General features: G+C 48.0%; 45 protein-coding genes and 1 riboswitch (2 of these 46 cut by a window edge). Of the genes, 20 read left to right on the forward strand and 25 right to left on the reverse strand.

Going from position 1 to position 57,671, the window contains the following annotated elements:
* The 8 genes from ACN4EK_RS00140 to ACN4EK_RS00175 form a co-directional block, all read right to left on the reverse strand.
* Positions 1–2,010: the 5' portion of a heavy metal translocating P-type ATPase gene (locus tag ACN4EK_RS00140; protein ID WP_431655286.1), read on the reverse strand. Its footprint begins 258 nt before the window's first position; the window shows 2,010 of its 2,268 coding nt (coding positions 1–2,010); it begins with the start codon at positions 2,008–2,010; the stop codon falls past the left edge of the window.
* A 24-nt stretch (positions 2,011–2,034) separates the two neighbouring features.
* Complete coding sequence (locus tag ACN4EK_RS00145; RefSeq protein WP_431655287.1) at positions 2,035–2,613, reverse strand: HMA2 domain-containing protein; 579 nt, start codon at positions 2,611–2,613, stop codon at positions 2,035–2,037.
* A gap of 88 nt (positions 2,614–2,701) precedes the next feature.
* Entirely contained in the window at positions 2,702–3,172 is a 471-nt protein-coding gene (locus ACN4EK_RS00150; RefSeq protein WP_431655288.1) for a ferritin-like domain-containing protein, read from the reverse strand.
* 78 nt (positions 3,173–3,250) lie between these two features.
* Positions 3,251–3,784: a non-heme ferritin gene (ftnA, locus tag ACN4EK_RS00155; protein ID WP_431655289.1), complete on the reverse strand. Its 534-nt coding sequence runs from the start codon at positions 3,782–3,784 to the stop codon at positions 3,251–3,253.
* Between the two features lie 156 nt (positions 3,785–3,940).
* Positions 3,941–4,183, reverse strand: coding sequence for a FeoC-like transcriptional regulator (locus ACN4EK_RS00160; protein WP_431655290.1), 243 nt, complete (start codon positions 4,181–4,183; stop codon positions 3,941–3,943).
* Positions 4,184–4,185: 2 nt separating this feature from the next.
* Positions 4,186–6,537 (reverse strand): Fe(2+) transporter permease subunit FeoB, encoded by a 2,352-nt coding sequence (gene feoB, locus ACN4EK_RS00165; RefSeq protein ID WP_431655291.1) that lies wholly within the window; start codon positions 6,535–6,537, stop codon positions 4,186–4,188.
* A gap of 47 nt (positions 6,538–6,584) precedes the next feature.
* A complete protein-coding gene (locus tag ACN4EK_RS00170; protein WP_431655292.1) occupies positions 6,585–7,268 on the reverse strand; it encodes a FeoA family protein in 684 nt (227 codons plus the stop codon).
* A gap of 455 nt (positions 7,269–7,723) precedes the next feature.
* A complete protein-coding gene (locus tag ACN4EK_RS00175; RefSeq protein ID WP_431655293.1) occupies positions 7,724–8,836 on the reverse strand; it encodes a spore photoproduct lyase family protein in 1,113 nt (370 codons plus the stop codon).
* 311 nt (positions 8,837–9,147) lie between these two features.
* Here ACN4EK_RS00175 and ACN4EK_RS00180 point away from each other — a divergent pair, with 311 nt between their 5' ends.
* The 3 genes from ACN4EK_RS00180 to ACN4EK_RS00190 all read left to right on the forward strand — a co-directional run bounded on the left by ACN4EK_RS00180 (position 9,148) and on the right by ACN4EK_RS00190 (position 12,081).
* Positions 9,148–10,203 (forward strand): CHAD domain-containing protein, encoded by a 1,056-nt coding sequence (locus tag ACN4EK_RS00180; RefSeq protein WP_431655294.1) that lies wholly within the window; start codon positions 9,148–9,150, stop codon positions 10,201–10,203.
* 36 nt (positions 10,204–10,239) lie between these two features.
* Positions 10,240–11,841: a pyruvate kinase gene (locus ACN4EK_RS00185; protein WP_431655295.1), complete on the forward strand. Its 1,602-nt coding sequence runs from the start codon at positions 10,240–10,242 to the stop codon at positions 11,839–11,841.
* Between the two features lie 66 nt (positions 11,842–11,907).
* Positions 11,908–12,081 carry a hypothetical protein gene (locus ACN4EK_RS00190; protein ID WP_431655296.1) on the forward strand — a complete coding sequence of 58 codons (174 nt, stop codon included), beginning with the start codon at positions 11,908–11,910 and terminating at the stop codon, positions 12,079–12,081.
* Positions 12,082–12,092: 11 nt separating this feature from the next.
* Here ACN4EK_RS00190 and ACN4EK_RS00195 read toward each other — a convergent pair whose 3' ends face one another.
* Positions 12,093–12,845 (reverse strand): phosphatase PAP2 family protein, encoded by a 753-nt coding sequence (locus tag ACN4EK_RS00195; protein ID WP_431655297.1) that lies wholly within the window; start codon positions 12,843–12,845, stop codon positions 12,093–12,095.
* Positions 12,846–12,991: 146 nt separating this feature from the next.
* A riboswitch (cobalamin riboswitch) is annotated at positions 12,992–13,139 on the forward strand.
* Between the two features lie 339 nt (positions 13,140–13,478).
* On the opposite strand from ACN4EK_RS00195, the gene ACN4EK_RS00200 reads away from it, so the two are divergent.
* Positions 13,479–13,919 carry a hypothetical protein gene (locus ACN4EK_RS00200; RefSeq protein WP_431655298.1) on the forward strand — a complete coding sequence of 147 codons (441 nt, stop codon included), beginning with the start codon at positions 13,479–13,481 and terminating at the stop codon, positions 13,917–13,919.
* 15 nt (positions 13,920–13,934) lie between these two features.
* Positions 13,935–14,315: a DUF1636 domain-containing protein gene (locus tag ACN4EK_RS00205; RefSeq protein WP_431655299.1), complete on the forward strand. Its 381-nt coding sequence runs from the start codon at positions 13,935–13,937 to the stop codon at positions 14,313–14,315.
* A 223-nt stretch (positions 14,316–14,538) separates the two neighbouring features.
* On the opposite strand, the gene ilvD is transcribed toward ACN4EK_RS00205, so the two are convergent.
* The 3 genes from ilvD to ACN4EK_RS00220 all read right to left on the reverse strand — a co-directional run bounded on the left by ilvD (position 14,539) and on the right by ACN4EK_RS00220 (position 21,716).
* Positions 14,539–16,383 (reverse strand): dihydroxy-acid dehydratase, encoded by a 1,845-nt coding sequence (ilvD, locus tag ACN4EK_RS00210; protein WP_431655300.1) that lies wholly within the window; start codon positions 16,381–16,383, stop codon positions 14,539–14,541.
* A 207-nt stretch (positions 16,384–16,590) separates the two neighbouring features.
* Positions 16,591–17,592: a hypothetical protein gene (locus ACN4EK_RS00215; RefSeq protein WP_431655301.1), complete on the reverse strand. Its 1,002-nt coding sequence runs from the start codon at positions 17,590–17,592 to the stop codon at positions 16,591–16,593.
* Positions 17,593–17,648: 56 nt separating this feature from the next.
* A complete protein-coding gene (locus ACN4EK_RS00220; protein ID WP_431655303.1) occupies positions 17,649–21,716 on the reverse strand; it encodes a UvrD-helicase domain-containing protein in 4,068 nt (1,355 codons plus the stop codon).
* 353 nt (positions 21,717–22,069) lie between these two features.
* Between ACN4EK_RS00220 and ACN4EK_RS00225 the strand changes: the two genes are divergently transcribed.
* The 3 genes from ACN4EK_RS00225 to ACN4EK_RS00235 all read left to right on the forward strand — a co-directional run bounded on the left by ACN4EK_RS00225 (position 22,070) and on the right by ACN4EK_RS00235 (position 25,509).
* Complete coding sequence (locus ACN4EK_RS00225; RefSeq protein ID WP_431655304.1) at positions 22,070–22,966, forward strand: isoaspartyl peptidase/L-asparaginase family protein; 897 nt, start codon at positions 22,070–22,072, stop codon at positions 22,964–22,966.
* Positions 22,967–23,093: 127 nt separating this feature from the next.
* Positions 23,094–24,131 (forward strand): IS5 family transposase, encoded by a 1,038-nt coding sequence (locus ACN4EK_RS00230; protein ID WP_431655305.1) that lies wholly within the window; start codon positions 23,094–23,096, stop codon positions 24,129–24,131.
* A 337-nt stretch (positions 24,132–24,468) separates the two neighbouring features.
* A complete protein-coding gene (locus tag ACN4EK_RS00235; RefSeq protein WP_431655306.1) occupies positions 24,469–25,509 on the forward strand; it encodes an ATP-grasp domain-containing protein in 1,041 nt (346 codons plus the stop codon).
* A 287-nt stretch (positions 25,510–25,796) separates the two neighbouring features.
* On the opposite strand, the gene ACN4EK_RS00240 is transcribed toward ACN4EK_RS00235, so the two are convergent.
* The 3 genes from ACN4EK_RS00240 to rppA form a co-directional block, all read right to left on the reverse strand.
* Complete coding sequence (locus ACN4EK_RS00240) at positions 25,797–26,501, reverse strand: cytochrome b/b6 domain-containing protein (RefSeq protein ID WP_431655307.1); 705 nt, start codon at positions 26,499–26,501, stop codon at positions 25,797–25,799.
* A 482-nt stretch (positions 26,502–26,983) separates the two neighbouring features.
* Positions 26,984–28,342: a two-component system sensor histidine kinase RppB gene (rppB, locus tag ACN4EK_RS00245; RefSeq protein ID WP_431655308.1), complete on the reverse strand. Its 1,359-nt coding sequence runs from the start codon at positions 28,340–28,342 to the stop codon at positions 26,984–26,986.
* On the reverse strand, positions 28,332–29,033 hold the full coding sequence (rppA, locus tag ACN4EK_RS00250; protein ID WP_431655309.1) for a two-component system response regulator RppA: 702 nt from the start codon (positions 29,031–29,033) through the stop codon (positions 28,332–28,334). The genes rppB and rppA overlap by 11 nt, the downstream gene beginning before the upstream one ends.
* A 255-nt stretch (positions 29,034–29,288) precedes the next feature.
* Here rppA and ACN4EK_RS00255 point away from each other — a divergent pair, with 255 nt between their 5' ends.
* The 5 genes from ACN4EK_RS00255 to ACN4EK_RS00275 all read left to right on the forward strand — a co-directional run bounded on the left by ACN4EK_RS00255 (position 29,289) and on the right by ACN4EK_RS00275 (position 35,204).
* Entirely contained in the window at positions 29,289–30,875 is a 1,587-nt protein-coding gene (locus tag ACN4EK_RS00255) for a DUF6798 domain-containing protein (RefSeq protein ID WP_431655310.1), read from the forward strand.
* Positions 30,876–31,567: 692 nt separating this feature from the next.
* Complete coding sequence (locus ACN4EK_RS00260) at positions 31,568–31,822, forward strand: hypothetical protein (RefSeq protein WP_431655311.1); 255 nt, start codon at positions 31,568–31,570, stop codon at positions 31,820–31,822.
* Between the two features lie 324 nt (positions 31,823–32,146).
* A complete protein-coding gene (locus ACN4EK_RS00265; RefSeq protein WP_431655312.1) occupies positions 32,147–33,046 on the forward strand; it encodes a transposase family protein in 900 nt (299 codons plus the stop codon).
* 102 nt (positions 33,047–33,148) lie between these two features.
* Positions 33,149–33,304 (forward strand): hypothetical protein, encoded by a 156-nt coding sequence (locus ACN4EK_RS00270; protein ID WP_431655313.1) that lies wholly within the window; start codon positions 33,149–33,151, stop codon positions 33,302–33,304.
* A gap of 52 nt (positions 33,305–33,356) precedes the next feature.
* On the forward strand, positions 33,357–35,204 hold the full coding sequence (locus ACN4EK_RS00275; protein WP_431655314.1) for a vWA domain-containing protein: 1,848 nt from the start codon (positions 33,357–33,359) through the stop codon (positions 35,202–35,204).
* 17 nt (positions 35,205–35,221) lie between these two features.
* On the opposite strand, the gene ACN4EK_RS00280 is transcribed toward ACN4EK_RS00275, so the two are convergent.
* The 3 genes from ACN4EK_RS00280 to ACN4EK_RS00290 form a co-directional block, all read right to left on the reverse strand.
* A complete protein-coding gene (locus ACN4EK_RS00280; RefSeq protein ID WP_431655315.1) occupies positions 35,222–35,923 on the reverse strand; it encodes a DUF6745 domain-containing protein in 702 nt (233 codons plus the stop codon).
* Positions 35,923–36,261, reverse strand: a complete 339-nt coding sequence (locus ACN4EK_RS00285) for a hypothetical protein (RefSeq protein ID WP_431655316.1) — start codon at positions 36,259–36,261, stop codon at positions 35,923–35,925. The genes ACN4EK_RS00280 and ACN4EK_RS00285 overlap by 1 nt, the downstream gene beginning before the upstream one ends.
* Positions 36,262–36,513: 252 nt before the next feature.
* Positions 36,514–37,983, reverse strand: a complete 1,470-nt coding sequence (locus ACN4EK_RS00290) for a CheR family methyltransferase (RefSeq protein WP_431655317.1) — start codon at positions 37,981–37,983, stop codon at positions 36,514–36,516.
* Between the two features lie 351 nt (positions 37,984–38,334).
* Here ACN4EK_RS00290 and ACN4EK_RS00295 point away from each other — a divergent pair, with 351 nt between their 5' ends.
* Positions 38,335–39,723, forward strand: a complete 1,389-nt coding sequence (locus ACN4EK_RS00295) for an aldehyde dehydrogenase (RefSeq protein ID WP_431655318.1) — start codon at positions 38,335–38,337, stop codon at positions 39,721–39,723.
* Positions 39,724–39,804: 81 nt separating this feature from the next.
* On the opposite strand, the gene ACN4EK_RS00300 is transcribed toward ACN4EK_RS00295, so the two are convergent.
* From ACN4EK_RS00300 to ACN4EK_RS00325, 6 genes are all read right to left on the reverse strand, one after another.
* Positions 39,805–42,270, reverse strand: a complete 2,466-nt coding sequence (locus ACN4EK_RS00300) for a hypothetical protein (RefSeq protein WP_431655319.1) — start codon at positions 42,268–42,270, stop codon at positions 39,805–39,807.
* A gap of 78 nt (positions 42,271–42,348) precedes the next feature.
* Complete coding sequence (locus ACN4EK_RS00305; protein WP_431655320.1) at positions 42,349–42,756, reverse strand: hypothetical protein; 408 nt, start codon at positions 42,754–42,756, stop codon at positions 42,349–42,351.
* A gap of 75 nt (positions 42,757–42,831) precedes the next feature.
* Positions 42,832–43,254, reverse strand: coding sequence for a hypothetical protein (locus tag ACN4EK_RS00310; RefSeq protein ID WP_431655321.1), 423 nt, complete (start codon positions 43,252–43,254; stop codon positions 42,832–42,834).
* 544 nt (positions 43,255–43,798) lie between these two features.
* A complete protein-coding gene (locus tag ACN4EK_RS00315; RefSeq protein ID WP_431655322.1) occupies positions 43,799–44,449 on the reverse strand; it encodes a response regulator in 651 nt (216 codons plus the stop codon).
* Positions 44,450–44,497: 48 nt separating this feature from the next.
* On the reverse strand, positions 44,498–46,123 hold the full coding sequence (locus tag ACN4EK_RS00320; protein ID WP_431655323.1) for a GAF domain-containing sensor histidine kinase: 1,626 nt from the start codon (positions 46,121–46,123) through the stop codon (positions 44,498–44,500).
* A 29-nt stretch (positions 46,124–46,152) separates the two neighbouring features.
* Positions 46,153–47,247: a hybrid sensor histidine kinase/response regulator gene (locus tag ACN4EK_RS00325; RefSeq protein WP_431655324.1), complete on the reverse strand. Its 1,095-nt coding sequence runs from the start codon at positions 47,245–47,247 to the stop codon at positions 46,153–46,155.
* 409 nt (positions 47,248–47,656) lie between these two features.
* On the opposite strand from ACN4EK_RS00325, the gene ACN4EK_RS00330 reads away from it, so the two are divergent.
* From ACN4EK_RS00330 to ACN4EK_RS00345, 4 genes are read left to right on the forward strand one after another with little or no spacing between them, the layout of a single operon-like run.
* Complete coding sequence (locus ACN4EK_RS00330) at positions 47,657–48,280, forward strand: DUF3859 domain-containing protein (protein ID WP_431655325.1); 624 nt, start codon at positions 47,657–47,659, stop codon at positions 48,278–48,280.
* Between the two features lie 5 nt (positions 48,281–48,285).
* A complete protein-coding gene (locus tag ACN4EK_RS00335; protein WP_431655326.1) occupies positions 48,286–50,031 on the forward strand; it encodes an asparagine synthetase B family protein in 1,746 nt (581 codons plus the stop codon).
* Positions 50,032–50,036: 5 nt separating this feature from the next.
* Positions 50,037–51,269 carry a diaminopimelate decarboxylase family protein gene (locus ACN4EK_RS00340; RefSeq protein ID WP_431655327.1) on the forward strand — a complete coding sequence of 411 codons (1,233 nt, stop codon included), beginning with the start codon at positions 50,037–50,039 and terminating at the stop codon, positions 51,267–51,269.
* A 48-nt stretch (positions 51,270–51,317) separates the two neighbouring features.
* Positions 51,318–52,409: a toprim domain-containing protein gene (locus tag ACN4EK_RS00345; protein WP_431655328.1), complete on the forward strand. Its 1,092-nt coding sequence runs from the start codon at positions 51,318–51,320 to the stop codon at positions 52,407–52,409.
* On the opposite strand, the gene ACN4EK_RS00350 is transcribed toward ACN4EK_RS00345, so the two are convergent.
* Positions 52,406–54,112, reverse strand: coding sequence for an asparagine synthetase B family protein (locus tag ACN4EK_RS00350; RefSeq protein ID WP_431655329.1), 1,707 nt, complete (start codon positions 54,110–54,112; stop codon positions 52,406–52,408). The two genes, ACN4EK_RS00345 and ACN4EK_RS00350, sit on opposite strands and share 4 nt — an antisense overlap.
* Positions 54,113–54,278: 166 nt before the next feature.
* On the opposite strand from ACN4EK_RS00350, the gene ACN4EK_RS00355 reads away from it, so the two are divergent.
* Positions 54,279–55,217, forward strand: a complete 939-nt coding sequence (locus ACN4EK_RS00355; protein ID WP_431655330.1) for a hypothetical protein — start codon at positions 54,279–54,281, stop codon at positions 55,215–55,217.
* Positions 55,218–55,455: 238 nt separating this feature from the next.
* Positions 55,456–57,671 carry the 5' portion of a GAF domain-containing protein gene (locus tag ACN4EK_RS00360; protein WP_431655331.1) on the forward strand. 526 nt of this gene lie beyond the right edge of the window, so 2,216 of the gene's 2,742 nt are visible here — the first part of the coding sequence; its start codon is at positions 55,456–55,458; its stop codon lies off the right edge, out of view.

Consider the following 57,671-nt stretch of genomic DNA (forward strand, 5'->3'; position numbering starts at 1 on the left):
AGCCGTTTCTCGGGCAATCTCTGACCCCTGGGCAAAGGACACCGAAACATCCGCGTAGGCTAATGCCACCGAATCATTTAAGCCATCCCCCACAAAAGCAACCGTCCGCCCGGAGCGATGCAAATCACGCACAATCCGAGCTTTCTGTTCAGGGAAGGCTTCGGCGTAAACCCGTTCCCTGGCAATGCCGAGTTCCTGTGCTACTTGGCTGGCTCGTTGGGCATTGTCTCCCGTCAGCAGATGCACCTCAATGCCGTAGGTTTGCTGAAGCAGGTGCAGTAACCGATCGCTCTCTGGACGCAGCGGATCGGCATAGGCAATCACCCCCTGTAGCTGCCCATCACAGGCAACATAAATCAGAGATTGACTCCTGTCTGGGGCATCAATCCCCGCTTCCCATACCACCCCGGCTTGCTGGAGGAAGCGCTCACTCCCTACCAAAACATCCCGGTTTTCGATCGATGCCTGTACTCCTAACCCGACCTCATAGTGCCATTCTCCCCGGATAGGAATCGGCAGATGTTGCTGTTGAGCATACTGCACGATCGCAGCTGCAACGGGATGATTCAAGCGTTGTTCGGCGGCAGCAGCAAGTTGTAACACGGTTTCCGCTGGCATGTCCGCGATCGGGTTCACTCCAGTTACCGCGATCGTGCCCTGGGTGAGGGTGCCCGTCTTATCAAACACGATCGTATCCACATCGGCCAATTGTTCCAGCGTCCGTCCACTGCGGACGAGAACACCATGCCGAGTGGTATGGTTCAATGCCCCTAGCAGGGCGGTAGGAATGGAAACACGAATGCCAGTGACAAAATCTAAGGTGAGAATGGCGGCGGCTCGGGCAGGATCACGGGTTGTCACCAGTACCAGGCTGGCGAGTAATAGGGAGGGCACAATCAGACGATCGGCCACCTTTTCAGCGTAATTTGCCATGCGAGTGTCATACACGGGCGCTTTTTGCAACAACTCAATGCTGGCGGCGGCGCGGGTTTGTCTGCCCACCCGATCGGCTCGCAAATAGAGTTGTCCCGATTGCACTAATGTAGAGGCAAATACCTGTTGTCCGATCTGCCGCACCACCGGCATCGATTCTCCCGTCAGACTTTGCTGGTCAATAATTGCCTCTCCCTGAATCACCGTACCATCAACGGGAATTTGTTCGCCGGGATAAACAACGACTGTGTCACCGATCTGAACCCGATCGCTCTCAATTTGGTGGGGAGGCTGATCACCAGATTTCACCCAGGCAAAATGGCCGATCGCGTCTAGCAAATTTGCCGTTCGGACTTCCGTTGATCGCGCTGTCTGTTCCCGAATCACATCTCCTAACTCGTGCAAGGTAATCACCATTGCCGGAGTGAATAATTTCCCCTGCCAGCCACTTAAACTTAATGCCAAGAGATCTAAACAATCAATATTCAAGCGGCGCTGTACGAACAGGCTATAGAGGGCGCGTTGGGCAACTGGGAGGGCGGCGGTCAGGACAGTAACGATCGCGAAGGGACGGAGACTCACCAAGGGTGGTAATCGGCAGAGAACAGCCAGTAAGGCGGCGGTTGCAGGGAGCCGTAAACTTGACCATTGCCCGTCATCTGTGGCAGATTTTGCCGCATCCCGAGTAGCCAAGGGGGATGGGTCTGAAGGAGTAGAGGGGTGAATGGGCAGCGACCCCGGAGTGGTAGGGATCGACCGCTCAGTTGGCGGTGCTAAAGGATACGGTTGACAACTATTTTGTAGATGATTGAGCAACTGTTGCGATAACCACGGTTCAATCGATGTCTCCATCCAGTGATCCGTTTGATACTGAATAATCAGCGATCGCGCAGCCAGGTTAATCCGCACAGATATAATTCCTGGAATGCCAGTCAGCCAGGAGTTTAATCGGGCTGCCATTGGGGGAGACTGGGCTAACAGTGATATCTGTAGCCGGATACGTCCAGGGATATGATGAACGACCTGACAGAGCAAAACCGTTGTCCGCTCCGGGCGATCAATTGGGTGATCAGTCATATACGAGGCGAAGGTTGCCATGATTTAAGATTCAGTGGCAGGGTAGGCAAAATCAGGTACATTATGCTTTTCTGCCTGATCTAAAATCTGCAACAGGCGCATGCCCAATTCCAATTCCGAAACACCAGTGCCATCGTACTGAATCACTAAGGAGGCGGCTGTCCGATTCAAGCGAACTTTAGTGACGCGATCGTCATCGGACAAAAGTTGCTCTAACCGTTTGGCATAGGCAGCATCCCGGAGCAACCGTGGAATTCGCAGGCGAATCCGTCCTAGGGTGGAATGCACGATCGTGTAGTCTTCTGCCATGGGCAAAGCACCCCCATCAGCAGACTGCCCATTGCCGGACGCGGCGCTCACGGGGGCTGGATGGGCTTGTTTTTTCAGTTGAATCACCGTTTGACGTGCAATTGCCGCGATCGTCAGGTTCACTAACAAGGCCTGCGCTCCCCGGAGTTGCAGACGACTGGTGACAAATAGCCCAGCCAGTACAGGCAGGATCGTGGCAATTTCGCCATACTCTTCCAAAAAATGTCCGACCCGAGGAGCCAAATCTAACGTTGCTGATGGTTGTACCTCTGGGATGGATGCGGCATTCATCATGATGCGATTATTCCTCCTGGTTATTCAATCAAATGGTGCGTCGCAGAATCTCCGTCTCCCAGCCACGATCGCTCGACAATTACGTCCCCTATCTGCAACCCTGTCCCCGCCGCCCACCTCTACCGTGATGCGGTTGATGCAGTTGATGCGGTTGCCCTGTTCCGCGATCGGCACAGCGTTGAAAAGCCGGTAAATGCCGAGTTTGCGAGGCATGTTGCAAATTCAGGAAAACGGATTGCACATCCGGATAGCCTCGCGTTAAATCCAGCAATCGCTCATACATTGCGGCATTCTCAATCTCTGCCTGCACCCCGGCTTGACAAGCCTCTTGCACCGATGCTGGCGCGTTTACCCGTCCCGCCCAGGAGTCTTCTGGAATTGGCAATCCGTATCTCCAGAATAGGGGAATTAATGCCTGGATATGGCGCTCCTCCGATGCCACAATATTTACAAACGGACGAATAGCGCCAAACTTACTCAGAATCAAGCGGTAGGTTGCCCGGGCTTTATATTCATCTTCCAGGGCTTCAGTAAGAGCATTCTTCAGTTGCTCAGACATGGTTCATCAATGATCGATGGAGGGTAGTGGTTGTCAGTAGCGGTGTTCCGGCAGAATGCAGAGACTGGAAGCAAAGGGTTAGGCGTTCGTTGGTGACATAGATGTGGCTTCTTTCCCCTTTGTCGCCGCAAGGGTGGCAATTTCCCGATCGATGAAGAACAGTCCCTGACCTTCGGTACCAATGAGTTTAATCTTGTCGAGAATTCCTTTAAAGAGAAATTCTTCCTGATGTTGTTCGGCAACATACCATTGAAGAAATTGCACCGTGGAGTAATCTGATTCAGTAGTAGCCAGATGCACCAAATCGTTGATTTTTCCGGTAATGAATTGCTCGTGAACGTAAATCTTTTCAAATAGATCCTGCAAAGAGTTAAACTCCCAGGGGGGTGCATCCATCCCACCAACTATGGCTAATGCTCCCGTTTCTTGCAGGTAACTGATCAGCCGCCGCATGTGCATCATTTCTTCATCAGCATGTTGACTCAGAAAAGTAGCACAGCCATCTAGCGCTTTATAGGCACACCAGGAACTCATTTGCAGATACAGGTGAGACGAAAACATCTCAAGGTTGATTTGTTCATTCAATCGATCGGTCATAGCTTGCGACAGCATTACCAAACTCCTTTGCGATAGGTCTAGATTGCCACACCGTTATCATACAAGGAATTCCCAATTCCAGTGATGACAAATCTAGTTGAGAAATTAAATCAACTGTATTAGCAGAATTAACTGAATTAGCGGAAGCAACCGGATCAACAGGCATAGCGTCTAATCGATTCGGCATGGTGGCGAACCGGAATTAACCCATTCGTAGATCTCCAGCGTTTCCGGAGCGCAACTATGACATTGGCTACATGGTTTACCCGCTACTCGACGGACTCGCCCTTTCCGAATTAGGGGGTTGAGCATGCCCCGCAGGGCATCGGCATCCGTTTGAAAGTGCCGGGTTAACTCTTCCAGGGAGGTGGGTGGATGGGTACGCAGGTAGGTCTGGAGTTGTTGCAAAATCATCTTTATCGACTCCAGGCTCTCTGGTCGATCGCCCGTTGGGGGCGCAGACGGCGACGATCGCTAAAGTGTTTCAGTCCCACGATCACCCCAGTCATCACCAGGAGTAATCCCCCGATCCAGGCGATCGCGCTGAGCGGATGCTGATCTAAGGTCATAAATTGGTAATAGAACGTGGCAACCCAATAGGCAAGCCCAGTCGTCCAAGCACCGACGAAGATCGTCCAGCCCAGGTTAGTTTCCCGGTAAACGACTGCCGTCGCCGAGACACAGGGGAAATAGAGGAGGACAAACAGCAGGAAGGCGATCGCGGCTGTGGTACTGCCAAATCGCAATGCCATTTGTCCAAAGGTCGTATAGCTAACCTCCTGAGCTTCTGCGGCGGCTTTTTGGTCGCTAGTATTACTTAAAATCCCCAGTCCGATCGGGTCAAGCACTTGATTCGTTAAATCCGCCAGATTCGCGGGGATGCTGGCAACAGCCGACCTCATACCGCCCCAGAAATCAAAGGGTTCCTCTGGTGTATCGCTGCTGCCAACCTGCTGCTGTGCCAGACTGGTGTAGAGCGAATCCATCGTACCAACCATGACTTCCTTGGCAAACACCCCGGTGAATAGTCCGACGGTGGCAGGCCAGTTGTCCGGTTGAATGCCCATGGGCGTGAAGACGGGAGTAATAGTGCGGCTAAAGGCACTCAAAATCGAATCCTGGCTGTTTTGTTTACCAAAGGAACCATCTACGCCGACGGAGTTGATTAAACCTAAAATTACCACCATAATCACAATCATTTTGCCAGCGCGACTGATGAAGGTTTTCAGCCGATCCCAGGCACGAATTAGGACACCTTTGAAGGTCGGAATATGATAGGGCGGGAGTTCCATGACAAAGGGAGCCGCTTCACCACGAAACAGCGTGTGTTTCATGACCAAGCCGGTAAAGATGGCAGCAAGAATCCCCAAAATATAGAGCAGAAAGACAATGTTTTGTCCGTTGGTGGGAAAGAAAGCCGCGACAAAGAGGGCATAGATTGGCAACCGCGCCCCACAGGACATGAATGGATTCATCAGAATTGTCATCAGGCGATCGCGGCGATTCTCCAACGTCCGGGTTGCCATAATGCCAGGAATATTGCAACCAAAACTCACCATCATCGGTACAAAGGATTTCCCTGGTAAGCCCATCAATCGCATTAAGCGATCCATGACAAAGGCGGCTCGGGCTAAATACCCGGAGTCTTCCAGCACTGCCAGGAAAATGAACAATAGTCCAATTTGAGGAATAAAGGTGGCTGTGGTTTGAATCCCGCCACCCACACCATCAGCTAATAGCCCAATTAACCAACCGGGAGCGCTGATCTGCTGTAACAGATGGGCAGTGCCTCCGACAAAAATTGTGCCAATGCCAATATCAAAGAAATCAATAAAGGCTCCACCCAGGTTAATTGCAACGAGGAACATTAGGTACATCACGACCAGAAAGATCGGAATTCCTAAAAATCGATTCAGCACTACGCGATCGATACGATCGGAGACCGTTTGTTTAACTAAATGAGTGCGTTCGGATACCCCCTGAATCAATTGATGAATCCAGGTATAGCGACTATCTGCAATCAATAAATCTGTATCTTCTCCCAGAGTTTGATGAATCCGATGACGATGTTTCGCGATCGATCGCAACACATCCTGTCCCAACGCTGGCAGGTGGCGATCGTCGTACTGCAACAGATTGAGGACAAACCAGCGCACATCGGCGGATTGATTGATCGACTGAGCTTCTAGCGCTGGAATTAAGTCTGCTAAAGCGGCCTCAATCACCGGGGGATAGGCAACATAGGTACTGGGAATGGTGGGATGGGCGAGGGCATGATGTACCGCCTCTTTCAACGGGGATACGCCCTTGCCGGTATGGGCACAGAGCGGAATCACCGGACAGCCTAACCGTTCTGCCAGCAGGTGAGCATCAATCCGAATTTCCCGTTTGGCGGCCAGATCCATCATGTTGAGAGCGACGATCATGGGCACACCCATTTCGAGAATTTGGGTGGTCAGGTACAGATTTCGCTCCAGGTTAGAGGCATCCACGATGTTTACAATCACATCTGCCTCACCGGACAGCAGATAATCCCGCGCTACCAGTTCATCTAACCCCGTGGTCGTGTCTTCGGCATCCACCGAATAGACTCCGGGTAAATCAACTACGGTGATAGTCTGACCATGGGCGCGATAGTTACCTTCCTTCCGCTCCACGGTAACACCCGGCCAATTGCCGACATGCTGATTGCCCCCCGTTAAGGCATTAAACAGCGTAGTTTTGCCACAATTCGGATTGCCAACCAATCCAATGGTTAATTGCGTCATGACTCTATTCCTTAAATGGGTGCTTAGATGAGTGCTTAGATAAGTGCTTAGATGAGTTCAACAATCAGCGCGTCGGCTTCAGCTTTGCGCAGACTCAGATGAAAGCCGCGCACCTCAATTTCAGTGGGGTCGCCCAGGGGCGCATGGCGGGTGACTCGTAACTCCGTACCTGGGGTCAGTCCCATTGCCAGGAGTTTGCGCTTATAGTCTCGGGCGACTGGTTCATAGCCCATGACTCGTAGCATAGAACCGATCGCGGCATCTCGCAGTTTGACGCTGGATGATGGAGAAGTGCTTTGCATAGTTATTGTCCTGGTTGTCCGCATCGGTGGTTCCCCAGTTAACGGTTGGGCGTTCATCACCTGAATGTTTTGTGCCATTTCTGCCCCCAGACCCAGGCGTTGGTCGTGGAGTGCCACAATCACGGAGCCGGTTGCGGTGCAGCTAATCACCTTCAGCACCACATCGGGCATCAAGCCCATCCCCATCAGGCGATTATTTGCCTCACCACAGTTCAACGCCACAATGCGAATTTGCTCGCCTACACGGGTATTAGATAGGGGGAAAACTCGGTGATCCTGGGAGTTCTCTGGGACAACGGCAGGCAGATCCACCGGACTAGAGGGATCGCAACGATCGGCGATCGCATCCCCCAGATAGACAAATTCCTGCCAGGCAGAAGCGCCTAAATCCTCTGTCCAGGCATTGACCAGATCATCTCCACGATTCATGGGAGCCTTCTCCACAAGCGAAACCTACTAAAAATAATTCTCAACTATATTACCTATAAATCCGGCGTTTAAATCACTTCATGACTTTTTAGTAATTAAGTTTTTATAAATTTTACCTCACTTTAAGCATCGAAACATAATTTTAAGCCTTAAGCCTGGTGAGGAAGGAGTTTAGCAGGCTAAAAGATTTGCCATCGTAGCGTTGTCCAATCAATCGCCCAGCAGCGATAGGAACAGGCAACTGGGCGCTGTTAGTAACTCCTAATGAAACTTTCTATCAATAGTCTCACTAAAAATTGACTGGAGGTTTATCCTTTATCAATCCTTAACAAGTTGGGAGAAGAGAGAATATGCCTCTCCACTTCTCCCTTGATTCACTCTGTCACCGGCTCCAGACCCAACTGCCCAAATGAACAACTAATCACCTTTTGTCAGGCCACGGTTGCTCCGGGTGGCTACGTCCAGTAGAGCATGGCGGCGTGGGGAAAGCGACATCGGATCTCCTGTTCAAAAAACCGCCGCAGGGTAAGCATCGTGTCCCGGTCATACACATACTTGATGCCGCCAAACTTGTTCCGCTTGATGACTCGCCCCGCTTCATCCAGATCAAGTGGGCTATGGGGATACCAGGTCTGTAATACCGCTTTAGAACCTGGAGTAAAGCGGTGGGAAATTAGCTCAAAGGTTAAATCGCAGCCAAAATCGATCGCAGCACTGATCTGGTCAAACAGGTGGGTATAGTGCTCTTGCCAATCCTCGATCGGCATAATGGGTGCTATCACCACGCCGATCGGATAGCCGCCGCCACCCTGCTGTTGAGGGAGTGCCAGTTGACGTAATGCCGCCAATCGAGCCGCCACGGAGGCTGTACCCCCTTCCATTCGGGTAGAAATTGGAGCCGCATTGACACTGACACGGCAACGGGTATGTCCGTGATGGGGTAAATCCAAGAGGGAATCCACAGCATCAAACTTAGATACCCAGCGCAGGTCAGCCTGTTCGCGAGTACCAAAGTAACGAATGCACTCAGCTAAACTACCCGTCAGATGCTCGATGCCGAGTGGGTCAGTATAACAACTAACCTCGAAGGAGGTACGATCGCGGGGCTGTTCGTAGCCAGCCAGGTTAGCCAAAATTTGGGGCAGGTTGGCAAACACGCGAATCACAGGTGGGCCCTGCAAACTACCTGCCAGGTAACAGTATTGACAATGCGCCGGACAGCCCTCTGCTAAATGAAACTGCCAGTCGGCTGAAGGCGGAATCGGACTTAGTTTAAGCTGACTGGGGGGAGCCGTCACCACGGCCAGCGTCCGTTTAGAAATGTCGTAGGTGTCGCGATCGCTCTCGCCGCGTAGCCCGGTTAATCGATTGCGGGATAATTCGGCGATCGGTAATTCCAAGGCTTGCACCCGGTCTAGAATCTGCTGTCCCCAGGGTTGATCCAGAGCCGCCGGAGTGAACAACACGCGATCGGGCATCCACAGACGGGGTTTATGGGCAGAGGATGATGGGATTGCCGGAGTAGAGTTAATTTCAGTCGTCGTCGAACTAGCAGACGATGGTCGCAAAATCGCTTCTCCATGCAGGGTCTACTCTCTATTGTGGTTTAATTCGATCTGAAGAAAACCCAGAACTGGCAGGGATTCCACCCGATGCAATGGACGGTTTTCTGGCTTGTAGGGATCAGTTGACGAACTCAGTCACCCACAACCCATGAATAGCTCTGAAAAAAGCCTGTCAAAATATTACAAATGCTCTATTTTTGCCCCAAAAACATCCCTCGATCGCGGCTAAGGTGGGACAATGAACTTATTAAGTTCGGGTCTTATATAGCAAAGTCTTTTTTTATGAAAAGAGTGGTGGTTTCAGGGAAATTCGTATGAAGGCGCGACGATTCAATCCTTCGATCACGCTGGCTGAATATGCTCATCAAATTATTCAGCAAAACGTGGAAAAAATTATCGCTCAAGAGGCAGCCGTTCTCAAAGATAAAGATCCAGAGCCCTTGCATCAAATGCGGGTCAGTATGCGGCGGCTCAGAACAGCCGTAAAGGTGTTCAGCACCACGATCATCATTCCCAAATCCGCCAATGATGCCGCGATCGGTAAAATTGCCAAAAGTTTAGGAGGAACCCGGGATTTAGATGTCTTACAGCAAGAGTTAATCACTCACTATCAACCTCTATTAAAGAAGGCCGAACAGCCCAAATTTGAGGCGGTACTCAAGCACGTATCCCAAACCCGTCGCCAAAGTTTTTCCCAATTACAAAAAACTCTGAATGGCGATCGCTACCAAAAAGTTAAACAATCGCTGCAAGCCTGGTTAGACAATCCAACCTATACGCCGATGGGTAGTTTAGCGGTATTGCAGATTTTACCGGATTTGTTGCTGCCCCTGGTTTGCCAACTATTTCTCCATCCTGGCTGGCTGGTCGGCACAACAATCCAATCAGGCGAGGTGGCGCTGGTGTCGATCGCAGACTCTCAGGAATTAAATCACCAATTCCACCAGTTTAACCAACTCCTCCACGGCTTACGCAAGCAAATTAAGGGAGTGCGGTACCAGGCAGAATTCTTTGCTGGGTTCTATGATCAAACCTACCTGGAACGAGTAGACGAATTTAAAGCCATTCAAGATCTGCTGGGACAGCTTCAGGATCATGTGGTTCTGCGGCAGTTTTTAGAGTCTACGCTCAAGGCAGATGTCGCTAAGGTATTACCCAGTGTCGATCGCGTCCTGCAACAGGATCAAACCAACTTTTGGCAAAATTGGCAACCGCTTCAGCAACGATATCTTTCGTTAGAGTTTCGTCAGTCCCTGCGATCGCTGCTCACGACCCCCACTGCCCTGACCCTGCCTGATTCTGGTAATAGCAACAAGCAGCCCAAAGCCAGCAAACAGACTAACGCCAAGTCAGTCACTTCCAAGCAATAACGTCTCAATCGAATTACATCGCTTCAGGAGACTTTTATGGTCATGAGTTCTACCTCAGAAGTGGTGGCTGAACCACTCAACCTTGCCAATCCCCAAATCTTGCTATCTACTCTCAAGGATTTGCGGCACACTGTGGCACAAGATGGACAACTAACCTTTGACCAATGGCGATCGCAGATTCAGCGATCGGAATTCTTCATCAGTGCCTTAAATCTAGCGGAATATCTTGCCCTGCGTCGGCATGATCTGCGATCGTTGCAAGCAGCACTCATGCCCTGGGGGTTATCGTCACTGGGGCGGATCGAAGCCCGGGTGATGCCCAATCTAGACGCGGTAATTGCCACATTGGCGGTCATGTGTGGGTCAGAGAGTACCCCATTGCTCAACCGTCCGCCGATCGCCGCCTTCTTTGAAGGTAATCGCCTCCTACAACAGAACACAGAGGATTTGTTTGGGCAATCTCCTGCCCAGCGCCGAGTCCGGATTATGGTGACGCTACCCAGTGAGGCGGCTACGAATTACGAACTGGTGCGAGAGATGGTGCGTCGGGGGGCAAACTGTGTCCGCATTAACTGTGCCCATGATACCCCCGAGGCTTGGCAGCAGATGATTGAGCATTTGCGACGGGCGGAACAGGAGCTAGGTAAGCCCTGTAAAGTCATGATGGATTTAGCGGGACCCAAAATCCGTACCGGGACTGTAATAACGCCACTAGGCAAAAAGCGCCTCTTCCAGGGGGATTACATCCTGCTATCCCGGAGTGAGCCTGATCCTATACCGCAGGCTGAAGCTGAGCAGGCTAGTCAAGCTCCGATCGCGCATTTCCAAACTTGTTGTACTATTCCTGAAGTTCTTGATCTATTAACGGTTGGCACACCAGTTTATATTGACGATGGTAAGATTCGGACTCGCGTAGTCGATACCCATGTGCCCTTACCCAATGGTGAACTGGGACTGATGCTTCAGGTGACTCATGCCAGTCCTAAAGGGGGCAAACTGCGATCGGAAAAAGGCTTGAATTTCCCCAATATTGTGCTTCCCCTGAGTCCCCTGACGGAAAAGGATCTGACGGATTTAGACTTTGTTGCCACCCATGCAGATATTATTGGCTACTCATTTGTGCAACATGCTGCCGATATTGAATTACTGCAACGCGAATTAGCCCAACGCTCTGGAAACCGCTCCTCCCGTCCCGCGATCGTTGCCAAGATTGAAACGGCGATCGCGGTTAGCAATCTGCCAGAGTTAATCATTCATGCGGCGGGCAAACAATCCTTTGGAGTCATGATTGCCAGAGGCGATTTAGCGGTAGAAATCGGTTATCAGCGACTAGCAGAAATTCAAGAAGAAATTCTCTGGCTATGTGAAGCGGCGCATGTTCCGGTGATTTGGGCAACGCAAGTGCTAGAGAGTTTGGTTAAAGAAGGGGCACCATCGCGCGGCGAGATGACCGATGCCGCCATGGCTGAACGGGCTGAATGTGTGATGTTAAACAAAGGCCCGTTTATCGCTGAAGCAATCACAATTTTGGATGATGTGCTCACTCGGATGGAAACCCATCAATCGAAAAAAACTCCGCAATTACGGGCGCTCCATTCCTGGGAACAGACCGTTGAATCCGCTATCAACTTGTCCTGAAACCAATCAGACTCTAATGCGGCACTTTGAGATCACAATTCATTTGGATATGGTGGAGGAATGCTAATGGTAAGCCAATTGATTCGGATAGAAGTTGATCTATGTGACTCATTAGCCCAATTAGAACAGGCGATCGAGATGGAGTTACAGAAACAGGGAGAGCCAATTCGTTGGGTTGTGTTAGATGTAGACAAGAAACGCCAGAAAGTTTATGTAGAGGCGATCGTGGTCATGGCATAATATACTCACCTCTACAGATTGTCTCTAGATAAGGTTTGGGCTTCCTCCGTAGTTAACTGAACTTCCTCCCGCCGGGTGGATGCCGTCAGATGCGGTCGAATCGCAACACTCACCCCGATCGCCCAGGCAATTGACACTAACCAGCCTGCCACAATATCACTGGGAAAATGCACCCCCAGGTATAACCGGGTCCAGGCGATCGCCAGCACAAAACTACTTCCGCCTAAGACGGCTAACCAACACCAGCGAGTTCCCCAGGTAAGAATGATGATCGCTGCTACAAACGTCATACTCGCCGTCGCATGACCACTGGGAAAAGCAAAATCCGCTTCAGGAGCTAGGGGTGTCCATAAGCTGGGGCGCACTCGATGTAATACCGCCTTAGCCAGCCGATTGATCAACCCACTGCCAATCATAGTTAGAAGCAAATAAATCAGCGATCGCCACCGTTGTTGCCGGAGTAACCAGAATGATAACAATGTGGTCAGGAGAGTGACCCCCTTAAACCCACCCAGCCGCGTCAAGATTGGAACCAGCCGATCCCAGAATACTGTCGTAGTGGCATGAACGGCTAACAAAATCGGCTCATCCCACAGGAAGCCCCCCTGCTGCCGGGAGATGGCAACTGCCAGTTGCTCAAATAAAAACAAGGGTAGACCTACCCCCAGCCCCAGCAATAGCAGCGATCGCCAGTGTGCCTGCAATACCTGCTGCAAGAACTGCCAAAAGGCATGGGAGTGCTGTTGGAACTGAAAATTTGCCATTACGGTTGAGGGTGACTGACTCCCAACCGTATCGTACCGATTGCCGCTTTCACCACTGTCCTAAGTTCGATATCCTGAGACTCGGGGGATCAGTCGGTATCACATTCGTTGAGGGAGTGCAGCCGCATCACCTGATTGTGTGTTACTCTGCATATACTCAAGTCGGTTCTGATGGGGAGCAGCCATTCAGACGTGAGGGGGAAAGAGCAGTGCAAATCTGCCGCTGTCCCGCAACTGTGATGAAAGCGATCGTGCTTTCTTAGTCAGGATGCCCACCGACTGATGGCTCCTTAGGAGATTGGTAAACCCGTTATGTTTCATCTGCGAGGTACGGATGATGGTCAATTTTGTTATTTTATTCTTAGGCTACGATCGCGGCTTGTCTCTGCATCTCAGCTGCGATCGCTCAGAATTTCATCACGATTCAATGAACTGACCCGGTAGACGTTCAGAACTACCATCACCCTGACTATCTGGGTCTACAGCAAGACGGGCATCTGGGGGCGATCGACCCTAGAGCACTCATTAGATGCCGAGAGTCAGGGGCGGCAGTGGTGATGGGGCAACACAGTGCCAAAGATGCATTTTCACAGGATTTAGACATGATGACAAGGCAACGATTGGGAGATAAGTATGCGACCTCAAGATAGTACCTGGCAGGGGTGTTTAGGCTACTGGCAAAATCTGTTTATTCGCGAGAATTTGCTGCCCCTGGGACATGCCGCATGGCAAGGGTTCATCACCCACGGGCGGGGGATGGTCGTTTGTGAGATGGCGATCGCAGATGCCGGGGCTGTGGATTGGCAGGCTGACTTAGTGGAATATACGACCCACTTCATTCCCATGTCACACGTATCGGAGTATTTACAGGCTTTAAACCTGGACACAGGATTGATCACACGACTGCTCCAGACGATCGAGACATACAATCCTGCCCGAGACGTACTGTTGCTGATTAATGAACAGGGACGACCCGATATTAATTTGCTCCAAAATCTCGCCGTCTCTCCAGTGGCTTGTTACCAGCAGATGCAGCAGCGTTGGACAGAATTTCAGCTTGATCATGCCATCTAAATCACCAGGGAATCCATGACACAAAATACGTTGTTGGTTTGTACACTCTGCCAGTTGGCTGAAACTGAAGCCGCACCAGAGGGGTTAAGTGAAGGGCAATTGTTATTCAACCAGCTCAAAGCTGGTCTAGAAACCTCTGGAATTCGCGATCGCATCCATCTGCAACCAGTACGCTGTATGGGAGCCTGCGATCGTTCCTGTATGGTGGCATTTACCGCACCTCAGAAACTTACCTTTATTTTGCATCAACTCTCTCCTACTGATTCCATCCCTGAACTCCTACAATTTTGTCAGCAGTATGCGGCGGCTCCAGATGGCAGAGTACCCTATAAAGATCGTCCAGAAGCAGTGAAACAGGGCATTCATGCGGTGTTGCCTCCCTTACCGATCGCCTAAGGATTACAGATTGATTAAGGTGTAATTTTGCGTAGGGGCGTGGCATTCGGTAAAAAGTCCTTGCCATTGTCCCAAAAATCTCTGCCGCATGCCGCGCCCGTACAAAGAGATGCGGAGTTATTTAATTCCCATTCCTACATGTTCCAATTAAAGGCAATGGGGATGCTGAAACTGTTGTCTCAGCATCCCTAAACCTTCAGATTCAAGTTGAGTGTGCTACCGGTTAATTGAGCATCTCCAGGTTACGCACCGCCCCTTGATCCGCACTGGTTGCCAGAAGAGCATAGGCTTTCAGGGCGGCTGTCACCCGTCGCTGTCGGGGCTGAGCCGGTTTCCAGGCATCCTTACCCTTCGCTTCCATTGCTACCCGCCGATTGGCTAATTCTTCCGTCGATAGGTCAGCATTGATCCGGCGATTAGGAATGTCGATCAAGATGCGATCGCCATCCTGTACCAGCGCTATGTTGCCACCGGCTGCTGCTTCCGGCGACACATGCCCGATCGATAGCCCCGACGTGCCCCCCGAGAACCGACCATCGGTTAACAGCGCACAGACCTTGCCTAGCTCCTTAGATTTCAGGTAGCTGGTGGGATACAGCATTTCCTGCATCCCGGGGCCGCCCCGTGGACCTTCGTAGCGAATGATTACCACATCTCCCGGTTGGACTTCGTCATTCAGAATGCCTTTAACTGCCGCATCCTGACTTTCATAGATCCGGGCTTTGCCTTCAAACACCAGAATACTTTCGTCTACGCCAGCCGTTTTCACGATGCAACCGCGTTCTGCTAAGTTGCCGTAGAGTACCGCCAGTCCCCCTTCAGTGCTGTAAGCATTTTCGAGGCGACGGATACAGCCGTTCTCGCGATCGAGGTCAAGGGAGTCCCAGCGAGTCGATTGACTGAAGGCTTGTTGGGTGGGAATGCCAGCAGGCCCCGCTTTGAAGAAGGTATGCACAGCCGCGTCATTAGTCCGCATGACATCCCAGCGATCAAGGGCTGCTTTCATCGTTGGACTGTGAACGGTTGGTATATCCGTGTGGAGCAGTCCCGCCCGATCCAACTCGCCCAGAATCCCCGGAATCCCACCCGCTCGGTGAACATCCTCAATGTGATATTTCTGGGTGTTAGGAGCAACCTTACAGAGTTGGGGAACTCTACGCGACAGGCGATCGATGTCTACCATCGTAAAATCGACCCCTGCCTCATGCACAGCCGCCAGCAAGTGCAGAATGGTGTTTGTCGAGCCACCCATGGCAATGTCTAACGCCACCGCATTTTCAAAGGCTTTGACACTCGCGATCGAACGTGGGAGGACGGATTCATCGCCCTGCTCGTAGTAGCGCCGGGTAATGCTGACAACGGTGCGTGCCGCATTCAGGAATAAATCCTTGCGATCGAAATGGGTTGCCAGCACCGTACCATTACCCGGTAACGACAGCCCGATCGCTTCAGTTAAACAATTCATGGAATTGGCGGTGAACATGCCGGAGCAAGAGCCACAGGTCGGACAGGCAGACCGCTCATACTCTTCCACCACCTGATCGCTGATTTTGTCGTTAGCCGCCGCCACCATAGCATCAACCAAGTCCAGTTTATGCTCAGCCAGCTTCGTCTTCCCCGCTTCCATCGGGCCACCGGAGACAAACACGGCGGGAATGTTCAGCCGTAGAGCCGCCATCAACATCCCAGGGGTGATTTTGTCGCAGTTGGAAATGCAGACCAGAGCATCGGCACAATGGGCATTCACCATGTACTCGACTGAATCCGCAATGATCTCGCGGGAGGGCAGGCTATAGAGCATCCCGTCATGCCCCATCGCGATACCATCATCTACCGCGATCGTATTGAATTCCTTGGCTACGCCACCCGCCGCTTCAATCTCACGGCACACTAACTGCCCCAGATCCTTCAAGTGAACATGTCCGGGGACAAATTGCGTGAACGAGTTGGCAACGGCAATGATGGGCTTCTCAAAATCTTCAGTTTGCATTCCGGTGGCACGCCAGAGGGCACGGGCACCGGCCATATTGCGTCCTTGAGTGGAGGTTTTCGATCGATAGGTCGGCATGGCGTAGTCTACTCGTCTTAGAGCGGTGATCGAGTTTAGAAGGGGATGTCACCCGAGCAGGTCAAGGGTAGGCAGTAACCCTACCGTTGGATAACGGGATAACAAACAGCAACTCAACCTGTAATCTATCATGGGGGCAAGAAACTTGTCTGAAGAAACCTGGAGACAAGGCGGCAAGACCGGCAATCATTTCATCTCCTTCAGCCATCAATCCAGTATCGCTACAATTTCCTCCACAGTAAGCTGCGAGGGCGTATTCCAGGGAGAACCGCCAACGGTACGTCGTCCGCCCCAGGCTCCTGAATCCGGATCTTTGGTTTGCTCGGCGGCACTCAAGCGATCGAAGGTTCCCTGAGTAAAATCAAGGCAAGGCTGTTCTGGATGCAGGGGAATGCTCCCTAACGTATATTGGATACCACCCACCCGATGATCGCGCATGGTAATGGCTTCGGGGCGGAGAGTAGCCGTCGATGACTCATGCACCCTGAGAATCGCCTGATAGAACGACCGGGGATCGATCGCATGGCTGGTACTGGTTTGATCGCAGACCGCCACATCCCCGCGATCGGTCTTGATAAACCGAATCCGCTCCTCCTCTATCAACATTTCGGCATCGGCGGCGATCTGTTGCCAGTAATCATCTGCCTCACCCTGTTGTCCCGGATAGGGACAATCACCCTTTGCCGCTGCCATCAACCACTCGGTTCCCCGCCGAAAGGCTTCCGAGGAGTAAGCGTCCCAATCGGCATCGCTCCACTCTTTGCGTTCATGGGGTAATCCCAGATCGGCAGCAATCCCTTCACTGACATTCTTTAACGCAACAACGGCTTTCGCCGCAAACTCAGCATAGGACTGCAAGGCATCCGGTACGGTCAGGTGGTCACAATCCCAGGCGATCGCTTGCAACCGGGCGATCGTTTCTGGGGTCAACACCTCACGCGGCAATTGCACCCATGCCGCCGCACAGCAAGCATCGGCATCTACCATCGTGGTGACAAAGCAAGGGGGCTGATCCGTCGCATAGGCATCTAGATAAGTAGCGCGATCGGGTAAGGGAATTTCATCAATTTGGACATCGGCTCCCCCAGGACGATGATGATCCCAATGCAGATCGCCAGGTTTGGCTTGCCAATCGGGGACGGTGCCATCCACCATAATAACCTGGTGGTCAGTAGGCAGATGTTCGGCTTGGGTAGTGACAAGGTACATAAAACCACAGTGGCAGACAAAAATTCGAGGATAGAAGCAAATCTATTGACTGATCGCTACTCCGTTGATGCTTGACGCAGGTACTGTAAGAATTTTAGATAATGGCTCACCTGTTGTAACTCGGCTAAATTAAGTTCGCCCAGAGAATGTTGAATTTGCTCGCGTAACTGTGCTTCTTCCCAGGAACGATCATCGCCAGAGTCCATAGGAGTTAGGTAGGGCAGCGATAACGGCAGGGTGGGGATGTCTAGAGTTAATTGGTTCAAATGAATGCCCCATGCCTGTGCCTGCCGATCGCGTTCTTGCCGATGCCGCTGGGCTTCTCTCACTTTACCGCGATGCTCTAAAAACTCGGCTTGGTTGCCTTTCACCACTAACCACCGTTGTTGAATAAAGGTTTGACCCGATCGGGAAAGCTGCGGGTGTTCCAGCAACCGTTCCAATAACGGCAAGGCAGAACGGTACTCGCCAATTTTTTCGATCGCCACACACGCCTCTAAAATTCTGGCTTCCGTTGCCTGCCAGGTTGGGGTAGCCGTGGTTTGCGTCACAAATTGACTCAAGAGATCACGCTGTTGCCTGACTGTCGCTGGTGTCAGGTTAACATCATACGCCATCCGTTCGATCACTTTCAGGCGATCGGCATCCGGCAAATTGGATTGCTGACAAAGTTTCACTGCCGCTAACCACTGCCCCGTCTGGAGTTCCAGGTCTAACCATTCCGTTGATCGTTGGGTTTGGCGACAGGCTTGCCGCAGGTAGGAAAGTTGGGTTGCCCATTTACCCGCGATCGGTCGATCGTGCTCCTGCCAAAGCTGAATCATGCGATCGTACATCTGGGCTTCAGCCAACCACGGGATATTCTCTGGAGGTAAGGTTATTTCCGCTTTCGCGATGCAGTAGTCGGGATGTTGGGTATAATTTTGTGTGTCCCAAAGCGCCAAAGCAGCCGCAAAATCACCCATTTGGAAGAGACATTTCCCAGCTAGATTCAGCGTCTCTGGAGCAGCAAAGCCAACTTCAGCCGATATCTGAAGCACTTCGCTCCAGATCTGCCATGCGGCTGTCATTAGGGATTGAGGCTGATTCAATATCTGGGTAATTGCCTGACGGTAGCGATCGATCACTGCCCTCCAGGTGTGATCGCCCCGTTGGTGATGCCAGGACACATCTTGCCTGAGGAAATGCGAAAAGTCTGTCACCGCATCGGGTGAAATGCGCTCACCTTCAGTTGCCAACATAAACTGCACAACAGGTTGCAACTCGGCTTGAGGAGCCAGGGGATAATGCAGCAGCCAGTCTGACAAATCACGCCAGCATTGTCCTGCCCAAAAACACTGCCAGGCTTGTTGCTGGGGCAGCAATTCCGGATCGCTGAGGGTATCGATCGCCATGAAGGCGCGACCGGCGGTTTGCAGTTGGTTTTCCAGTCTGAAAATCCAGGCTTTGCAGTAGTTGACCTCTGCGGTCATACCCGCTTTTTGATAATAGAAAATGGCTGTTTCCAGATTATGGACATTATGATTTTCAATCGCCGTGAGCAACCATTGTTTGCCATTAAGCTGGAGATCTACTTGAGTCAGCCCCCGCAAGTTAATCGGCTGAATATTAGTATTAAGATTGTCTCTCCACTGCTCCAGGTAAGCAGAGCGTCGTTGTTTCTGTTGAGACGTGAGTGCCATGCGGCTTAACCAAAGCTGGATATTTCTGTCTCCAGCCTCCTGCCATAAACAGCGATCGCCCTCTGCCGTATCCACGATCGCCAAATAGCCAGTCGAACGACTGACAGCAACATACAGTTTATTTAAAAAATACTCTAGTTGGAGATTATTAGTGGGATTGGTGAGAGATTGTAAGGGTCTACCGTTAAAGTGTCTGAAGTAATATTCACCGAAAAAACAGACGACCACTGGAGACAGTTCCAACCCCTTTAAACCAACGGGAGTGTAAACGGTGGGGGGAATTTGCCCAGTTCTGACCGTGGGAAAAACATCGCTGAGTATAGCTGTGCGTTGTAAAAATTCCAATTCTCCGCCCTCATCACAGGGTAAGAGGAAAATGGCACCACTTTCAGCCAGTCTTCTCAACTCCATGGAGGTTAAGTTGTTGTGCAAAATTCCCTTTTGCGGCTGGTTATCGCTTCTTTTCCACCAGGGTTCCTGAGGTTCTAGAGTTTTCAGATCAAATAACGTCCGTCGCCAAAGATGAATACAATTCGTAAACTTAACGACCGCCGCCGGAGAACGGTAGTTTTGTCGCAGTTCATGCAGGATCAGGCGTTCCGAGTCCAGGTGACGCGAATTATCGGGATCGAGCGGGGTTAAGACTTTTTCGTAGAAACTAGCACAAAACCCTGTCCAGCTAAATCCGGTGGGATTCAGAGTTTGCAAGGGATCACCCGCAAAGGCAAAGGGAAGACTATTCACAACGATCGGCAATTGATATTGTGACCAGATTGATAACCGGAGGATCAATTGAAATTCGATCCGCGTAAAATCCTGAGCTTCATCACAAAAGATCGCCGCATAATGGGCAGGGGCGATCGTCCCATTGGCGATCGCTTTTAATACGGCTCGGGCTAAATCCTGATCATCCCACAGTCGATCGCGTTGACATTGCTCTCGATACCATTGCCAAACTTCATCGTAGATTCTTTTAAAGTTTTCATTCGTTACTTTTTTATATTTTTTATTAATCTCCTCTTGGTACTCTTCTACACTGAGATAATCCTGATGGTCATCAATAAAGTGATAGCCTTTAATATAAGTTCGGATCGTATGCCAGCATTCCTCAGCACTAAATTTTTTATTAGAAAATGATCTATTATAACGTTGCTTAAATTCGTGAAAAGATATATAGTTTCTCCGAGCAAATTGTGGCAATTCTGCATCCGGTAAACAACTGAGCAAGAATGTTTGCAACGTTTGAAAACAGTGATCTAATGCTTCAAGTTCAGAGGCTTGAAACCGTTTTCTACTCATATAGTACGCATGACTCATCAGAATCCGCCGTACCGTATCGCGAGCCTTTTCGGTCAAGCGATCGCTGTAGGTCAAAAACAACGGTTGGACTAAAAGGGTTGTCTGAGCAGAATCTGAAAGCTGCTGGAGATACAGTTCGCAGTAGTACGCAAAGGCATAATGCAGCATCGTAGACTTACCACTGCCTGCCCTACCGTTGATGAACGCCGGAAAGGTCATGTGATGCAGGAGTTCCTCTTCTTCCCCAGACAACGCTAAGTTTGTATTGGGTTCTAACTCTACAGCCTGCCAATGTTCAAGATCAATCGCAATATAGTCGGGATAGGAGCGGTGGACATATCGACTCAGTTCCCTTGCCGTCAATCGACTTAGTTGATTATGAGCCACATTGCTCCCAAACAATCTTAAGGTATTGCCCACATTTCCAACTTCTGCTTCCGTTGGTTTAGACTCAAACGCTTGCAGTAAAAATAGAATTTCCCGTTGGGGATCATCCGGCGGACGAACTCGGCTAAATAAGACACACAACTCCGTCTCGGGATCACTACAGATCTGCACATTGCTAAACCGACGGGTTGGTTCGATGATGTAGTGTGCCTCTGCCGTTGCAAATAGCAAATGTTCAACAATGCCATAAATTGTTGTCAAATACTGAGAGTAAGGCGAATTATCAGGTTGAAACAGCTTGACCCATAGCTGACTTTCAAAGACTACCGTATCCCCCCGATCGTCACGTCGCATCAACACTGGGCGATCGAGCCAGGGATACAGGTGTTTGGGGAGAGGGCGCTTCGCGATCGGCTGCACCTGCTTTCGTCGTTCCAGGTACGCCGTCAGAGAACTGAGATCAATATGATGTTGCTCCCATTTCGCCGGATCATCTAAGAACTCACGATATTCACTGCCACCTCGTAGCAGAATATGGGTCAAGCACAATACCTGATCCTCCCCAAACAGCTTTAGGGTAGCAATCAGACGTAAATTACTCTTCATGCGTCTGATCCAGAGCGGAAAGCGGATATCAAATAAGAGATTAAATAATGAGGCATCGGCTTCAATGCGATCGCGTAAGGCTTCGATAGCTTTGATCACTCCCTGACGTTGTGCGGCTGTTTCCACCTCTGGCGATACATAAACATACATACAAATAACCTCTCAACAAAGTAATTAGAGTGTTGTTAAAGAACTTCGACCTAATTTCTTCTAGCGTATGATTAGAATTCCCTATTTTTACTTAGGGTTAACGGGAATTGGCTAGTTGATATACATACTACCTTTGAGTTCAGCCCAGCTTATGCCTTAAGTCAGCTCAGAGTGATTCCTAGGATGGAGATGCTAGTAGAACTGATTGTCTACACTACAAAACAACAATATGGACTATTGCAGTTAACCTGGACAGTTGAATCACCAGGGAAATCCGTAGCTGCGATCGTGAATCGTTAAAATAAATTCCCAATTTCACTAGATAAATTCTCTTCAAGCCAAAAATATTTGATATGAAACCCGTCATTATTGTGCATGGTGGAGCCAAAACTATCTCAGCCGATAAAATAGCGGCGAATCAAGGAGGATGCCGAGCCGCCGTGGAAGCTGGGTGGCAGATATTGCAGCAGGGTGGTAGTGCGATCGCGGCAGTAGAAGCTGCCATTCAGGTGTTGGAATCTGACCAAACGTTCAATGCGGGCTTCGGCTCAACCATGAATAGTGAGGGAGAGGTAGAAGTCGATGCCGCCATCATGGAAGGAGCAAAGCTGGCGTGGGGAGGTGTTGCGGCTATCCAGGGAGTGCGCCATCCAATTGCTGTTGCCCGCAAAATTATGGACGATCGCCCTCGATTGTTAGTAGCGCGGAGTGGAGAACGATTTGCGCTGGAACATGGGGTAGAGGTGGGTGCCAAAGCTGATCTGATCAGCGAAGAACAGTACGAGGAATGGCAACAGGAGGCTAAAGTTGTCGATCGTCCTAATACCGTAGGCTGTGCTGCCCTGGATAGGGATGGGAATCTAGTTGCTGGGACATCAACAGGAGGCACTACCGGACAACCCCAAGGTCGTGTGGGAGATACTGCGTTAGTCGGCTGTGGGTTATATGCCGACAACCGTTTAGGGGCTTGCTCAACTACTGGAGATGGTGAATCGATTATCCCTGTGGTGTTGGCAAAAACCGCGATCGATGCGTTAGCGGGAGGTCGGCATCCTGATGAAGCAGCTCAGTACGCGATCGCCACGTTAGTCGATCGTGTTGAGGGGGAAGCCGGTTGTATTGTGCTAGACCGCCAGGGACGAATCGGTTGGGCATACAACTCACAACACATGGCTGTGGCTTATATGACCACTGAATTATCCGAGCCTGCCGTATTTATTCACAAAGATCAACCGTTAGCGATCGCGTAACCATTGGACTATGGAGCCTCATCCCTTTCAGTTCTTCCAAGGGGCACCTCGAAAAATCGAAAAAAGGATGTCTCATTCTGAGATCAGAGAGATAAGATAGCAGCAGTCAGGCCATCCAAGGACAGCAATGGGACAACAAGGGTTCTGGGATTTAGAACAGCGCCAGCAAGAATTAGCCGCCAAGAAAAGCACTTTAGAAGATTTAGACCGGTTAATTCCGTGGGAATCGTTTCGGGCACAACTTGCCGTGATCCATGACAAACCGCGCAAAAGCAACGCTGGACGCAAGCCTATGGATGTGATTTTGATGTTTAAGCTGTTAGTGTTACAGCAGTTGTACAACATCAGTGACGAAGCGTTGGAATATCAAGTCAAAGACCGACTCTCGTTCATGCGATTTTTGGGGTTAGGAATTGAAGATTCGGTGCCGGATGCGACCACAGTGTGGTTATTTCGTCAGCAGTTGCAAGCGCATCAATTAGTAGAGCCGTTGTTTGAGTCCTTTGGAGAATACTTAAGCGCGCAAGGCTATCAAGCCCAAGGGGGGCAAATTATTGATGCGACCTTGATCCCGGTGCCAAAACAGCACTTTGACCAGGATGAAAAAGCCCATCTGGAGGCTGGAAAAAGGCCACCCCAATGGCAAGAGAATCCGCATCAGGGGGCACAAAAAGATGGCGATGCGACCTGGACGAAGAAAAACGGCAAGAGTTACTTCGGCTATAAGGATCACCTGAGTATTGATGCCAACCATGGCTTTATTCGTCGCTATGCCGTGACCGATGCCGCCGTGCACGATAGTCAAGCCTTCACGGCAGTGCTCGATGCTGACAATGAAGGCGATGAGGTGTGGGCGGACAGTGCCTATCGTTCCGTCGCCCTCGAAGGGTTGCTCGTGGTCTTAACCTTCATCAGTCACATCCATGAACGCGCCTATCGCAATCGCCCCTTAAGCGAGGAACAAAAAGCCGCCAACCGAGAGCGCTCTCAAACCCGGGCCAAGGTCGAGCATGTCTTTGGGGCTTGGGTGATGCAAATGGGTGGCAAACTGGTACGCTCGATTGGACTGGAGCGGGCTAAGGTGCAGTTAGGGTTGAAGAATTTGACTTACAACTTCCTGCGTTTGGTCTTCTGGCAAACACGCCCGGTTGAAGCTGACGGATAGATCTATCCAACATCCGGCATGGCAGCAAGTGGAGCGGAGAATCCACAGCAGATTTGACGGCATAGAGGACTGATAATCGACTTTGAGACTGGAATGAGACTTGAAATTTGTAAAACCTCAATTAATCGAGGTTCCCCAAGGAAATTCTCTTTCAGATTTATTTGCCCAGGACATTCAAGATCAATGCTATGTCTTAGTGTTAAATTACCCAGCGACTGCCAGTTGGGCTGCCTATCCCAATACCAAAACATACTTTTTGCAAGATGGCAGTAGTGAATCGACGAAAACATCATTTGATAAGATCTGCTAGAAAGAACCCTGGAAAAATTTGGCGGTTTTGGGTGACAGACTACCCGGTGTAGTGATCAATCCACCGCCCAGTTTGCTGATGCAATATTGGCAGGATTATTTTAGCTGTAGCAATCGACAGCTAGAGATGTTAGATTGCTCTACCTATTTGGATGATCTTAGCCAGAGCGATCGTATCGATCGGGTGATCACTCTCTTTCCTTTTGACCACTTGCGACCCGAGAAACACGCGGTTAACGCAGCAGTTCATTATCGTCTACTCAGTAAGGCAACGCTGGCTCATTTAGGAGTGTCCTGTCCCAATTATCAAACCTATCATTTGCATGAAGTCAGCCTTGAACAAATTCAACTGCCCACTCAGTTTCCCTATTTGATTAAAACATCCCACGGGCTTTCAGGTGAGGGAACTTACATTATTCGTAGCTCTAGTGATCTGAATTATTGCTTAACAGAACTGAGAAAATATTTGAAGATTAATTTACTCAAAACAATTATCGTCTCAGAGTTCGTTAGGTATGAAGTGAACAATTACTGTGTACAATTTTATATTGATCAGCAAGGAAAAATTACTTTAATTGGGGTGACGCAACAATTAGTTAGTCCAGAAGGCAACTATTTAGGCGGCGTGATTGACTATACCAATGATTTAAGCAAGTTTTTGGAGATGATTACTAAGGTGGGGAAATATGCCCATCAACAAGGTTATTTTGGTGTCATCGGGTTTGATGTTTTAGAGGATCGAGATGGTCAACTGTACGCGATCGATGCTAATTTCCGCATCAACGGTTCTACACCACTCTGTCTTCAACGTCACCAGCTCTTGAAGGTGAATAAAGCGATCGCGAAATACTCCAGTAGCTATCGTATGGAAGGAACCCTGGACTCAATTTTGACTACTTTAAAGCCGCAGCTAGAACGCCAGGATTTTTTAATTCTTTCAGCCTTGGAGAAAGTTAAATATGGCAAAATCTATACGGAAATTTACGGCATTGTCGCTGGGGAAACATTTCAGAACATGCAGCAAATTGAACAAGATTTACATCGTCAAGGATTGCAACTAGCGAGTTAACTCTTAGAGGATGTTTTAAAGGTATCAAGGTAATTGTACTAGATCCCTTTCCAGGATGCCGTCAGGCTATATTTTGGGGACTTTAAATACCGCGTTCCCCCCAGAATTGGGGGGCTAGGGGGGCAAAATGCCGGATCTTGAGGTCGTTGAAAAGACGTGTGTACACGGTAGCCTAGAATTGGGGGCTAGGGGGCAGTTCAGGCAATAATTCCACGATTCAGGGTAGCCTTAGTAGGGAATTCTAGCCGCAGTACCACTAAACGCTTTGGCGGAAATATTGATTGCAATCACGTAAGTAGTGGAATAATCCAGGCGGCAACAAGGCTAAGTAAAATAGCCATTTCAAGCACCACTAGAATACGGGGAGATTGAAACCAGGTTGACCAGGAGCCTTTCTGAAACCTAGTCCACCATTGAGAAAGATGATTTGACCAAAGCTTAGGACTATCTTGATCGCGAAACTGCCAATTTAGCATGGATAGCAACACTGGTACTCCCCCAACTCTTGCATTTATCAACAGATGAAGGGCGATCGCCACCACCATTATTACCCAACCAATCAAGTGGGCATAATACCAGGCATGGTTTAATTCTCCTTTTGGCAACCACGTTTCATCCATCATCTTGCCGCTAAAGAGTGCAAAAGTTAAGGCAAGGAGAGCCAATGTGTTGGTGAAACGGTTCAATGTGTACCACCAAATAGGTGCTCCAACCTGTGCCAACTTGGTGAACGAATCAGGTTGAACGAGTCGTTTCTGCCCACGATGGAAGGCATAGATCACAAATGCAGGAAAGATCAACAAAGTCCATAAACCAAACGTTCCATGAATTCCTTCTATGTCTCTATAAGACGGCAGGGGGATTCTTCCCCAACGACCATCATAGGTATCGTAAGTCCAAAAAGCCGTCAAAATCGCAGCTACTAAAAACAGTCCCGTGAATCCGTGCAGAATGCGAAGCAGGAGCGGTTGGTAGGGTTGAGTCAATTTCATGTCAGCAATGAATGGCAAATATGCTGTAGTAATAGTCTAAACAAACAATGGTTAGTCGCCTAAAAGAGCTATTAAGTTACTTTTAACACTATTAGTTATAAAAAATCAAATTATGAAGCAAAAATGAACAGCAATGAAGCTTGAAACAAACTAGTTTATGTTGCGAGTAAAACCTTAAATGCTTGTTTAATTAATCTTTTTATTCAGCACAAAAGATAACACTAAATACTAATAAATTACAACCCATCAAAATTTTATTCAAGCTTTATTTCAATTAGAATTTACTAAAATCAGGAAAATTAAAAAATAAGATATAGCAACAAAAAGAAAATTATGCGCTTTTTAATACTAAAGCACCTTAAAAATCTTATTAAAATTGTGACTATTCTAGCGTTAGACAGCATTAGATTTAGTTATCTAATACTATGTAAGTTCGAAGCAAATTTTTGTACTAATTTTGACATCATCTCATCTAAGATTTTTCATGATTTTTTGACAAGTGGCAGGCGAATAGTAAATACGCTACCTTTGCCAGGTTTGCTGCAAACGTGTATCGTTCCTTGATGCGATTGTACGATCGTTTGTACGATCGCTAATCCTAATCCCGCTCCGCCTCGTTGCCGTGAACGTTCGCGGTCAACGCGATAGAAACGATTGAAGATTTTAACCTGTTCTTCCGGTGTAATGCCAATTCCAGTATCTTGTACCTGAATTAGAGCTTGAGTAGAATAGGATGTGAGGGTGACTATCACCTGCCCTTTCGCAGGGGTGTATTGAAGAGCATTGCTGAGTAGGTTAAAAATCGCTCGATAGAGCTGTTCTGGATCACCTTTAACCTGAAGTTGATGATATTTGGGTAACTCTACGGATAGGCTAATTTCTGTAGACAGCGCGATCGCTGCAAATTCATCGATCGCTTCTTGAATAATGGTATTAAGGCAGCAGACTGTAGGCTGGATAGAACTGACCTGACCAATTTGGCAAAGCGTCAAGAGATCTTGAACTAATTTGGAGAGGCGAGAACTTTGCCGATTGACAATGTAAAGTGTTTTCTTTGCATCATCAGTAGACAAATTTTCAGAGCGAAGTGCTGTTTGCACCATAGCTCGTAACGCTGCCAGTGGTGTTCGTAATTCATGGGCTGCATCAGCCGTAAACTGTTCCATTTGCTCATAAGACTGGCGGATTGGTTGTATCGCTAACCCTGCTAGCCACCAACTACAAGCTCCCGCCATCATGATTGCCATGATGATCACAGCAGTCAGTAGAAGCTCAATTTGGAATAAATAAATATCTAGACCATTCAGCGATCGTGCGATCTGAATGGTGCCCCAAGCTGTTTGAGTTTGCGTATGTAAAGGATAACTCTCTAGTTGATAGTAATGCCCCTGCCCATCCTGCCCTTGCTGCCAAAGGATTGGATTATTGCAGATTGCCTTAGTTTGAGGAAACTGAAGGATGGCAACGGGTTGCTGAGAGAGGTTAAGAAACCGGATACAATAATCGTTTTGCATTAACTCGTATAAACTTGTAACCTCAGAGTGGGCAGGACGAGCCGCTTGAGGGTCGCGTTCTAAAACACAGTTTTTATTTGACAGACATAGCCCCGGCATCAGCATGAACGCTTGAGGCTCAAGCTGTCCAGGACGTTCGAGAGCAGATTCAATTCGATTTTCCAACTGATACGCCAACTCTTGCATGTCCTGCGTCAGATAGAGCCAGAGGGTATGACCAATTAGCTGATAAATCGCAAATCCACAAAGTACCAAAATGAGTGCCATCACACCGGTGTACCAGGCGGCTAAACGCTGTCGCGTCAGATGAAACGGTTTATTTTGCATATTTAGGATGAATGCGATAGCCCATGCTTGGTATAGTTTCAATCAAGTCCTGACAGCCGTGTTCAGCTAGCTTACGTCGTAACAGCTTCATTTGTGCAGCAACCACATTACTAGCAACCTCGGTATCCGCCTCCCAAATCTGGTACAACAATTGCTCTCCCGCCACAATTTGCCGAGGGTGGTTCATGAAATATTCCAGCAGTTGAAACTCTTTCTTAGTCAGTTTGATCAACTGTAGGTTCTTCTCTGAATCCTCATAGTAGACTGCTCGATTTGTGTAATTAAGCAGAATACTACCCAACTGTAACTGCTGCGTCGGTAAAGATGGAGATCGGCGTTGTAAAGCACGTAAACGCGCTAATAGTTCTTCCATTTCAAACGGTTTAATCAGATAATCATCTGCTCCAGCATCAAGCCCAGCAACCTTATCTTTCGTTCGATCCTTCGCCGTCAGCATCAAGACGGGAAGTGAATAATTCTGCTGTCGAAGCCGGTGACACAACTCAATGCCCGTCACTCCTGGTAATAACCAATCGATAATTGCGATCGTGTATTGCATCCAACGGTTCTCAAGGTACGCCCATCCTTCGTTGCCATCCTGAGTCCAATCCACTACATATTTTTCCTGTTTCAATGCCCATTTAATAGCAGTACCTAAATCTAGTTCGTCTTCAACTAGCAAAACCTTCATAGCAAGTTGCCGGGAATGACTGATCAGCAATTCTAGCTTTTATTTTACCAATCTCAAAATTTCATCGAAATTTCATTGCGACTTTTCACCATAGAGATCAGCCTGTCAACCCAATCCGTCTGAATCTGAAAATCGCATTTTTGCAATTTAACCAGATACAGACCGAAAGCCTTATGCATGGGTAATTCCATCTATTGAATTGGGTAGGAACTAAGACACGTATAGGTTGATTTCATCTCTTAGCTTTACATGGGTTTGACCAATAAGTTACCACACAGTATTTATCGAATTGGACAAGTGCTTACAGTTTTGGCATTCATTAGCCTGAAGTTACTGCTCGACGATAATATGGGCATGACAAATGAGGTTGATGTTTTACCGCTCGCCAAACAGTTCGCTAATTCAACTTGGATTGCAGAGGACTGGTATCTCAATCAATCTCCAGGCTATCGACTGCTGTTTGCCCTTCTATTTGGCAAACTTATTGTTGCCTGGGGTTTCTTAGCAACATCTATCGTGGGGAGGTTAATCTGTTACGGATTGGTAGCACTAGGGCTAGTGTTAATTGGAGAGTGCTTGGGACTCACCTTGCCGTTACTGCTAACTGCCATTGGACTATTCCTCTATAGCAGCCCCAATCAAGGGATTGCTGCACAAGAATGGTTGGTCAGAAGTTTGGAGGCAAAGGCAATTGCCTACGGGCTAGTGCTGCTGGCTATCTACTACCTGTTGAGGCAGAAATATCCCACTGTGGCTCTATTTCTGGGACTAGCAACATCATTCCATGTTCTAGTGGGTGGCTGGGCAACTCTGATAGTCTTTGCACAGGTGATGATTAAGTATCAGTTTCAATTCAGCAAGTTCGATCGTCTCCATGAGATAGGGCTAATTTATTTACTATCCAGTTTTTTTGCTATCCCTCCAGTTATAGCTCAACTATTCTCAACTATAGAGTTACATACGATTCCTCCATCGTTCATTTATGTATTTCTCAGATTACCCCATCACCTTAATCCGGCTTCCTGGGAACCACTTTGGGGTCTACGTTTAGTGAGTTGCCTCTTCTGCCTTTTACTGAGTATGAAAGTGCTGCATCGGCATCAAAAAAATTGGCAAATGCAACAGTATCAGGCTCAAGTTGATCTATTTCAATTGACGCTGATCAGCCTTGTCCCTTTTGTCGCTGGTCTAGCGATCGCACCATTCGACTCCCAGGGAAGTTGGTTACAATTTTATCCATTTCGTGTCGGTGATGTCTTGCTACCGCTAAATACTTGGCTACTCCTTGCCTGTGCTGTTCAAAGCTTTGTAGCTCCACAAAAGGCTATCCAACTAACCTGTATTAGCTGGCTTGTCTTTACATGCAGCTTACAGCTTCCTACCTTTCAAGCCCAGGTTGCCGCGCTAAATCAGTTTCCTAATCGCCACCCAGAATTCATTGCTTTATGTAATTGGGTAAAAACTCAAACTCCAACCGATGCTATTATCATTTCCCCACCTGTCGAATTCGTTGAGTTTAATTGGCTAGCAGAACGTTCTACGATCGCCAACTATAAGCTGCTTCCCCAGACTAAAACACGAATTATTGAGTGGTATGAACGTTTAGCAGACTTAAGTGGTGGTACGTTTCCAAAACCCGCTTTAGCTCGAACCAGAGATCCTCGCAAAAATATAAGAAAACAGTTAACTCAGGGTTACAAGCAGTTGAAGCTCAAACAAGTGAAAAACTTAGTCAGAAAATATTCAGCAAGTTATCTCATCACCACAGCCGACCATAGGCTAGAATTACCGATCGCCTATCAAAATAATCGCTATATTCTTTATAAAGCATCAAATGGATAAGATTGTCTATACAATTTGGCTAATGGTAGTATTACGACAGTTAGAGGACGTTTGAAAAGTCACAATCGTTACCTGAACTGCCCCCCTAAATCCCCCAATTCTGAGGGGAACCGGATTCAAAGTCCCCCAGAATTGGGGGATTTAGGGGGCTAGTACAATCGTTTTGATACTTTTAAAACATCCTCTTAGCCTCTATTAACCACCCTTACTAATAGAATCTTCAAAGCATCCCTCAAACTCTATATACAGGCAATACAGTAAATTTTTACAAAAACCCTACTCCTAAGAGTGTTGAGATAAAATTTACACGATCGATGAAACTATGCTTCAAACATAATAAAAGCCTTTTAATCATCCTCTCGTCCCCACATCCCGTTGCCAATTTACCTGAAGTTAAGTGAGCGACTTGTAACTTATCGAACAAAGCAACGCTACATATAGCAGTCCTAAACCAGCCGTGAGGATGGCTCGATTATTCGTCGGTTATCGTTACTTTTCCCAGATAACCCAAGCCGAAGAACCGTTTTCTTTAGAGCTTGCACCAATTACCCAGGATGACGATAGACCTTAAGTGTCCGATCCTAGAATGGGAATTCATTCTCAAGCTAGATGCTAACCTAACTATCAAATTCATATTGTTAGGGCACCTGGAGTTAACAGGCTCGTAACACTAAACCTTCTTCAAAAAAACTATGCAATTTCAAATCGAGTGTAATCCTGCTCCATTTCAGAAACAACTATGCTTGATCTGTGAGAGTGTGTTTGAGGTCGCAGAAGCAAAGGTAATTGCTTGTAACGATCAAGGGAAATCCTATGGTGAGGTATGCCCCCATTGTTTAAAGCAAGGATTTGATTGGTTAAGCGATCGCTTTGACCGCTTGCATCATCACCAGAAATTAGAGGTTGTTTACCCGACTCGAACTGAAAAGCTGCCTGTCAGTGCGTGAAATGTATCCGCCGAAGTAATAATCCTACTGCGATCGCACCTCATTCGTATCATTTAGGGAGCATGTATAGTTCATAGTGCTGCTTGAACAGACAGAATGAAGTGCGATCGTCATTGTCATCAGCGAGTTAGTTGCATTTCATTATCAGGACAAGATTCATGCACATTCATCATCTCAATTGTGGTTGCATGTGCCCAATCGGAGGAGCCTTATTCGATGGCTTTAGTCGTGGTCTGACCGCCCATCTAGTCTGTCACTGTCTACTGATTAGACTTGTTGCGGAATAGGAGATAATCAAGATAACTTCATCGAGTTTGAGCCTGCATGATCAACCTCCATCGTGCCTTGAATAACGAGCGTTTGCTGCGTGCTCTGACCGGTCTAAACCGGAAAGCTTTTGATGAGCTATTGCCAGCGTTTAATCAGGCATGGGATGCCCAAATGCGAGCGCAGGTGCGACAACGTGCCCCGGGGGGAGGACAAGCGGACAAAGCTCGATTGTCGAGTATGTCAGAGAAACTGTTCTACATCTTGTTCTACTTCAAGTGTTACCCCACCTTTGATGTGGCGGGATTTCTGTTTGACTTTGACCGGAGCCAAGCCCACCGCTGGATGCACCGACTGCAACCGATACTCGAAGCAGCCCTGGGGCAAACGATGGTACTGCCGGAACGAAAACTCGAACGGATTGAGCAGTTTTTGCAACGCTACCCGGAAGTCAAAGAAGTGATGATTGATGGGACAGAGCGACCGATTGCTCGTCCAAAAGACCAAGAGCGGCAACAGGAGCATTATTCGGGAAAAAAGCGGCGATACACTCGGAAGCATCTGGTGGCGGTGGATGAAGGCAAACGGGTATTGGTACTCACTCAAGCCCGAGAGGGAAAAGTGCATGATAAGCGGTTGCTCGATGAGGTAGAGATGGTTGAGGGAATTCCCGATGAGATTGTGATTGCCGTCGATTTAGGCTTTTTAGGGTTACAGAAGGAGTATGAGAACATTGAGATGCCTCACAAGAAACCGCGAGGAGGCAGCCTCAGCGAAGAGCAGAAACAAGAGAATCGTGAGAAAAGTAGTCGGCGGGTGCGATGCGAGAATGCATTTGCGGGAGTGAAACGATACAGGATCGTCAGCGATGTGTACAGAAATCGTGTGAGCGATTTTGATGACCGTTCGATGTTGACCGCAACGGGTCTATGGAACTTCTATTTGATGGCCGCTTAACTTCGACGGAAGTAACAAGAGCAGCGCATTTCCCTTAAAAATTCTTATTCCGCAACAAGTCTATTGAAACCAATCAAGGATTAGTATTGATCGATACAGGCTATGGAAGTCGATCGCACTGCCCGATTGAGTAATCAAGAGCGGTTGCGGCAGTTAGTTTGCGATCGGGGTCAAGAGGTAAACCTATTTTGTAGCCACGATGCTCTTGAGTTCAAATCTCTGGCGCAAAAACCCTATCCTGCAAACTTTGTCTCTTAGCTGGGAATAATAAAGTCGTAATCAATCATCAGTCACCCGGAGGAGGGTTGAGATGCTTAGGACAAGTTACGACTTTGATCAGGCGATTCTTCCGACAGGCGCTGCATCTAAGGTTAATATTCTGCTAAGGTTTCGGGCGGATCTGCCTGAATCTCCCCGCCGGAAGCTGAATCTTTCTCTGGTGATCGATCGTTCTGGTTCGATGGCAGGCGCACCCCTATATCATGCCCTGAAAGCGGCTGAATCCGTAGTCGATCAACTGGAGCCTGATGACACCCTCTCAGTCGTGGTATATGACGATGCAATAGACACACCCGTCCCCCCTCAATCGGTCACGGATAAAGCAACGCTCAAAGCCGCGATCGGTCAGGTACAGGCAGGGGGCATTACTAACCTATCGGGGGGCTGGCTGAAGGGCTGCGAGTATGTGAAGACACACTTTGATCCCCAGAAGATCAACCGAGTGCTGCTCCTCACGGATGGTCATGCCAATATGGGGATCCAAGATCCGCGTGTCTTAACGACTACATCTGGACAAAAAGCCGAAGAAGGAGTGGTCACAACCACCCTAGGATTTGCCCAGGGATTTAATGAAGATCTGCTGATTGGAATGGCAAGAGCCGCGAATGGGAATTTCTACTTTATCCAAAGCATTGATGAAGCAACGGAAGTATTTAGCATTGAGCTAGACAGTCTCCGAGCAGTGGTCGGACAAAATTTAGTGGTTACGCTCGAATTAGCCAATGGAGTCAACCTGGTTGATATTTTAAGTTTGGCTCAGGTGAGCCAGAATGATGCTGGGGCAACGGTGATTACCTTAGGAGAGCTATACGAGGGGGAAGATAAACTCCTGGGGTTAAGCGTCGAACTCCCAGCCGCTGCGATCGGTGAGTTACCAGTGATGACGCTGCACTATAGTGCTGATGTCGTGCAAGATCAGGTGATTCGATCGGTGTCCGGTAGCGCCGAGGTTGTAGCTCAGATTGGCACGATCGAAGCTGCCGCCAGTGCCGCCTCTAGTCATATTTTGTTTGAGTTAAGTCACTTGACGATCGCCAAGGCAAAAGAAACAGCGCTTGATTGGGCAGAACAGGGTAAACATCAAGAAGCTGAACAAATGCTGCGATCGCTGATTCAAGAGTTACAAACTAAAGGATTAAACGAAAACTTTGAAATTGCCGAGGAAATTGATCAACTGGAATATTTTGCCAGTCGAATTGCTCAAAGAGCCTTAGGTAATGCGGGTCGGAAAGAATTGCGGGATCAGAGCTACCAAACCTTAACCCGCAACCGTACTGATCTCAGTGGTCGCGGGGTCACGGCTGGGGATGAAGTGTATGCCATGCCTACAGTGAGCGACGTGGGCTCAGGGATTGAACTCCACTGTGTCCGGGAGGGTGGTAAGCTGCGGGTTAAGGTGATGTCTGAGGGCTACGATCCGGCGAAGAATGTGCAATTTCCCCGAGCCATGCGGGCGGAGGGAGCCCGGTATGTAGTTGAAGGGCTAGAACCCTCTAGCGATGGTAGTTTCTATCGAGTGCAGGGCAGTATTACTCGCTTTGTCAAACCCGGTGAAGCAGATATCTTTGTTGCCCCTCGCCAGTCCAGACCGAGAAGTAGCGGTAAAGCATCTACAGGACCCGCCAGCGCGGCTGATCTGCCGACGACGGATACTGTAGGAGATGGCATTCTAGTGCAATGTGTGAAAGAGGGCAGCAAACTGCGTGCCAGAGTCGTTTCAGATGCCTACGAGCCGGATTGGAATATGCGATTCCCTCGATCGGTTCGGGAAGAGGGCATGTTGTATGTGGTGGATGAGGTGAAAACTGCACCGGATGGCAAATCCTATATTGCCTGTGGTGAAATTAAGCGCTTTGTGCAACCAACGGTCACAAGTTAAACCACAATTGATTCCCTCTATGCCTCAATTAGGGGATGATAATCGTCTGGGTTGTCAAATCCGGCAATCCAGGCGGCAGCTTGCCGACAACTCCGCATTTCCGGTGGAACGCGCAACACATGGGTATGTCCGGTGGATGGACAAACGACTTTTAACATCATTAAGGGTTCATCATCCTCAAACATGACACAGACTAATTGGCGTTCTCCCCCAGCGTCCCGATCGCGATCGCGCACGACTCCCCCCACTTGCTGTAAAAAGGTGTCGTATCCCAGCCGCTCAATTAAGATCCGCCGTAGTTCAACATTTTCGGTATTGAGAATATCCTGTCCGGTGATTGACTGCGACTCAAAAGCAATGCGATCGTTCACCGGCACTCCCCGCCAGCGCAGCACAAACCCATGTCCTGCGGGTAGCTGAGTAATTCCACTGCCTGCAAGTTCGATCCAATAGGTGACATGCAGCCCTGGCGGCAAGTTGGTTAAATTAATGCAATCACTAATATCCAGACTTTCGCAGGTCAGGTGATCCGGTAATTGGTAGAGATCGGCTACTCCATGCAAATCCAGATGTCCCAAAACACGCAGCCCAGACCAAGCCTGATGATGGAGGATCAATTGCCGAGCCCGATCGGCAGAAACAGTTACCTGCGGCGGTTCGAGTGAACGTGGTTTAGCTGACCTTCGAGGTACACGCCCATTCGACATAATCTTGAGCATTAGTCCATTACCTCAACGTAAGCTTCAGGACGGTATTCCCGTTGTCGCCAAACCCGATAAATCCCCTGCGGTAATTCAATTGCCTGATGCTCTTCATGAATTAAGGTGGCACTGGCAGCTTTGACTTCTACAAACAAGTGGCTTCCCTGTGCCCACAGTTGCACAGCATCAGCTTGCTGAAGGCGATGACTATGTCCGGTCAGTTCGCCATGCGCCAGGATGGTGCCGTCCTGTGGTTGCACCCCGATCGGTAGGCTGGCAATACGGCTGATCAACACATCACCATGCCTGTAAAGATCGCCAATCTGGCTGGTTCGGTGGTTGCGATGATTGAACATCTCTTGATTCTCTAGATGAATGAAGCAGCAGGCTTTTCCCTGAGTTCCTGATTCAGGTAGTCATAGTTAAATTCTAACCTATGCCCGAATGTCACTAAAATAACAATCCGAACCGCCCCCCAACCCCCAGTTCTGGGGGAGCCGAACCTCAAAGTCCCCCAAAGTTGGGGGCTGAAAGCCCTACGGGCATACCAGAAAAGGGGGCGATCAGAGTGAAGCGTGTCCTTAAGTCAGTGCCATTCACCTATGTCCCTACTCGTCGCGATCGTGAGGTGGTATCTGTTGACCCGTAAAATACATATCCTGATGCAAAACATCCAGTTCTTTCTGAACACTTTCCAGATCTCTATAAGCCAAACTGAGTTCAGACTTTGTTTTTTCTAACGTTTCAGAAACTCTGATTAATTCTAAGCGAGTAGTCTCTAGCTCTGATTTAAGTTGGTTGCATTGCTTGATTTCAACAAATGTCAAGGTTAATCCTAACAAGCAGCGTTTACAATCAAAAACCTGTGAAATAATAACATCAAAATATTTTATCTCTGTTGCTGCTGTCCACTCAACATTTTTCAGTACAAAAACATTCTGCCGAGATCCTAATGCTTGTACGAATGTACTAGGACTCATTAACTTAGCTAGTTCAAGTTCTTGAAACGGACAGATCCAATCATCCAACGTCAAGTGAAATAAGATTCTTGCCTGATCATTAACATGGAGTAAATAACCATTCGTATCAATAGCGAGATAAGCAGAAGCACTTGTTTCAACGGCAGCTTTCCAGAAATAACTTTGTATTGAAAATAAACTGGTTGGCTGCTGATCAGATTTAGAGGTTGCAGAGAGGTAGTCATCCAGGTCTAGCTCTAGCCCTTTGGTATAAACATGATGTCTGGAACTAATGGGGGTAAAAATTTGCCGACGCTTCACTAATGTTTCGGCCTTACCGAGACAGAGAAAACCCTTCGGTTTAAGGGCAAAATGGAAGCGAGATAAGATGGCGGTCTGAGTATTTGAATTAAAATAAATCAAGACATTACGACACATCAACAGATCCAGTCTGGAGATTGGAGCATTTCGGATCAAATCATGCTGTGAGAAGATCACTGTACGACGCAGGATGGGGTGAAAGCTGTAGCCTTCTTCAGTTTGCACAAAATATTTTTTCAATAGATCAGGAGTAATGTCAGCAACTTCTAACTCACTGTAAGTTGCCTGTCGTGCCTGGGCTAAAGCCAACGCATCAGCATCTGTGGCAAAACACCGAACGTGCTGCGAACATGCTTCTAAGCCTAATGCTTCAGCAAATAAGATAAGTAGACTATAAATCTCTTGCCCAGCCGCACAACCTGCACTCCAAATCCGGATTGGTTCATCCGGTTGTTTATTCGCAATAATTTGAGGAATGATTTCTGCGGCTAAATAACTCCAAATTTCCCGATCGCGGAAGAAGCTTGTAAAATTAATTAATACTTCATTGAGTAGTGCCAGATATTCTTGAGAATGACTCTGTAAATGTTGTAAGTACCCCTGATAAGTATCAATATTAATTATTTGCATCCGGTGCTGAAACCGTCGCATAAGACTAGAACGCTTGTATCCAGTTAAATCACACCCCTGAAAGTGTTTGAGGTAATCTAGCAGTGTTTCAAATTCTGGATTGACTTCACTTGTATCTGGCACACCATCATGTAAAGGATTCTTCTCAGAACGCATTTGAGCAGACATCTATTATCCTGATGATTAAATGAAAAGTGAGCATAACTATCTCTTACAAACGCCACCCTAATCTCATAGCCGACAGAAGACTATAGGTTAGATGGGCAATTGCTCTCAGCAACAGATTTTGATTTGATGGATGAATGTATCCTATCTTTAAACAGAAATTCCTGCTGGCATACCCGTCAAATACCTGCGATTACTCGAATAGTTCGGTGAGCGTTCGAGCCATTGAACAGGTTGGGGGATCCTTAGATCGTTCGAGGGCAGACAGCCCCTAAACCCCGAATGCTGCCATACCAGCGATAATGATGAATAGATTAAGTAAGGTATCTAAGAGTTCCTTATTAGAGGTTCATGATGACAGCTCAGGTAATCGCGTCTTCTATTCCCGATCGCGTTCAGCAACAGCGTCACTTTTTCAATACGGGTCAAACTAAACCGATCGCATTTCGCCTGGAGCAACTCAAGCGATTGAAGCAGGCAATTATCGATCGTCAGGATGCGATTCTGCAAGCCGCCCAAGCCGATTTGGGTAGACCAGCCTTTGAAGCCTACTTTGAGATTGCGACGCTGGCAGAAATTAATTTGGCGCTCAAGCAGTTAAAATCTTGGGTCAAACCTCGACAGGTTGCAACCTCGATCGATCAGTTTCCGGCTTCTGCCTGGGTACAACCAGAACCTTTAGGGGTTGTATTAATTATCGGCCCCTGGAACTACCCGTTCCAATTGATGATGTCACCCCTAATTGGCGCGATCGCGGCGGGTAACTGTGCCCTGCTCAAACCCTCGGAACACGCCCCCCATACCTCAACCGTAGTGGCAGACCTGATTCAATCCACCTTTGAGCCAGGTTATGTTGCTGTAGTCGAAGGAGATGCCAGGGTCAGCCAACAATTATTAGCAGAGAAATTTGACCATATCTTTTTCACAGGTGGTACAGCAATTGGCAAAATTGTCATGGCGGCGGCGGCTCAACACTTAACCCCCGTCACGTTAGAACTGGGTGGTAAAAGTCCCTGTATTGTCGATGCAGATGTGCGGTTGGATTACACCGCGAAACGCATTGTTTGGGGCAAGTTGATCAATGCAGGGCAGACTTGTATTGCTCCGGATTACCTCCTCGTCGATCGCCGGATTAAGCCCGCCTTAATCGAACAAATGCAACAATGGATTGAGGTATTTTATGGTGCCGATCCAGCCACCAGTTCCGATTATGGACGAATCATTAATTCCCACCACTTCAATCGCCTGATTGGTCTACTCCAGGATCAGACTCCAATCGTCGGTGGACAATTTGATCCTGAAACTCGCTACATTGCTCCAACGATTTTGGACAACGTGACCTGGGATGATGCCATTATGCAGGAGGAAATCTTTGGGCCTATTCTGCCGATCCTGACCTACGATGACCTGAATACCGCGATCGCCCAAATTAATTCACGACCTAAACCTCTTGCCCTGTATCTCTTCTCGAATAACCAGCAAACTCAAAATTATGTCTTGCAAGCCACATCATCAGGAGGGGTTTGTTTGAATGATACAGTCATGCAGGTTGGTGTGTTGGGATTGCCCTTCGGCGGTGTAGGTGAAAGTGGTCTGGGCAGCTACCACGGTAAAGCCAGCTTCGATACTTTTTCCCATCAAAAGAGTGTACTCAAGCGATCGCTCTGGCTCGATCTGGGGTGGCGCTATGCTCCTTACAAACCAGCCAAGCTGCAACAAATTAAGCGAATTGTGACCGGCTAATTGTCATTTTGTCCGTAGGTAGGTCAGCCACTCAAGCCTACGGACATCACCCTGTCAACGATAGGCATCACACTGAAGCGATTAATTATTCGCAGGTAAACTAAAGGGTCGAGCCGGAGTCCCAAAGCGAAATAACACTAGAAATACATTATTTTGTCCAGATAACGGGCGATCGAATTGATCCAAACCCATTGAATAGGTTTCTCGGCTCCAACTTAAACTCAGGGTAGGACTGTTGTAACCATCCCCAAACCGATATTGAGCGGATACACCATAGTTCTGGCTAGTCTTCCCAGGAGCCCAAAACGCCGTTAACCGCCCTCGCTGCCCTAGTTGAATTCCAATATCTGCGGTTAATGTGTTATTGACAGAATAAGGGAAGACTTGAAGGAATTTAGTCACACCCAGTGAAAGCGCTCCCAAATTAGCCCTGGCTGCGATCGTAGCGAAATTGACTGGGGAAATTCCTAGTTGAGTTTCATCGCGACCAAAAGCATAGTTAAAGGCGGAGGATAAAACAACATTCGCTTTAGCACTGATTGGAAACGTTTTGCTGATCGCACCGCTAATATGGCTGTAATAGTCTTGATCAGAGCGGTTATAGAGTACGGCTTCTAGATTAAACGTCCAGGTTTTCAGGAACTTAGTATAGTCTGTACCAATGTAGAACTTAGGCGAAGGAGCCGCAATTACCCCACCATAGTAGCGAAAGATCGAGTCCGAACTAGTAATATTACCCGATAAACTGAGATGGGGATAATATTTTGTGATTTCAGTAATTTTGGTTTCAGTGACAAAATTCACATCACGATTAAATAATGTAATGTAAATTTGTGTATAAAAGGCAGAGAGATCGGCTGAAGAAAATGTTTCACTATTCACGGTAGAAGAAAAGGCATTATTCGATCCTCTCCCCCCCTCTCCCCCAGCCGTTACAAGTACCCGCTCTCGGCTAGTTGGTTGATACAGCAGATCGTCTCGTTGTGAGAATGTCGTCACCGGAGACAACCCTAACCACACACTATTAAAACTGGCACTCGGCATCACTAGCGTTTGTTCTTGGTGATGGGGATGCAGGGCACTACCTAAACCCGCCTGATAGATCGTGAAGCTATTGTCTGGCAGGCGAACATTATTGGCTGCAAAGAACAGATTTTTATTGATGTTGGTACTCGCTGCCTCTAATGTGCCTTCAAGCTGAGGTTCAACATCAGGTAAAAGTTCAGCCGCTAATTGCACCACCAGGTTAACATCCTGGTTTTGATCACCGGGAATGATGGGAAATCCCCGCACCGTCCGACCTATCACAGCCCGATGATGGTTCGCTTTAATGATTTGCCGGATGCGCGAGATGGTTGTTACTGGTGTTGTTTCAATCACCTCACGCCGGACAACTGAGGTTTCATCTGTTTGGGTATTACCCGGAAGCGCTCCAATATTCGGAAAATACAGGTCAATTCCTACCTCTTTGCCAACCTCACCTAATTGAAAGCCGGGTTGCGCCAAAATTGATAGTGTTTCTGGAGAGACAGACTCTCCTACAGTCCCAGGCTGAAAAATACGGGTAGGAAATAAAAATTTCGGATCAAGGCTGGTTCTATCGGTAATTAAAGTAGGTGACAAGCTACATAATTGAGCCGTATCATTCACGCCAGCACAGGAACCTAAGAATGTTAGTTGTAGCCCAATTCCCTGAAATGTTTGAGGGACTTTTCTTAAAATCGTGAGTTCACGTTGTTGCCTAACTGTTTGAACCTGAAGATAAGTTCCCGTTTGTTCAGAGGTAAAAACATTATCATGAGATAAACTTTGGATAATTTTACTATCTAATCGATAAATGCCATTTATATTAAGGTTAGAACTAATACTATTACCAAAACTATATCCACTCGTGATTTCCCATTCCGTTAAGTGACTGATCAGCGTCCCATTTAACTTCATATTTGTAATAAATGGATTCACCTTTCGATCAGGAATCACCCGTGGTGGCTTCTTATACTGAGATACCCTGGGGGTATCATCTGGTTCATGGTTAGCGCTCGCAGAAGATGCATCAGTTGTTGCAGGGGAAGTATCAGTACCACCACTTGGTTCCGGCAGAGGCTCCAATGAGCGCGATCGCTCTAGTTGAACGGTTGCTTCTGGCTGTAATTGGGACGCTGCCGATGTACTCGTTACGGGAAAAAAATCGCTCTCGGCTGAAACCGGTGGCTGTGGACTAAATTCTGGTTGTACCTGCAAAACTGAGGGTGTATCTGCGATCGCTGGAATTAAAGTAGGAGCTAACCATGGCCCATCGATCGCTGCTTCTAACTCTGTCACAGATGGCAATGCTTGGTTATAAAATTGAAGCGTCGGGATTGGAATTATAGAATACGTTTTCTCATCCAATTCTCCAGAGCCTCGATCGGCAAGCAAAACTATGTTTTCGGGTGGTGGCGATGGCTCTAAGCTGCGATCGGCTTGCCTGATCTCTGGGGCAACGGGCTGAGATATGTAGTGTAAATCGCCTGAAATGAAGGGTAACACAGGACTGCTTGCTCCCATTGTTGGGTCAGGAATGTCCCTCAATACAAGAAGGGGCAGATCCGCAGATCCGCCCCAATGAGAATCAGTCAGCACCCATTAGTTAGAACCTGCTGCGTTTAGTGTGCCCGCATCAGCATCCATTTGCACAACCGATGCATCCAAAGTATTTGCCTGATTGGTAGCAACCGGGTTAGCTGTCGCCATATTGCTCACAACACCCGAAGTCATAGTCATCGTGCTCGTCCCACTTGTACCAGACGAGTAAGCTGCATTAGCAGTTCCGTCATTATAAGAGCCAGCCGCCGCACTATTACTGCCTACAGCGGCTGAAATTGCTGCCCCTGTCACTTGCCCACCAGCATTAATCGTGAAAGCTGCCGAGCCTGCCGCACCAGCCTCTCCCGCCGATGCCGGACGCATACCACCGAACAAACCGATCCCAAACGCGGTTCCTGCAACCAGACCGGAAACCACTAAAGCATGACGAAAAGAACGCTGAGACATGAGAAATAGCTCCTAGTAAGTTGAAATGTGAGAGTGATAACGAATTAATTCAGCGAAGCAATGATGATTACAGGGTTAGAGACTTCCAGCAATATCCACAGTGCCATTAGGCGCATTGGTTTTCACAGCATCCGGATCTAAGTTGTTGGCTTGAGCAGTTCCTGGTGCGGCATCAGCAGTATCCTGAATTGAGGTAACAACACCACTGGCAAGACCAACGCTCAAGTTACCGCCAGAACCCATCGAGTAGGCAGCATTCGTAGAACCGCTGTTATAGGAAGCGGCAACTGCTCCATTTTTACCAACCGCTGCCGAAATCGCTGCACCTGTGACTTTGCCACTAGTAGCGTCAATTGTAAAAGCGGCGGAACCGGCTGCACCAGCTTCTCCGGCTGAGGCTGGACGAACATTACCCAGTAGACCCATCATGACGGCAGCGGCGGTGCTGATGGTTAAACTAGAAATGATGATTGTGCGACGAACTGATTGAAGTACCATGATCGCTTTCCTTCTTTAATGAGATGATGAGTATTGAAATCTGAAGCCAGCATTGAAGCTGAGATGGAAGAATGAATTGAAAATCAGGTAACAGATGATTCAATTCATTTCAATCGGTTAGATGCTAGCGAATGAAGTCCGGTGAGGTGCTCTGTGATGACTGATTCACTTTGTAGCTCCGTTCGGAATCCATATATACAATCTAGCGGTTGCTTGATTGAACGGCTATCAGGAAAAACCTGAGTTTAGCCTCAGGAAAAGTCTGAATTAACCAGTGGCAAACCAATCTATTACAGAACATGCTTAGGAGCGTAAATTTAATTAATCGGCAAACTGTACGGGCAAGTTTAGCAAACCCATCTGCCTCCCACGATATATCTATCGGCAAAACCCACCCCTCCCAAATCTTGAACTGATTTAATTCCCATTCCTGATAATCCCTATTGTCACTAATGACAAAATGGCACAAGCACTCCTTTAAAGGAAGAAACTTGCACCACAAAGAAAGCTAAGTTGATTAACTAAAATTTTATGAACTTACATATTATTCATCCAGTACAACGAGTCCTTTACGAATCGCATATCGTACTAAACCAGCAATATCACGGATATTCAAACGTTCCATCAACTGTACCCGATGGGTTTCTACTGTTTTTGTACTAATAAACAGCTCTTCAGCAATTTCCTTAGTTGACTTTCCGGCGGCAATCAGTTGCAAAATCTCACGTTGACGCGGAGTAAGCTGCTCCAGAGGATTCGCTTCGCCACTGCGCCGGACATAATCTGCCAGAACATACTTGGAAATGCTCGGGCTGAGATAAGTTTCACCCCGAGCGATCGTCTGTATCGCCAATTCCAGTTCACTCATGCCACTATCCTTGAGCACATAACCGCTTGCCCCTGCCCTGAGTGCTTGATGAATATACTCTTGATTGGCATACATGGATAGGATGATCACCCGCACTTGAGGAAACTCTTTAGTAATCTGTGCTGTTGCTTCCAGTCCGTTCATTAGAGGCATGGCAATATCCATTAACACGAGATTGGGGCGATATTGTTCCACCAGACGCAATGCTTCTTGCCCATCTCCTGCCTCAGCGATCACTTCGATCGTGCTAACGGATTGCAGAAGAGAGCGAAATCCCGCCCTAACGAGAGCATGATTATCGACAATTAGAACTTGGAGGGGCGACATGCTGCAATTACTCCAGTAATTAACCTTTCAAGATGAAAGTCAGTCTGTTCACAACGGGAGACGTAGGTGAATTTCTGTGCCCTGATCCGGAACAGACGTAATAGTAATCTTTCCATCTACCAATAGAGCCCGTTCTTCCATGCCTAATAGCCCTAAACTGTGACCACGGGTTGTCTGTTCCCTCATCGTTTGAGGATCGAAGCCAACTCCGTCATCCTGAATCAGCAGGTGGAGTGATCTCTCTTGTTGTTGCAAGATGATAGTTACAGAGGTTGCCTGAGCATGACGGACTACATTCGTGAGGGCTTCTTGCACAATTCGGAAGCAGGTTGTCCCGATCGTTTGGGATAGGCTTAGTTCCACAAGACATTGAAAATCAATACAGATGCCTGTACGCTCTATTTGCCGATCGATATACCAGCGTAAAGCGGCCTGAAGCCCCAAATCATCTAGTAATGATGGTCGTAAATCCAACGATAGATGGCGTACCTGCTGAAGAGCATTATCCACAATGGCAATGCTGTCATCGATTCGAGGAGACTGATCACCTTCATTCAGCGAATGTTGAAGGATTTGTAAATTAATTTTGATCGCTGTCAACGCTTGTCCAATTTCATCATGTAACTCGTGGGCAATATAGCGGCGTTCCGTCTCCTGCGCCTCTAGCAAACGGGCTGAGAGATTCTGTAACCGTTCCCGATCGCTACGAACCTGCTCAAACAACCGAGTATTCTGAATGGCGATCGCCAAGTGATCGGCAATTTCACAGGCAATACTCACATGATCTGAGTTAAACGCCATTGTTCGAGCATCTACCACCAGTAGTTCCCCGATCGTCGTTGCTTGGACAAACAACGGAATCGCTAACGAAGAACGCATTCCCCCTGAAATTAAGCGTTGCGAAAGTAGACAGGGCATCGCCAAGTGAGTTAAATCAGAGATATGGCGAAACCGATTAATATGCAATTCATCCGAATTGAATATTCTATCTAAAGGAAACACTGTATCCTCTGGAAATAACAGTTCTCCATCAGCCGCACTAGAAATCACCCGAGCTTCATCGATCTGGAAATCAAATAGCAGCACCATTGCTTGCTGGCAAGGAATTAACTGGCGCAAATGGCAGAGAGAGGTCTGAGCAATCTCCTGAGGTGATCGTTTAGCTAGAATAGCTTGTTCGATCGCATGAAGTCCCAACACTCGTTGGCTGTAACGTAATAAAGAAGCCTCTGTGCGCTTGCGTTCACTAATATCTTCAATAACAGCAACAAAGTAGTGAGGCTGTTTATTCTCATGCAATACCAACGAAACTGTTAGCTTACCCCAAATAATTGAACCCGTTCGCTTCACATATTGTTTTTCGATCGAGTAGGTACGAATTTCCAGTTTCAGCAGTTGCTGTAGCAGTTCTGCATCTATTTCTACCGTATAAAGATGGGTAACTTCTTGAATTCGCTTCGTTAGCAACTCATAGTGAGTATAACCCAGGATCTCACAGAGTTTCTGGTTGACTCGGAGGAATTGACCATCGAGCGCAATATGGGCTAACCCAACCGCTGTTTGGTCAAATGTTGCATCAAACTGGGCTTGAAGTTCCTCTAAAGTAGGCTGATCCCCCTGTTCCTGAGAGGCATTGAGTAATTGTTGATCAGGCTCTGCCTCTACTTCATGCATCTTGTTTGTCCTATCATTTTGCTGACTAATTACTTTTCTTTTACAGGAAGTTCAATCCGAACAATGGTTCCTGTGGGCGTACTGGTAATGTCTAGCTTGCCATGATGTAATTCCGTAATCTGCCGAACAATGACTAGCCCCAAGCCAGATCCCTGTTGTTCATAAAACTTACGTTCAAACTGAATATAGGCTCCTATATCGGCAATTTGGGCAGATGTCATCCCTCGCCCTTGATCGATTACCTCTAGAATAAATCGATCCTGCTGAAATTCGCTCACAAGATGAATTAGCATCCCTGATCTGGAGAATTTACAAGCATTATCCACTAATTCTTCAACAATTTTTTCTAAATTAGTATCAGAAATCAGGATAGGACTAATACTGCGTTGCAAGCTTAAATCAACATTGCGATCGACCCGTTGAGCCACCTTCATTGCAGCACTAGCAATAACACTTTCAGAATAATTGCAACTCATATTCTGATAAGCCAAAAGGCTTTCTTGATTCTGAGCATCCAGCCGTAATTTGGCGTATAGTAATGAATTCTGGATTGTTCGCTCCAGTCGCCATGCTGATTTAGAAATCAAGCTACCAATTTCAGCGACCTCTGCCGTTTCCAGCTTAGCCGCGTATGTTGTTAAATAACTTGATAATCCACAAATACTATTTAATGGCGTTAGTAATTCATGGGGTAAATATGTCGAGAGATGCCCTCGTAAATCTTCTAGTTTTTGTTGATAGTGTTGTTCAACCGTAGTCTGTGTTTCTAGACGAGTTTTAATCGTGTTGATTAGCTCAGCGTGGGTAAAAGGCTTGGTTAGATAATCACTTGCCCCCAGTTCCATGCCATGACGGATATCTGGTTTACCTGCCTTAGCCGTGAGAAAAATGAAGGGAGTTGTGACCAAGCCGGGGAGCGATCGAATTTGGTGTAGCACCCCATATCCATCTAATTCTGGCATCATGATGTCACAGAGGACGAGATCGACTGGATAAGTCTGTGCCAATTCAACCCCTTGCTGGCCATTTTCAGCGCAGATCACCTGAAAATTCTCTATTTCTAATAGTTCGGTCAGGTTCTCTCGTAAACAGGCTTCATCTTCAATCACGAGAATTTGTTTCATAGTTCTAAGCCAGGGGGTGAGCAGGTCATCTAACTATCCTGATCATGGCAGGCACAATTAAGAATGGCATCCCCGTAAACCAGTAGATTACAGCCTCATCCGTCCTGGGTGAAACTACCTTGACTATCTGCGTAGGGGTTCTGTGGGATTACATACAGCCGTTTTCAAATGAATGCACCACACTTGTCAATTCGGTCAGCCCCCTTTTCTAGTATGCCCGTAGGGCTTTAAGCCCCCTTTCTACGATGCCGTCAGGCTATATTCTGGGGGACTTTGGCTCCTGTTCCCCCCAAAATTGGGGGGCTAGGGGGGCAAAAACTGCTGTAATTATTTATTGATGGACGATCGAGAAAGACAGGCGATAATGAGAGGGAGAAGTGACGATCTAGCGTAGGACATACTTGCAGGTATGAATCAACGGTTAACTCAAACCCAACTGACTCAAATTGTTGCAGAAGTAGAGCGCTTGTCACAGCGACAACAGGCAGAACTCGATGCAGATCAAGTAAAAGCTATTTTGCAGGAGTTGAATTTGCCGCCGGAATTGTTTGATGAAGCGATCGGGCAACTGCGACGACGAGAAGCTTTAGCAGCCCGCCAGCGTCGGATGATTTGGGTCCTTGGAGCGGTGACTGCTGTGATTACCCTGGCAATTGCCAGCTTTATTTGGTTGGAACATCAACAGCAACAAATCCTGGCTCGGTTAGCGGTGCAGCAGGATCGGATTACTCTTGCCTCAGATTCAGGTGAGACGTTAACCCAGGTAACGCGTCAGGCAAATCCCGAGTTATTTTACCGAGTCACGTTAGCCGAAGCTCCGGTCGGACAAAGACTGTCTCTATCTTGCCAATGGATCGATCCTAACGGCAACATCGTGCATCAAAATCACTACCAAACTCGCGAAATCAGCACCCCCATCTGGAATACATTCTGTCGCTATGCCCTGGGCTCCTCGGCTCCCACAGGGATTTGGACAGTACAAATGTTGAGTGGCGATCGTCGCCTCAGTGATACTACGTTCAGTGTGCAATAGAGAATATGACTAGTTCGGTGACTGCCAGTATCGCAACTCACCCTCAGCAATTTGTTGGTTATTGGGGATATACCGAATCAACCAACTTAGATCAACAGCTACAGAGCATTCTGAAACGGTTTAGTTCACTTACCTGGGTTGTCCAAACCAATTGCCTGACCGACGCAAGGCGGGTCACTGTTGCAGCATCAGACCTGGATAGCACAGATGCTTGGGTGCAGGTTCAGCCACAACACTTGAAGCTAGGACGAGAGCCGTTTGGACGGGTAACTCTGTACTGGACACAGGTTGGAGAGGTGATTTGGTTTGCCACGCAATTGCAATTACTTTTGACCATTCTGCCCTCTACAACAGTCAGTATCCCTGGTTTATATGGATATAGTTGTTTTTCCTACGTACCCACTCCTTTAACCCCGATCGCTGGCATATTGGCAATTGCCGCCGGAACAGAGCAGATCTGGCACAGGGATGATCAGGGCAAGATTACAGCGCCAACCATCGTGCAATGTGGGGAGTGGCAGGAGGCGACGGAACAAATTCAGGATGAAGCAGCGGCGATCGTTCACTTACAAACGCTGTTGAAGGCGGCAGTGGCGCGGCAGATTGCGGATATTCAGGATCAAACCGTTGGTGTATTTTTGTCCGGTGGGTTAGATTCGGCGATCGTGGCAGCGTTATTAGTGCAGGCAGGGGTAAAGGTGCATGCGTATACATTGGATTTTGGGAGTGCCGGAATTTCGGAGTATCCCTATGCGGAGCAAGTGGCAAATTATTTACATATCCCTTTAACCAAAGTGGATGCCAGTCCTCAGCGAGTCCGGCAGGCAATCAAACCAGCGATCGCGGCTCTAGATCTACCCTTTGGGGATGCGGTAACGGTGCCGTTATTTTTGTTGAATCAAGCGGCTCGTCAAGATACGACGATCGTGTTTAACGGTGAGGGCGGCGATCAATTATTTGCCGGTTGGACAAACAAACCCTTAATTGCCGCTAGCATTTATCAACACGATCTTTTCACCAATTCAGAATTATTTATTCAACATTATTTACGCACATTTCATCGATTATGGGGCTATGAAGCGGCAGTATTCCAGCCCACGGTTTATCAGCACATTCAAACCATGCAGCCGCAGGATTGGTTACGAACAGCATTAGAACCAGCGTTTACTCGATCGCCACTACATCAACTGCGCCGAGCTACCTTAATGCTGAAAGGGGCACAAAATATTCAACCCCGAGCAACGAATCTGGCATTTTCCCAGGGATTATGGGTGCGATCGCCATTTTGTGATGTGTCGTTAGCTCAATGGAGCTTTCAACTATCTGGAGAACTGTGTTTGCAAGGAGCGTGTGAAAAGTACATTCTTAAACGAGCAGCAGAATCCTGGTTGCCCAGTGAAATCGTCTGGCGGCAAAAGCGAGGCATGGGAGTGCCAATCACTAGCTGGTGCTGGCAAGCATGGTGGCGATCGTTGGGAGATTGGTTAAATCCGGCAGTGCTGCAAGCAGAGGGCATTTGGCAACCGGATCTAGCCGAACGAATTGTAGCTGGTAAATTAGGCGCAGGCATTCAAGGGCGACGGGTGGGCGAAATCCTTTGGCTACTGATCACCTGGCAAATCTGGCGATCGCAGTTCCTCAGTGAGCCTGTGCCAGTATTATCTCGACACCATCCATTTTGGTTACCTCCCTGGGCATGGAGATTACGATCGCGATATGAATACTGGCTGAAAAACAATGATGAGGTTTAGATAGAATGAGTTTCATTAATCCCTCTTTAGTCACAGGGCAGAGACCAGATTTACTCAAACTTCCTTGTCCGATTGAACTAGTGCCTGAGTTAATCAATCACTATGGTTCACCTCTCTATGTCTATGTAGATGATGTTTTGCAATATACAATCAAGCGGCTTACCCAGGCTATTACCTATCCTCATACTCACATCCACTTTGCTAGTGTGACCAATGGCAACATAACACTGTTGAAACAGTTCCATCAAGCCGGTTGGGGCTTACATGCCAATACTCCCGGAGACATTTATTTAGGGTTACAGGCTGGGTTTACCCCCAATCGCATTGTTTATAGTGGGAGTAACTTAAACCGTGTGGAAATGGAGCAGGTTTTAGCCTGGGGCATCACTACATTAAATCTAGATAGTCTATCGCAGTTACAGTTATGCTGTGAAGTATATCAGCAGCAGCGATCTCGCCCCTTGCGGTTAGGATTACGCTTAAATCAACCAGATCTGACGGGAGATAGCCGGATCGGAGTACGTCCGTCAGAATTTCCTGCCGCGATCGCCCTCACCCAGCAAGTTGGGCTACCGTTAACTGGATTACATTTCTATCGCGGCACAGGAACCAATGCAACAGCCGCTTTTACCCAGGTGATTCAAGCGGTACTAACGACAGCTCGACAATTACCCGATTGGCAATACCTCGATTTTGGTGGTGGATTTGGTTACCCCTACCACCATGAGGGGGCAGCGTTCAACTGGGAGCAGTTTGGTGCTGAATTAACGGCTCAGTTAAGTTGCTGCGATCGTCCGATTGATTTGCTGCTTGAGCCGGGTCGGGCCGCGATCGCTGGGTGTGCCATGTTATTAACCCAAGTTGTTGCTGTGAAATGGCAGGATGAACGACAGATTGTCGGAGTGGATACCACGATCGCTAATCTCTCTGTTCCGGCGGTTCACGGAGGGTATCGGGAGATTGTTGCCTTAACGGACTCACATACTAACCTGCATCCGACGGATGTTTGTGGGAATACCACCTACTCCCGCGATTATTTAGGGCGCAACTGTACCTTACCACCCTTAGCACCGGGGGACATATTGGCAATTCTGGATGTGGGAGCCTATGGGTATGCCATGTCCTCGCACTTTTTACACCGTCCCCGTCCGGCTGAGGTTCTGCTAGAAGCCGATCGCCATCGCTTAATTCGACAGCGTGAAGATTACCAGACGCTATTAATCAATCAAATTTTTTAGCAATTGAATGCGATTACCAGAGTAATTTATCGTTGATCAGAGGTGATTATGAAATGTATTCAATGCGGCACAGATAACTTACTTCGCGATCGTACTGCCAATCAAGGTCGTTGTAAACAATGTAACCATCAGTTTGTCTTTGAACCAACCACAATGGGGGCAAATAAAATCACAGATGGCTTTTTTGCGAAAGCGATCGCGGATGTTTCTGCTAATCACACGCTCTATTTCACGTCAAAACAGCTACTTTATTTAATTAATCAACGTTTAAATCGGAAACTGGGCACGAACTTAAACGGCTTGCAGATTGGTGGCTTTATTCTAGCTGGAGTGGGAGTCTTTGTACTCCAGCAAGTCTGGCTGGTCTTAATCGGGATTGCCTTAATCATTGTAGGTAGTACAAAACGATTCCGCCATAAACAGACTGTTTCCTTAAGAATTTCTGCTAGCCAGTTACAGGATTGGCTATATACCTGGACGCAAATTAATGGCGCACCGGAGAAACTATTAACGACACCACGGGAGGCTCAACTGCCGGCGGCGATTAGTCCCGAGGTCAGTGTTTATAGTTTCGATCGGCTGGTGGTATGTGAGTCAGATACGATCGCGCATCTACTCATTACTAATCACTTTCACTTTGAAAATAATTGTGCAATTCTGAGTATTAAAGGTTATCCCCAGAGTATTTTTGAGACAACGATGCAAATGGTGCGGCGTAATCCCGATCTTAAAGTGTACACCTTACATAATTGTAGTCCGCAAGGTTTAGAACGACTCCATCAATTGCGCCAAAGTCCAAAATGGTTTTTAGACAGTAATGTAGTAATTGTTGACGTTGGTATATTACCGCGCCAAGTTCTGCGGGCAAAAAGAGGTTTATTGATGCAAAATTCACCCGAATCGGCTCAAGCCGCCAAACAATTACCTACTCACGTTCGCCAGGAATTATCTACTGATGAACTGAAATGGATAGAGGCGGGAAATTATGTGGAATTGGAATCGTTTACCCCGCACAGATTAATTCAACTCCTCAATCGTGGGATTGCTGGTAGTCGAGACTTGGCAATGGATAGCAGTGATACCTATGTGCTGATGGATGATGGGGGTAGTTCAATTTACACGATCGATAGTTTCGGTTAACGATCGTGCCCTTGTAACCATAGTTCTAAACTGGCTAGTAACCAAAGTTTGACCCCGTATCGATTCCAGGGATCACCTTGATAATTCAGCCACTGGCGAACTAGCGTCTGATTTAAATACGGTGCGATCGCGGCATGACGATCTAACAATAGGGCTTTGGCGGATCGGTTCCAGACTTGCCGGAAACCAAACTGAACCGGAACCATCATGCCACTTTTAGGACGATGCACAATCCTGTCAGGTAATAGATCAATGACTGCCTGTTTCAGCACCGCCTTCTCCTGCACCCCCGAAAGTTTATGATGGGGCGGAATTTGCATACTCAGTTCCACTAAGCGAGCATCAAATAACGGCGATCGTCCCTGTAAACCAACCGCTTGAGTCAGGTTATTTACCTTCGTTAGAATGTGATCGGCTCCCTTAAATTTGATATTCAATACCATCAACCGATTCAGGTAATTCATCTGGGATGCTAAATCTGCTAAGAACACGGAAGGTACAGATTGCACCGTTGCCCAAACCTCTGGCTTCAGTAATTGGGGGAGATCCGCCGCACATTTTTGAAACGAACGCAGATAGGCAGAGAGCGCATCACCGGTGGTGACAGAACTGTATAAATTGTTGAGCAGCATCGGCTGATTTTTCGGTCCACCAAAGCAGGGATCACCTCCTTCTCCATTTAAAATCACCTGTACCGATGCTTGAGCCAATTGTCCCAGCAGCAAGTTAGGCACTGTGAGCGGATCCCCGATCGGATCATCCAACGTTGCCATCGTTTCGGGCAGTTGTGCCCACAGTTCAGTTAAGGGAATTTCTAAAACATGATGCTGCGTTTGACAGTGTTGAGCCACTAAATTAGAGAACTCTAACTCATTGGGACACTCCGCTCCAAAATGAATTGAGTAGGTATGGACAGGGTGGGAATGAAACTTGGCTACCAGGGCGGTGATGCTACTGGAATCCAAGCCCCCCGATAGAAACACGCCCACAGGTTGATTAAAAGGTAAGGCTTCCACAACCACTTGTTCTAGCAAAGTGCGTAAGCGATCGCTATGCCAGGTGAGCGGCTGTTCCTCACCGATAATTTGCTCTTGGAGTTGCCAATATGGCTCGATCGTGGCATCTGGTAAACGCAGAACAGTTCCCGGTCGCAGTTCTCGCACCTGTTGCCAAAGCGTCCGTTCTCCAGGCACAAAGGCACAGCACAGGTAATCTCGCAGGGCGACTAGATCCAGTTCAGTCGATCGATAAGTAGATAACGATCGCAACTGGGGCGCAATCCACCGGGTCGCTCCTGTGGTGGTGTAGTAGAGCGTCCGTGTCCCCACCCGATCCCGGATTAACCAGAGCCGCTGACAGTGGCGATCCCATACCACGATGCCAAACATGCCAATCAAGTAATCCAGGGTGGCGATCCCCCAACGTTCCCAAGCCACCGCGATTAATTGTAAATCTGAATCTGTTTGTAACCGATGATCGGACAACGCTGATAATAGGCGATCGCGCTGACTTAACCAGACCTCCCCAACCACAACAAATTGTTGAGATGGACTGATGGTAAAAGGCGGCTCGATTTCTGAGGACGAATTCACCACGATCGCAAGCTGTTGATCCCGCCAGATCGGGTCTGGGATGTGATCAACCTGCCCCCAGGCAACCTGCCAGGTCGGAGAAAACGTTGGAGCAGAGGGCAAATGGCGCATAGCGTAATAGCACAGACAGGATCAAATGAAGTTGGTTGGTCGATCGCCAACTGTTGCGTCGATCGGGGTTTAGGGCATTCTAAAGCGGGGGCTACTCAAATCTTCTGTAGTGAGCGAAAAATTTGAGGAGCCCAGTAGGCAAGGAAATGATTGGGAGGAACAGCTCATGGTGTCTATGCAGGAAAAATATCGGTTAGTCACTCGCAGCGATTTTGATGGATTGGTGTGTGCCGTATTGTTGAAAGACCTCGACATGATCAATGACATCAAATTTGTACATCCGAAGGATATGCAGGATGGCAAGATTGAGATTACCGATCGTGATATTACAACGAACCTCCCCTATGTTGAAGGGGCACATCTCGTCTTTGATCATCATTCCAGTGAAACATTAAGAAATGAAACTACTCAGGAAAACTATGTCATCGATGCGAATGCCCCGTCTGCGGCACGGGTCGTTTACAACTACTTTGGTGGAGCCGCCCGATTTCCCCAGATTTCTCCAGAAATGATGTCTGCTGTTGATCAAGCCGATTCGGCTCAATTTAGTGCCGATGACATTACTAATCCTCAGGGCTGGGTTTTACTCAATTTTTTAATGGATGCTAGGACTGGTTTAGGACGGTTTAAGGAATTCCGCATTTCTAACTACAACTTAATGATGGAATTAATTGACTTTTGCCGAGATCATTCGATTGGCGAGATTCTCAATCTACCCGATGTTAAAGAACGTGTTGATCTGTATTTTGAGCAACAAGAACTATTCAAACAACAGATTCAGCGCTGTGCCACGGTGCATCAAAACTTAGTAGTTTTGGAGTTGCGACCCGAAGAGACTATTTATGCGGGGAACCGCTTCATGATCTATGCGCTATTCCCAGATTGCAATATCTCTATGCATGTGATGTGGGGACTAAAACAGCAAAACACGGTGTTTGCAGTAGGTAAATCAATTTTGAATCGCACCTCCAAAACCAATATTGGGGAGTTAATGCTGAAATATGGAGGAGGTGGGCATATTAATGCCGGAACCTGTCAAATTGATAACCAGCAAGCAGACGCGATCAAACAGGAATTAATTGCTCAGATTACGGCTGATGGCTGAAGCCCGTTGCCCAAGCCATCGCCTCACTCCTGCGATCGTTGGTATAAAACCAGCATCAGGGGTGAACGAAAATTCACCCCTCAACACCAAAATTTTCTAGAAAAATTAAATTTATTGGCGCTAACGTTCTTTAAATGTTCATCATAGATTTATCACGGGCAACCTAAGGATATTACCCATTCCAACGCCCTAGTGCCTCGCGGAAGGTAAATCAGTCCTAGCCTGATGGAGCAAATTTATGAATATGATTCCTGTATCAGAGCGACAGAAACCGGTCAGTCTTGCCAACTTGCTCCACCGGACAACTAGCCGGATTTTGCAGTCCTTAACCTTGCCAGATATTTTGACCGCTACAGTGGCAGAAGTGCGATCATTCCTGGCAACTGATCGAGTGATGATTTATAAATTCCACTCAAACGGTAGTGGTCAGGTGCTCGCGGAGTCAATTCTGGAACAACGGTTACCCTCCCTTCTGGGGCTGAATTTCCCTGCCGATGATATTCCCGCTTACGCCCGTGAGTTGTTTGCTCGATCGCGGATGCGCTCTGTGGTCGATGTCTCCAAACAACAGATTGGACAAAGTTTCGTCCGTCAGGCGGAGACTGGCGAAATTATCCTTGATGAAATGCAGTATCGTACCGTTGAACCCTGCCATATCGAGTATTTGACGGCAATGGGAGTGCAGTCTTCTTTAGCCGTACCTATTTTGCATGATCAGCAGCTTTGGGGGCTACTGGTGTCTCACCATTCCGAGCCACGCTCTACTCCAGCCGCAGAACTGCAAGCCGTACAAATGGTTGTGGATCAATTAGCTGTGGCGATCGCGCAATCTATCCTCTTGGAGCAGACCCAGGCAAAGGCGCACCGTGAAACCACCATTAATCGGATTGCCACACTACTACGCTCAGACCCTAGGATTGATTTGTTGGCAGCATTGGCGGAAACAGTGTCCGCCCTGCAAGGGGTCGGAGGTCGGCTCTATGTCACGCCAACTGCATTTGAACTGCAAGCCAGTACCACAGGGCACTTAGTTCAATTCCAAACCACCAGTGCAAGCGGACAACTCTATACCTGCGGCTTACAGCCTGACTGTTCTGAGCAGGGTATGGCAACCGCGATCGAGCAAACAAATGCTTGGCAAACTGCCTTTGAGGCGGATCATCCCACCGTTTGGGCAATTCCAGATACTGAGCAGAGCACAGGCTTACAGTGGTTGCAATCCATCTGTCAACCCGTTAGTATCCGTGGCATCCTGATCATTCCTTTAGAATATGGTCAACGGCGGTTAGGCTACCTGACAATCTTCCGGACTACCACCACAACGGAAACCCTATGGGCAGGACAGTTTGACCCCGATCAGCGCCAGAACCGCGCCCGCCAGTCATTTACGGCCTGGAAAGAATTGAAATTAAACCAGATAGTGGATTGGCGATCGTCGGAGATTGAATTAGCCCAGGCTTTAGCCAGCCATTTTGCTGCCGCTATTTTACATACACAAATTCATGGGCAACTGGAATTGATCAATGCCAGCCTGGAACAACAGGTTCAGGAACGCACCCTGCAACTACAACAAACCGCCGAGCAACAGCAAGCCTTACTGGAAGTAGTCACTAAAATTCGCTCCTCGCTCACTCCCGAAACGCTGTTCCGGACAACAGCTGAGGAAGTTTGCCAGTTATTAAAAGCAGAACGGGTGGCGGTCTATCGCTTTAATCCCGATTGGGGTGGTGAATTCATTCATGATTTTGAATCTACAACTCCAGAATGGCGAGGTATGTTGAGGCTCGGTGAAAACCTGGTGTGGAACGATACCTACTTACAGGTGACGCAAGGTGGACGCTATCGCCATAATGAAACCTTTGCCGTAGATGATATCACCCAGGCAGGGTTATATCAGTGTCATGTTGATATTCTCAACCAGTTTCATATTCAGGCATTTGCGATCGCGCCGATTTTCGTCGGTCAGGAACTCTGGGGATTACTGGCTGCCTATCAGCATTCGGCTCCCCGCATTTGGGATGCTTCGGAAGTGAAGTTTCTCGCCCAAACCGCCGCCCAACTGGGTATGGCATTGCAGCAAGCCGAGTTATTAGCCCAAACCCGTCAGCAAGCCGAGGATCTGGCACAAACCGTCGAAGAGTTACGCCGCACTCAAACCCAACTGATCCAAACGGAAAAGATTTCGAGTTTAGGGCAATTAGTGGCGGGAGTTGCCCATGAGATTAATAACCCTGTGAACTTTATTTATGGCAATCTTTCCCATGCCCATGAGTATGCGGAGGATTTGCTCAACCTGCTACAGAGCTATCAGGCAGACTACCCCAACCCAAGCGCCAGGGTACAGGCACAGGCCGATGCGATCGATCTAGAGTTTATTGCGGAGGATTTGCCCAAACTCCTGGGGTCTATGAAAGTAGGAGCCGATCGGATTCGGCAAATCGTGCTGTCACTACT

Source organism: Pantanalinema rosaneae CENA516 (genome assembly GCF_050753385.1).
GTDB lineage: Bacteria > Cyanobacteriota > Cyanobacteriia > Leptolyngbyales > Leptolyngbyaceae > Pantanalinema > Pantanalinema rosaneae.

Excerpts from the sequence above, each read along its gene's own strand:
- ACN4EK_RS00145 (WP_431655287.1), bottom strand. The coding sequence starts at position 2,613 with ATGATGAATGCCGCATCCATCCCAGAGGTACAACCATCAGCAACGTTA.
- ACN4EK_RS00150 (WP_431655288.1), bottom strand. The coding sequence starts at position 3,172 with ATGTCTGAGCAACTGAAGAATGCTCTTACTGAAGCCCTGGAAGATGAA.
- ftnA (WP_431655289.1), bottom strand. The coding sequence starts at position 3,784 with ATGCTGTCGCAAGCTATGACCGATCGATTGAATGAACAAATCAACCTT.
- ACN4EK_RS00160 (WP_431655290.1), bottom strand. The coding sequence starts at position 4,183 with ATGATTTTGCAACAACTCCAGACCTACCTGCGTACCCATCCACCCACC.
- feoB (WP_431655291.1), bottom strand. The coding sequence starts at position 6,537 with ATGACGCAATTAACCATTGGATTGGTTGGCAATCCGAATTGTGGCAAA.
- ACN4EK_RS00170 (WP_431655292.1), bottom strand. The coding sequence starts at position 7,268 with ATGAATCGTGGAGATGATCTGGTCAATGCCTGGACAGAGGATTTAGGC.
- ACN4EK_RS00180 (WP_431655294.1), top strand. The coding sequence starts at position 9,148 with ATGAAGGCGCGACGATTCAATCCTTCGATCACGCTGGCTGAATATGCT.
- ACN4EK_RS00185 (WP_431655295.1), top strand. The coding sequence starts at position 10,240 with ATGGTCATGAGTTCTACCTCAGAAGTGGTGGCTGAACCACTCAACCTT.
- ACN4EK_RS00190 (WP_431655296.1), top strand. The coding sequence starts at position 11,908 with ATGGTAAGCCAATTGATTCGGATAGAAGTTGATCTATGTGACTCATTA.
- ACN4EK_RS00195 (WP_431655297.1), bottom strand. The coding sequence starts at position 12,845 with ATGGCAAATTTTCAGTTCCAACAGCACTCCCATGCCTTTTGGCAGTTC.
- ACN4EK_RS00200 (WP_431655298.1), top strand. The coding sequence starts at position 13,479 with ATGCGACCTCAAGATAGTACCTGGCAGGGGTGTTTAGGCTACTGGCAA.
- ACN4EK_RS00205 (WP_431655299.1), top strand. The coding sequence starts at position 13,935 with ATGACACAAAATACGTTGTTGGTTTGTACACTCTGCCAGTTGGCTGAA.
- ilvD (WP_431655300.1), bottom strand. The coding sequence starts at position 16,383 with ATGCCGACCTATCGATCGAAAACCTCCACTCAAGGACGCAATATGGCC.
- ACN4EK_RS00215 (WP_431655301.1), bottom strand. The coding sequence starts at position 17,592 with ATGTACCTTGTCACTACCCAAGCCGAACATCTGCCTACTGACCACCAG.
- ACN4EK_RS00220 (WP_431655303.1), bottom strand. The coding sequence starts at position 21,716 with ATGTATGTTTATGTATCGCCAGAGGTGGAAACAGCCGCACAACGTCAG.
- ACN4EK_RS00225 (WP_431655304.1), top strand. The coding sequence starts at position 22,070 with ATGAAACCCGTCATTATTGTGCATGGTGGAGCCAAAACTATCTCAGCC.
- ACN4EK_RS00230 (WP_431655305.1), top strand. The coding sequence starts at position 23,094 with ATGGGACAACAAGGGTTCTGGGATTTAGAACAGCGCCAGCAAGAATTA.
- ACN4EK_RS00240 (WP_431655307.1), bottom strand. The coding sequence starts at position 26,501 with ATGAAATTGACTCAACCCTACCAACCGCTCCTGCTTCGCATTCTGCAC.
- rppB (WP_431655308.1), bottom strand. The coding sequence starts at position 28,342 with ATGCAAAATAAACCGTTTCATCTGACGCGACAGCGTTTAGCCGCCTGG.
- rppA (WP_431655309.1), bottom strand. The coding sequence starts at position 29,033 with ATGAAGGTTTTGCTAGTTGAAGACGAACTAGATTTAGGTACTGCTATT.
- ACN4EK_RS00260 (WP_431655311.1), top strand. The coding sequence starts at position 31,568 with ATGCAATTTCAAATCGAGTGTAATCCTGCTCCATTTCAGAAACAACTA.
- ACN4EK_RS00265 (WP_431655312.1), top strand. The coding sequence starts at position 32,147 with ATGATCAACCTCCATCGTGCCTTGAATAACGAGCGTTTGCTGCGTGCT.
- ACN4EK_RS00270 (WP_431655313.1), top strand. The coding sequence starts at position 33,149 with ATGGAAGTCGATCGCACTGCCCGATTGAGTAATCAAGAGCGGTTGCGG.
- ACN4EK_RS00275 (WP_431655314.1), top strand. The coding sequence starts at position 33,357 with ATGCTTAGGACAAGTTACGACTTTGATCAGGCGATTCTTCCGACAGGC.
- ACN4EK_RS00280 (WP_431655315.1), bottom strand. The coding sequence starts at position 35,923 with ATGCTCAAGATTATGTCGAATGGGCGTGTACCTCGAAGGTCAGCTAAA.
- ACN4EK_RS00285 (WP_431655316.1), bottom strand. The coding sequence starts at position 36,261 with ATGTTCAATCATCGCAACCACCGAACCAGCCAGATTGGCGATCTTTAC.
- ACN4EK_RS00290 (WP_431655317.1), bottom strand. The coding sequence starts at position 37,983 with ATGTCTGCTCAAATGCGTTCTGAGAAGAATCCTTTACATGATGGTGTG.
- ACN4EK_RS00295 (WP_431655318.1), top strand. The coding sequence starts at position 38,335 with ATGACAGCTCAGGTAATCGCGTCTTCTATTCCCGATCGCGTTCAGCAA.
- ACN4EK_RS00300 (WP_431655319.1), bottom strand. The coding sequence starts at position 42,270 with ATGGGAGCAAGCAGTCCTGTGTTACCCTTCATTTCAGGCGATTTACAC.
- ACN4EK_RS00305 (WP_431655320.1), bottom strand. The coding sequence starts at position 42,756 with ATGTCTCAGCGTTCTTTTCGTCATGCTTTAGTGGTTTCCGGTCTGGTT.
- ACN4EK_RS00310 (WP_431655321.1), bottom strand. The coding sequence starts at position 43,254 with ATGGTACTTCAATCAGTTCGTCGCACAATCATCATTTCTAGTTTAACC.
- ACN4EK_RS00315 (WP_431655322.1), bottom strand. The coding sequence starts at position 44,449 with ATGTCGCCCCTCCAAGTTCTAATTGTCGATAATCATGCTCTCGTTAGG.
- ACN4EK_RS00320 (WP_431655323.1), bottom strand. The coding sequence starts at position 46,123 with ATGCATGAAGTAGAGGCAGAGCCTGATCAACAATTACTCAATGCCTCT.
- ACN4EK_RS00325 (WP_431655324.1), bottom strand. The coding sequence starts at position 47,247 with ATGAAACAAATTCTCGTGATTGAAGATGAAGCCTGTTTACGAGAGAAC.
- ACN4EK_RS00330 (WP_431655325.1), top strand. The coding sequence starts at position 47,657 with ATGAATCAACGGTTAACTCAAACCCAACTGACTCAAATTGTTGCAGAA.
- ACN4EK_RS00335 (WP_431655326.1), top strand. The coding sequence starts at position 48,286 with ATGACTAGTTCGGTGACTGCCAGTATCGCAACTCACCCTCAGCAATTT.
- ACN4EK_RS00340 (WP_431655327.1), top strand. The coding sequence starts at position 50,037 with ATGAGTTTCATTAATCCCTCTTTAGTCACAGGGCAGAGACCAGATTTA.
- ACN4EK_RS00345 (WP_431655328.1), top strand. The coding sequence starts at position 51,318 with ATGAAATGTATTCAATGCGGCACAGATAACTTACTTCGCGATCGTACT.
- ACN4EK_RS00350 (WP_431655329.1), bottom strand. The coding sequence starts at position 54,112 with ATGCGCCATTTGCCCTCTGCTCCAACGTTTTCTCCGACCTGGCAGGTT.
- ACN4EK_RS00355 (WP_431655330.1), top strand. The coding sequence starts at position 54,279 with ATGGTGTCTATGCAGGAAAAATATCGGTTAGTCACTCGCAGCGATTTT.